The organism is Arthrobacter cavernae, from assembly GCF_017368795.1.
Classification (GTDB): Bacteria; Actinomycetota; Actinomycetes; order Actinomycetales; family Micrococcaceae; genus Arthrobacter; species Arthrobacter cavernae.
The window spans coordinates 1-56,520 of record NZ_JAFNLL010000031.1 but is presented as its reverse complement, the minus strand read 5'-3'; the positions used below and the strand labels follow the sequence as shown (position 1 = coordinate 56,520).

General features: G+C 67.8%; 52 protein-coding genes and 1 riboswitch (1 of these 53 only partly in view). Of the genes, 26 read left to right on the top strand and 26 right to left on the bottom strand.

Annotated elements, in window-relative coordinates:
- From J1902_RS13150 to J1902_RS13140, 3 genes are all read right to left on the bottom strand, one after another.
- Positions 1-261: the 5' end (the start) of a TIGR03086 family metal-binding protein gene (locus J1902_RS13150; RefSeq protein WP_207616744.1), read on the bottom strand. The gene continues 720 nt to the left of window position 1, outside the view; 261 of the gene's 981 nt are visible here — the first part of the coding sequence; its start codon is at positions 259-261; its stop codon lies off the left edge, out of view.
- On the bottom strand, positions 258-587 hold the full coding sequence (locus J1902_RS13145; protein WP_207616742.1) for an ArsR/SmtB family transcription factor: 330 nt from the start codon (positions 585-587) through the stop codon (positions 258-260). The genes J1902_RS13150 and J1902_RS13145 overlap by 4 nt, the downstream gene beginning before the upstream one ends.
- Before the next feature lie 222 nt (positions 588-809).
- The gene (locus J1902_RS13140; RefSeq protein ID WP_207616740.1) at positions 810-1,034 is read right to left on the bottom strand and encodes a DUF3073 domain-containing protein; all 225 of its coding nucleotides are present in this window, start codon (positions 1,032-1,034) and stop codon (positions 810-812) included.
- Between the two features lie 250 nt (positions 1,035-1,284).
- Here J1902_RS13140 and J1902_RS13135 point away from each other — a divergent pair, with 250 nt between their 5' ends.
- Complete coding sequence (locus J1902_RS13135) at positions 1,285-1,902, top strand: septum formation family protein (RefSeq protein ID WP_242701980.1); 618 nt, start codon at positions 1,285-1,287, stop codon at positions 1,900-1,902.
- 3 nt (positions 1,903-1,905) lie between these two features.
- Here the strand turns inward: J1902_RS13135 and clpB are convergent, their stop codons facing one another.
- The 5 genes from clpB to J1902_RS13110 all read right to left on the bottom strand — a co-directional run bounded on the left by clpB (position 1,906) and on the right by J1902_RS13110 (position 7,807).
- Positions 1,906-4,575 carry an ATP-dependent chaperone ClpB gene (gene clpB / locus J1902_RS13130; protein ID WP_207616738.1) on the bottom strand — a complete coding sequence of 890 codons (2,670 nt, stop codon included), beginning with the start codon at positions 4,573-4,575 and terminating at the stop codon, positions 1,906-1,908.
- A 150-nt stretch (positions 4,576-4,725) separates the two neighbouring features.
- Positions 4,726-5,799, bottom strand: coding sequence for a sulfate/molybdate ABC transporter ATP-binding protein (locus tag J1902_RS13125; RefSeq protein WP_207616736.1), 1,074 nt, complete (start codon positions 5,797-5,799; stop codon positions 4,726-4,728).
- Positions 5,796-6,614 (bottom strand): ABC transporter permease, encoded by an 819-nt coding sequence (locus tag J1902_RS13120; protein WP_207616734.1) that lies wholly within the window; start codon positions 6,612-6,614, stop codon positions 5,796-5,798. The genes J1902_RS13125 and J1902_RS13120 overlap by 4 nt, the downstream gene beginning before the upstream one ends.
- 6 nt (positions 6,615-6,620) lie before the next feature.
- On the bottom strand, positions 6,621-7,400 hold the full coding sequence (gene modA / locus J1902_RS13115) for a molybdate ABC transporter substrate-binding protein (RefSeq protein WP_207616732.1): 780 nt from the start codon (positions 7,398-7,400) through the stop codon (positions 6,621-6,623).
- Positions 7,397-7,807, bottom strand: coding sequence for a TOBE domain-containing protein (locus tag J1902_RS13110; protein WP_207616730.1), 411 nt, complete (start codon positions 7,805-7,807; stop codon positions 7,397-7,399). Before J1902_RS13110 ends, modA begins: the two co-directional genes overlap by 4 nt.
- A 337-nt stretch (positions 7,808-8,144) precedes the next feature.
- On the opposite strand from J1902_RS13110, the gene J1902_RS13105 reads away from it, so the two are divergent.
- The 6 genes from J1902_RS13105 to J1902_RS13080 all read left to right on the top strand — a co-directional run bounded on the left by J1902_RS13105 (position 8,145) and on the right by J1902_RS13080 (position 14,617).
- Positions 8,145-9,479 (top strand): FAD-binding oxidoreductase, encoded by a 1,335-nt coding sequence (locus J1902_RS13105; protein WP_207616728.1) that lies wholly within the window; start codon positions 8,145-8,147, stop codon positions 9,477-9,479.
- A gap of 42 nt (positions 9,480-9,521) precedes the next feature.
- A complete protein-coding gene (locus tag J1902_RS13100) occupies positions 9,522-10,391 on the top strand; it encodes a DUF4031 domain-containing protein (protein WP_207616726.1) in 870 nt (289 codons plus the stop codon).
- Positions 10,388-11,185, top strand: a complete 798-nt coding sequence (locus J1902_RS13095; protein WP_207616724.1) for a 2-phosphosulfolactate phosphatase — start codon at positions 10,388-10,390, stop codon at positions 11,183-11,185. Before J1902_RS13100 ends, J1902_RS13095 begins: the two co-directional genes overlap by 4 nt.
- A gap of 110 nt (positions 11,186-11,295) precedes the next feature.
- Entirely contained in the window at positions 11,296-11,781 is a 486-nt protein-coding gene (locus J1902_RS13090) for an RNA polymerase sigma factor (protein ID WP_307794449.1), read from the top strand.
- Position 11,782: 1 nt separating this feature from the next.
- Positions 11,783-12,754, top strand: a complete 972-nt coding sequence (locus tag J1902_RS13085; RefSeq protein WP_207616721.1) for a hypothetical protein — start codon at positions 11,783-11,785, stop codon at positions 12,752-12,754.
- A 141-nt stretch (positions 12,755-12,895) separates the two neighbouring features.
- Entirely contained in the window at positions 12,896-14,617 is a 1,722-nt protein-coding gene (locus tag J1902_RS13080; protein ID WP_207616719.1) for a sialidase family protein, read from the top strand.
- Here J1902_RS13080 and J1902_RS13075 read toward each other — a convergent pair.
- The 4 genes from J1902_RS13075 to J1902_RS13060 all read right to left on the bottom strand — a co-directional run bounded on the left by J1902_RS13075 (position 14,614) and on the right by J1902_RS13060 (position 16,821).
- Entirely contained in the window at positions 14,614-15,015 is a 402-nt protein-coding gene (locus tag J1902_RS13075) for a YccF domain-containing protein (protein WP_207616717.1), read from the bottom strand. The genes J1902_RS13080 and J1902_RS13075 overlap by 4 nt on opposite strands.
- 185 nt (positions 15,016-15,200) lie before the next feature.
- Positions 15,201-15,662 (bottom strand): SRPBCC family protein, encoded by a 462-nt coding sequence (locus J1902_RS13070; RefSeq protein ID WP_207616715.1) that lies wholly within the window; start codon positions 15,660-15,662, stop codon positions 15,201-15,203.
- Positions 15,659-16,009, bottom strand: a complete 351-nt coding sequence (locus tag J1902_RS13065; protein ID WP_207616713.1) for an ArsR/SmtB family transcription factor — start codon at positions 16,007-16,009, stop codon at positions 15,659-15,661. The genes J1902_RS13070 and J1902_RS13065 overlap by 4 nt, the downstream gene beginning before the upstream one ends.
- 206 nt (positions 16,010-16,215) lie before the next feature.
- A complete protein-coding gene (locus J1902_RS13060) occupies positions 16,216-16,821 on the bottom strand; it encodes a phosphoribosylanthranilate isomerase (RefSeq protein ID WP_207616711.1) in 606 nt (201 codons plus the stop codon).
- A 123-nt stretch (positions 16,822-16,944) separates the two neighbouring features.
- Here J1902_RS13060 and J1902_RS13055 point away from each other — a divergent pair, with 123 nt between their 5' ends.
- The 3 genes from J1902_RS13055 to J1902_RS13045 all read left to right on the top strand — a co-directional run bounded on the left by J1902_RS13055 (position 16,945) and on the right by J1902_RS13045 (position 18,432).
- Positions 16,945-17,574: a HutD/Ves family protein gene (locus tag J1902_RS13055; protein WP_207616709.1), complete on the top strand. Its 630-nt coding sequence runs from the start codon at positions 16,945-16,947 to the stop codon at positions 17,572-17,574.
- Positions 17,575-17,652: 78 nt separating this feature from the next.
- A riboswitch (guanidine-III (ykkC-III) riboswitch) is annotated at positions 17,653-17,718 on the top strand.
- A gap of 10 nt (positions 17,719-17,728) precedes the next feature.
- A complete protein-coding gene (locus J1902_RS13050) occupies positions 17,729-18,043 on the top strand; it encodes a DMT family transporter (RefSeq protein ID WP_207616708.1) in 315 nt (104 codons plus the stop codon).
- 2 nt (positions 18,044-18,045) lie between these two features.
- Positions 18,046-18,432 carry a DMT family transporter gene (locus tag J1902_RS13045; RefSeq protein WP_207616706.1) on the top strand — a complete coding sequence of 129 codons (387 nt, stop codon included), beginning with the start codon at positions 18,046-18,048 and terminating at the stop codon, positions 18,430-18,432.
- Positions 18,433-18,577: 145 nt separating this feature from the next.
- On the opposite strand, the gene J1902_RS13040 is transcribed toward J1902_RS13045, so the two are convergent.
- The 4 genes from J1902_RS13040 to J1902_RS13025 are packed head-to-tail and all read right to left on the bottom strand — an operon-like array spanning position 18,578 to position 23,009.
- Positions 18,578-19,297, bottom strand: coding sequence for a sulfite exporter TauE/SafE family protein (locus tag J1902_RS13040; protein ID WP_207616704.1), 720 nt, complete (start codon positions 19,295-19,297; stop codon positions 18,578-18,580).
- A gap of 11 nt (positions 19,298-19,308) precedes the next feature.
- Positions 19,309-20,469 carry a YeiH family protein gene (locus J1902_RS13035; protein WP_207616702.1) on the bottom strand — a complete coding sequence of 387 codons (1,161 nt, stop codon included), beginning with the start codon at positions 20,467-20,469 and terminating at the stop codon, positions 19,309-19,311.
- Positions 20,466-21,605 (bottom strand): phosphotransacetylase, encoded by a 1,140-nt coding sequence (locus J1902_RS13030; RefSeq protein WP_207616700.1) that lies wholly within the window; start codon positions 21,603-21,605, stop codon positions 20,466-20,468. The genes J1902_RS13035 and J1902_RS13030 overlap by 4 nt, the downstream gene beginning before the upstream one ends.
- Before the next feature lie 39 nt (positions 21,606-21,644).
- Complete coding sequence (locus J1902_RS13025) at positions 21,645-23,009, bottom strand: aspartate aminotransferase family protein (protein WP_207616698.1); 1,365 nt, start codon at positions 23,007-23,009, stop codon at positions 21,645-21,647.
- A 232-nt stretch (positions 23,010-23,241) separates the two neighbouring features.
- On the opposite strand from J1902_RS13025, the gene ald reads away from it, so the two are divergent.
- Both ald and pdxR read left to right on the top strand, forming a co-directional pair.
- Positions 23,242-24,363 (top strand): alanine dehydrogenase, encoded by a 1,122-nt coding sequence (gene ald / locus J1902_RS13020; protein ID WP_207616696.1) that lies wholly within the window; start codon positions 23,242-23,244, stop codon positions 24,361-24,363.
- A gap of 94 nt (positions 24,364-24,457) precedes the next feature.
- Positions 24,458-25,924 carry a MocR-like pyridoxine biosynthesis transcription factor PdxR gene (gene pdxR / locus J1902_RS13015; protein ID WP_207616694.1) on the top strand — a complete coding sequence of 489 codons (1,467 nt, stop codon included), beginning with the start codon at positions 24,458-24,460 and terminating at the stop codon, positions 25,922-25,924.
- An 84-nt stretch (positions 25,925-26,008) separates the two neighbouring features.
- Here pdxR and xsc read toward each other — a convergent pair whose 3' ends face one another.
- Positions 26,009-27,913: a sulfoacetaldehyde acetyltransferase gene (xsc, locus tag J1902_RS13010; RefSeq protein ID WP_242701979.1), complete on the bottom strand. Its 1,905-nt coding sequence runs from the start codon at positions 27,911-27,913 to the stop codon at positions 26,009-26,011.
- A 207-nt stretch (positions 27,914-28,120) separates the two neighbouring features.
- On the opposite strand from xsc, the gene J1902_RS13005 reads away from it, so the two are divergent.
- Genes J1902_RS13005 through J1902_RS12995 form a run of 3 tightly spaced genes read left to right on the top strand, consistent with a single transcriptional unit; the run spans position 28,121 to position 31,859 of the window.
- Positions 28,121-29,041, top strand: coding sequence for an IclR family transcriptional regulator (locus J1902_RS13005; protein WP_207616692.1), 921 nt, complete (start codon positions 28,121-28,123; stop codon positions 29,039-29,041).
- Positions 29,029-30,051, top strand: coding sequence for an AAA family ATPase (locus J1902_RS13000; RefSeq protein ID WP_307794447.1), 1,023 nt, complete (start codon positions 29,029-29,031; stop codon positions 30,049-30,051). The genes J1902_RS13005 and J1902_RS13000 overlap by 13 nt, the downstream gene beginning before the upstream one ends.
- Before the next feature lie 8 nt (positions 30,052-30,059).
- Entirely contained in the window at positions 30,060-31,859 is a 1,800-nt protein-coding gene (locus tag J1902_RS12995) for a cobaltochelatase CobT-related protein (protein WP_207616690.1), read from the top strand.
- Between the two features lie 132 nt (positions 31,860-31,991).
- Here the strand turns inward: J1902_RS12995 and J1902_RS12990 are convergent, their stop codons facing one another.
- A complete protein-coding gene (locus J1902_RS12990) occupies positions 31,992-33,470 on the bottom strand; it encodes an amino acid permease (RefSeq protein WP_207616688.1) in 1,479 nt (492 codons plus the stop codon).
- 371 nt (positions 33,471-33,841) lie between these two features.
- On the opposite strand from J1902_RS12990, the gene J1902_RS12985 reads away from it, so the two are divergent.
- Positions 33,842-34,492 (top strand): MBL fold metallo-hydrolase, encoded by a 651-nt coding sequence (locus tag J1902_RS12985; RefSeq protein ID WP_207616686.1) that lies wholly within the window; start codon positions 33,842-33,844, stop codon positions 34,490-34,492.
- Positions 34,493-34,617: 125 nt separating this feature from the next.
- Here J1902_RS12985 and J1902_RS12980 read toward each other — a convergent pair whose 3' ends face one another.
- The 4 genes from J1902_RS12980 to J1902_RS12965 all read right to left on the bottom strand — a co-directional run bounded on the left by J1902_RS12980 (position 34,618) and on the right by J1902_RS12965 (position 39,322).
- A complete protein-coding gene (locus tag J1902_RS12980; protein ID WP_207616684.1) occupies positions 34,618-36,351 on the bottom strand; it encodes a DEAD/DEAH box helicase in 1,734 nt (577 codons plus the stop codon).
- Between the two features lie 282 nt (positions 36,352-36,633).
- Complete coding sequence (locus J1902_RS12975) at positions 36,634-37,332, bottom strand: DUF2182 domain-containing protein (RefSeq protein WP_307794446.1); 699 nt, start codon at positions 37,330-37,332, stop codon at positions 36,634-36,636.
- A 127-nt stretch (positions 37,333-37,459) separates the two neighbouring features.
- Positions 37,460-38,077, bottom strand: coding sequence for a DUF1326 domain-containing protein (locus J1902_RS12970; RefSeq protein ID WP_207616681.1), 618 nt, complete (start codon positions 38,075-38,077; stop codon positions 37,460-37,462).
- Positions 38,078-38,287: 210 nt separating this feature from the next.
- Positions 38,288-39,322, bottom strand: a complete 1,035-nt coding sequence (locus tag J1902_RS12965) for an Lrp/AsnC family transcriptional regulator (RefSeq protein ID WP_207616679.1) — start codon at positions 39,320-39,322, stop codon at positions 38,288-38,290.
- Between the two features lie 143 nt (positions 39,323-39,465).
- Between J1902_RS12965 and J1902_RS12960 the strand changes: the two genes are divergently transcribed.
- The 6 genes from J1902_RS12960 to J1902_RS12935 all read left to right on the top strand — a co-directional run bounded on the left by J1902_RS12960 (position 39,466) and on the right by J1902_RS12935 (position 46,681).
- Positions 39,466-40,695: a M20 metallopeptidase family protein gene (locus tag J1902_RS12960; RefSeq protein WP_207616677.1), complete on the top strand. Its 1,230-nt coding sequence runs from the start codon at positions 39,466-39,468 to the stop codon at positions 40,693-40,695.
- Positions 40,696-40,724: 29 nt separating this feature from the next.
- Complete coding sequence (locus J1902_RS12955; RefSeq protein WP_207616675.1) at positions 40,725-42,020, top strand: MFS transporter; 1,296 nt, start codon at positions 40,725-40,727, stop codon at positions 42,018-42,020.
- Between the two features lie 241 nt (positions 42,021-42,261).
- The gene (locus J1902_RS12950; RefSeq protein ID WP_207616673.1) at positions 42,262-43,848 is read left to right on the top strand and encodes a phytoene desaturase family protein; all 1,587 of its coding nucleotides are present in this window, start codon (positions 42,262-42,264) and stop codon (positions 43,846-43,848) included.
- Positions 43,849-43,929: 81 nt separating this feature from the next.
- Positions 43,930-44,868 (top strand): ABC transporter substrate-binding protein, encoded by a 939-nt coding sequence (locus tag J1902_RS12945; RefSeq protein ID WP_207616672.1) that lies wholly within the window; start codon positions 43,930-43,932, stop codon positions 44,866-44,868.
- Positions 44,869-45,017: 149 nt separating this feature from the next.
- Positions 45,018-45,908, top strand: coding sequence for an amino acid ABC transporter permease (locus tag J1902_RS12940; protein ID WP_307794454.1), 891 nt, complete (start codon positions 45,018-45,020; stop codon positions 45,906-45,908).
- A complete protein-coding gene (locus J1902_RS12935; protein WP_278253642.1) occupies positions 45,905-46,681 on the top strand; it encodes an amino acid ABC transporter ATP-binding protein in 777 nt (258 codons plus the stop codon). The genes J1902_RS12940 and J1902_RS12935 overlap by 4 nt, the downstream gene beginning before the upstream one ends.
- 89 nt (positions 46,682-46,770) lie before the next feature.
- Here J1902_RS12935 and J1902_RS12930 read toward each other — a convergent pair whose 3' ends face one another.
- Together J1902_RS12930 and J1902_RS12925 are read right to left on the bottom strand one after the other, a co-directional pair.
- Complete coding sequence (locus tag J1902_RS12930) at positions 46,771-47,754, bottom strand: nucleoside hydrolase (protein ID WP_207616668.1); 984 nt, start codon at positions 47,752-47,754, stop codon at positions 46,771-46,773.
- Positions 47,755-47,789: 35 nt separating this feature from the next.
- Positions 47,790-49,256, bottom strand: a complete 1,467-nt coding sequence (locus J1902_RS12925) for an MFS transporter (RefSeq protein ID WP_307794445.1) — start codon at positions 49,254-49,256, stop codon at positions 47,790-47,792.
- 136 nt (positions 49,257-49,392) lie between these two features.
- On the opposite strand from J1902_RS12925, the gene J1902_RS12920 reads away from it, so the two are divergent.
- The gene (locus tag J1902_RS12920) at positions 49,393-50,169 is read left to right on the top strand and encodes a GntR family transcriptional regulator (RefSeq protein ID WP_207616666.1); all 777 of its coding nucleotides are present in this window, start codon (positions 49,393-49,395) and stop codon (positions 50,167-50,169) included.
- Between the two features lie 34 nt (positions 50,170-50,203).
- Entirely contained in the window at positions 50,204-51,052 is an 849-nt protein-coding gene (locus tag J1902_RS12915) for a PfkB family carbohydrate kinase (protein WP_207616664.1), read from the top strand.
- Between the two features lie 89 nt (positions 51,053-51,141).
- Here the strand turns inward: J1902_RS12915 and J1902_RS12910 are convergent, their stop codons facing one another.
- The gene (locus J1902_RS12910; protein ID WP_207616663.1) at positions 51,142-52,419 is read right to left on the bottom strand and encodes an MFS transporter; all 1,278 of its coding nucleotides are present in this window, start codon (positions 52,417-52,419) and stop codon (positions 51,142-51,144) included.
- Between the two features lie 176 nt (positions 52,420-52,595).
- On the opposite strand from J1902_RS12910, the gene trmB reads away from it, so the two are divergent.
- On the top strand, positions 52,596-53,510 hold the full coding sequence (gene trmB / locus J1902_RS12905) for a tRNA (guanosine(46)-N7)-methyltransferase TrmB (protein WP_207616661.1): 915 nt from the start codon (positions 52,596-52,598) through the stop codon (positions 53,508-53,510).
- A gap of 91 nt (positions 53,511-53,601) precedes the next feature.
- Here trmB and ilvD read toward each other — a convergent pair whose 3' ends face one another.
- Positions 53,602-55,473 carry a dihydroxy-acid dehydratase gene (ilvD, locus tag J1902_RS12900; protein ID WP_207616659.1) on the bottom strand — a complete coding sequence of 624 codons (1,872 nt, stop codon included), beginning with the start codon at positions 55,471-55,473 and terminating at the stop codon, positions 53,602-53,604.
- Between the two features lie 77 nt (positions 55,474-55,550).
- On the opposite strand from ilvD, the gene J1902_RS12895 reads away from it, so the two are divergent.
- Positions 55,551-56,378 carry a helix-turn-helix transcriptional regulator gene (locus J1902_RS12895; protein WP_207616657.1) on the top strand — a complete coding sequence of 276 codons (828 nt, stop codon included), beginning with the start codon at positions 55,551-55,553 and terminating at the stop codon, positions 56,376-56,378.
- Positions 56,379-56,520: the final 142 nt, after the last annotated feature.

Sequence of the window (56,520 nt, the reverse complement as noted above, 5' to 3'; positions counted from 1 at the left end):
GGACACCGTGGAAACGTTGTCCGCCGGGGCGCCCGGCTGCTCCCAGCCCCAGGTGAACACGACGCGCTTGCCGGGTTCGATTTCCGTGAAGGCGCCGGCCGCGTGGTGTCCCGGCGTGATGGTCCAGCGGTATTCGCCGCCCACCCGCAGGTCCACGCGTGCAGCAACGGCCTGCCAGCGGCGGATCCGTTCGGGCTGGGTGATGAGCGCGAACGCCTCGTCCACCGTGAGGGGCAGGAGAACGGTCTTGTCGTAAGTCATGGTGATTCCTTAGGGGTGGGAAGTCGGTGGGAGGAGAAGTTGTGCGCGTCGGCCACCAGCAGGTCCAGTTCATTGGTCCAGAACTGCTCAAAGAGGGCCCGAAGGCCGGCCATGCCCTTGCGGTCCAGGCTGTAGAACCTGTTCCGGCCCTCCTTGCGGGCGGAGACGAGTCCGGCCTGTTCCAGCAGCAGGAGGTGCTGCGAGACGGCGGACCTGCTCACCGTGAAATCGGACGCCAACTCCGTCACGGTGCGCTCACCCGCCGCCAGCATCTGCAGCAGCCGGCGCCGGTTGGGCTCCGCGGCAACTTCGAGTGGGTCGAGCATGCTTAATACGTTAGCGATTGCTAACGCATTCTGTCAATGCTTCGCCTGGGCGGGCTGGCGGGGAAAGTCCCCAGGGAGCGAAGAAAGCCCGCAGGGTACGCCAGATATCGGCGTGCCCTGCGGGCTTGTTCAGAGATGTGCGGCATCCGGGGATGCTAAACGAGCTGATGTACGACGGCGGTGCGCAACTCGATGCCTTGAGGCACCTGATCGTTGCGACAGCTATCCGATGCGGCGGGTGTCTACCTCGTCGTCATCGTCTTCTGCGTACTTGTCCTCGTAGTCGGAATAGTCCGGCTCGGGGAGATCTTCTGCGAAGTGGCTCGTGGCACGACTTCCCGGACCCGTGAGCTCTCGCTGAAGGGCCGAATAGTCAGTGTTCGGGGAGTAGTACTTAATATCCCGAGCCTGCTTGGTAGCTTTTGCCTTTTGACGGCCGCGCCCCATGGCGTGACCCCCTTTTGTACTCGGACCGGAGGTGGTCACCTTGGCTATCGGTGAGGCCCCGGAATGTTTGGTCAATTTGTCGTATGTCTAGATTACATGCTTTCGAGAGCAACTGCTTGCCACCGCCAGAGGCTGGACTGTGTCGCCCGCACGGATCAGCCGATTGCGCCGTCCCTTGCGGGGAAAAGTTGGGTAGAGTCACCCTAATTGCGGCCCGCGGAAGGCACGGAAGGAAGGCACAGACGCGAACATGAGCCAGAACAGCATGCTCCCCGGCGGCACACCCCCACAGGACAGGTCCCCCGACGACGGCGCGGACGCCGCCGGGGACCCGATCCCCCAGGACCCGATCCCCCAGGACCGCCGCGCCCTGCGCCAGCGCCTGATCATCGGCGGGATCATCGTCGTCTTCATGGTCCTGATCGGCATCACCATCTCGGTCCTGCTGGACAGGCTCGGCACGCGCCAGGAAGCGGCGGTCAGCGCCCCGGAGGTTCCGCAGCCGCGGGCTTCGCTCCCCGTGGTCCTGGAAACCAAGGACTTCCAGCTGGGCGACTGCTTCGTGAACTTCAACCCGGACGCCCCCAAGTCCGAGGCCGTTGCCTGCGACGCCGGCCACTCGGGCCAACTCGTGGCCGTTCACCGGTATCCCGATGACCAGGTGTACCCCGGCCGGGATGGGCTCAAGAAGCGCACCCTGGAGATCTGCCAGGCGGCGGTCCTCTCCGACAAGCAGGACAACTATGTGCTCACCTACCAGCTGGTATATCCGAGCCCCACGAGCTGGGACAAGGGCGACCGCCGGGCGGACTGCTTCGTGATGGTGAGCGACGGCAACACCATCAAGGACGATCTGCTGCAGAAGTAGCGGCTACTCCTTGCGGCGCACCGTCAGGCCCGCGCCGGCGGGCGCACCGCCGTCGGGACCGGTCAGGGCCTCCAGACCCTCAATGGTGAGTTCGTCGACGTCGGCGGCGGTGTCCACCTGGACGGTGTCCCCGTCCACGATGTGCCCGGCCAGGATCTCCTTGGCCAGGCGGTCGCCGACCTCGCGCTGGACCAGGCGGCGCAGCGGCCGGGCCCCGAACGCGGGATCGTAGCCGGTCATCGCCAGCCAGGCGCGGGCGCCGTCGCTGACCTCGAGGGCGAGCCGGCGGTCGCGCAGCCGCGTGGACAGTTCCGCCACCTGCAGCTCCACGATCCTGGCAAGCTCGTCCACGCTGAGGGCATCGAACAGGACGATCTCATCGAGCCGGTTGAGGAACTCGGGCTTGAAGTTGGCGTTGACCACCGCCAGGACGGCGTCGCGCTTGGTCTTGGCATCGAGCGTCGGGTCCACCAGGAACTGGCTGCCGTGGTTGGACGTCAGCACCAGGATGGTGTTGCGGAAGTCCACGGTGCGGCCATGGCCGTCGGTGAGGCGGCCGTCGTCGAGCACTTGCAGGAGGATGTCGAACACCTCTGGGTGGGCTTTCTCCACCTCGTCCAGCAGCACAACGGAGTAGGGGCGGCGGCGCACGGCCTCGGTGAGCTGGCCGCCCTCCGCGTAACCCACATAGCCGGGAGGCGCGCCCACCAGCCGGGCCACGGTGTGCTTCTCGCCGTATTCGGACATGTCCAAACGCACCATGGCGCGTTCGTCGTCGAACAGGAAGTCCGCAAGGGCCTTGGCGAGCTCGGTCTTGCCCACGCCGGTGGGGCCCAGGAACAGGAACGAGCCCGTGGGCCGGTTGGGGTCGCTGATGCCCGCGCGGGCGCGGCGGACGGCGTCGGACACCGCGGCGACGGCCTTGGACTGGCCGATCAGGCGCCTGCCCAGAACCTCTTCCATGTGCAGGAGTCTCTGCGATTCACCTTGCAGCATGCGCCCAGCCGGGATGCCGGTCCAGGCCGAGATGACTTCGGCGATGTCGTCCGCCGTGACCTCCTCGGCCACCATGAGTTCCGGCTTGGCGGCGCCGCTTTCGGCGCGGGCGGACTCTTCCTCGGCGGCCGCGTTGAGCTCGCGTTCGAGCGCGGGCAGCTCGCCGTAGAGAATGCGCGACGCCGATTCGAGGTCTCCTTCGCGCTGGTATTTCTCCGCCGCGGAGCGCAGTTCGTCGATCTTGGCCTTGAGTTCGCCCACCCGGTTCAACCCGGCTTTCTCGGCCTCCCAGCGGGCGTTGAGCCCGGCCAGGGCCTCCTTCTTGTCCGCCATGTCCGCCCGAAGCGCCGCGAGGCGCTCCACGGATTCGGGATCGGTCTCGCCCTGCAGGGCCAGTTCCTCCATGGTGAGGCGGTCCACGGCACGGCGCAGCTGGTCGATTTCCTCCGGGGCGGAGTCAATTTCCATGCGGAGCCGGGACGCGGCCTCGTCCACGAGGTCGATCGCCTTGTCCGGCAGCTGGCGGCCGGAAATGTAGCGGTTGGACAGCGTGGCCGCGGCCACGAGGGCGGAGTCGGCGATGGCCACCTTGTGGTGGGCCTCGTAGCGTTCCTTGAGGCCGCGGAGGATCCCGATGGTGTCGTCCACGCTCGGCTCCCCCACGTACACCTGCTGGAAGCGGCGTTCCAAGGCAGCGTCCTTCTCGATGTTCTCGCGGTACTCGTCCAGTGTGGTGGCGCCGATCAGGCGAAGCTCGCCACGGGCCAGCATGGGTTTGAGCATGTTGCCGGCGTCCATGGCGCTGTCGCCCGTGGCGCCGGCCCCCACCACGGTGTGGAGTTCGTCGATGAACGTGACAATCTGCCCGTTGGAGTTCTTGATCTCCTCCAGCACGGCCTTGAGGCGCTCCTCGAATTCACCGCGGTACTTGGCGCCGGCCACCATGGATGCCAGGTCCAGGGCAATCAGGGTCTTGCCGCGCAGGCTTTCCGGGACGTCCCCGGCAACCATGCGCTGGGCCAGGCCTTCGACCACGGCGGTCTTGCCCACGCCGGGCTCGCCGATCAGTACGGGGTTGTTCTTGGTGCGGCGGCTCAGGACCTGGATCACGCGCCGGATTTCGCTGTCGCGTCCGATCACGGGGTCAAGCTTGCCGGAGCGGGCAATGGCAGTGAGGTCGGTGCCGAACTTCTCGAGGGCCTGGAAGGTGTTTTCCGGGTCCGGGGAATTGACCTTGCGGTCTCCGCGGACACCCGGCAAGGCGGCGAGCAGTGCCTCGTGGGAGGCGCCGGCGTCGCGCAAGAGCTTCCCGACGGCGTCGCTTCCGGCGGCGAGCCCCAGCAGGAGGTGTTCGGTGGAGACGAAGGAATCGCCGAGCTTCTCGGATTCGTGCTGGGCGGCCTGGATGGCCTGCAGGGACGGGCGGGAGAGCTGGGCCTGCTGCACGGAGGATCCGGACGAGGCCGGCAGTGCCTTGATCGCGGTGCTGGCCTGGACGCTCACGGCATCCGGGTCGGCTCCGGTGGCGCGCAACAGTGCGACGGCGACGCCCTCCCGCTGGTCCATGAGTGCCTTGAGCAGGTGGGCCGGCTCGAGTTGGGGGTTGCCCGCCGTGGAGGCGTTCATGGCGGCCGCGGAAAGAGCCTCCTGGCTCTTGGTGGTGAATTTGACGTCCAAAGAGAGCTCCTTTCGGGAATCTGCCGTGTTCAAAGTTGAGCCTACTATGCTCAACTTTGCGGAATTGCCCTCTATGCCCAATGTTTGCCGACGGCGAAACGGGTGTCCAGAGCCGCGCGGTCCTGCGTGGAGCGGATCTGCCGGGAGTAGTCACGCCGGGTAGATGGACACCAGGCCGGCCTTGATCACGAAGTAGACCGTCATGCCGGGCACCAGGCCAAGGTCCGCCGAGGCCGCCGGCGTAATGTCGGCGGAGAGTTCGCCGGCGCGGACGCGGACCTGGTCGCCGTGGGGCTCCAGGTCCGTGATGGTCACGGGGAAGGAATTGCGCGGGCTGCCATGCGCTTCGGACAGGAAAACGGACACGGCCGACGGCGGGAAGACCGCCACGCCGTCGGATCCGGAAGTGCTGGGTCCAGTGGTGAGCGGGCCGGGCACGTCGTCGTGCTGGCCCGCGAAGAGCTGGCCCGCCGCGGTCCTGATCCCCTCCGCGGTGATGGTGCCGGTCACAAGGTTGAGTCCCGCCAGCCCGGCAGCGAACCTGCTCCGCGGCCGTCCCAGGACCTCGCGGGTGGGGCCTTCCTCCGTGATCCGGCCGTCCTCCAACACGATCACCCGGTCCGCCAGCATCAGCGCGTCCAGTACGTCGTGGGTGACGATGATGGCGCGGCGTCCGGCCAGGACGTGCCGCAGGAGCCTGCGCAGCATCGGTGCCGCGTGGATGTCCAGGGCCGCCATGGGCTCGTCCAGGAGCAGCAGCTCCGGGTCGGCGGCGAGGGCCCTGGCCACGGCCACGCGCTGGGCCTGGCCCCCGGACAGTTCGCCGGGGCGTCGGGAAGCCAGGGGCAGGGCGTCCACCTCGGCGAGCCAGTGCCGGGCCGTTTCCCGGGAGGCAGACCGGGAGGCGCCGGCGCTGCGGGGGCCGAAGGCCACGTTGTCCAGGGCACTCAGGTGCGGGAACAGCAGCGGTTCCTGGGCCAGGAGGGCGGTGCCGCGCTGGTGCGGGGCGGTCCAGGCATGCGGCCCGGGACCCAGCTCGAAGAGCGTCCTGCCGCCGATGCTGGCCCGGCCGGCGTCGGGCCGGAGCAGCCCCGCGACGACCGCCATCAGGGTCGATTTCCCGGCCCCGTTGGGGCCCAGGATGGCCACGGTTTCGCCCGGTCCAACCGCAAGGGAGACGTCGAAGCCGCGCGCCCCGAGTGTTGCGTCCAAGGTGAACGTCACTGGGCCGCCTCCGCCGGGATCCAGGCGCGTCCGCGCCGGTAGCTGAGCCCGACCACAAGGACGGCCACCGCCACAAGGACCAGTGAAAGCGCGACGGCGGCATCGGCGTCGGTCTCTCGCTGCAGGTAGATTTCCAGCGGCAGGGTCCGGGTCACCCCTTGCAGGCTGCCGGCGAAGGTGAGGGTGGCGCCGAATTCGCCCAGGCTGCGGGCGAAGGACAGGACGGCACCGGAGGCGAGCCCGGGCAGGACGAGCGGCACGGTGACCCGGCGCAGGACCGTGGTGGGCCGGGCGCCGAGCGTCGCGGCCACGGCCTCGTATTTGGTGCCGGCCGTGCGCAGGGCGCCTTCGAGGCTGACCACCAGGAACGGCAGGGCCACGAACGTCTGGGCCAGGACCACCGCCGTCGTGGAGAACGCTATCTGGATCCCCGCGATCTCGAGCGATTTCCCCAGCAGGCCCTGCCGCCCGAAGGTGTAGAGCAGTGCGATGCCGCCCACCACCGGAGGGAGGACCAACGGAAGCAGGACGAAGGCGCGCAGCACGCGCTGCCCCGGAAACTGCCCCCGGGCCAGGACCAGGGCCAGCGGCACGCCGAAGACGATGCACAGGAGCGTGCTGGCCGCGGAGGTGCGCAGGCTCAGGCCGAGGGCCGTGAGGGACGCGTCCGAGGTGATGAGCGGGATGAACTGGGGCCAGTTGACCCTGGCCACCATGGCGGCGAGGGGCAGCAGGACGAACAGGCCGCCCGCCGCGGCGAGGGCGTACACCCACCGCGGGATGGCCTGGTACGCACTGTTGTTGGCGTGATCCATGGCTCCCTAAGGCGTCCCGAAGCCGGCGTCACCGAGGGTCTTCCTGCCTTCGCTGCCGGTGACCAGGGCGATGAACGCTGCCGCCAGCTCCTTGTTCTTGCTCGAGCCAACGGTGGCGATCGGGTACGTGTTGACGGCTTGGTCCGACTGGGCGAAGGGGATGCCCTTGACCTTGTCTCCGGCGCCCTTGACGTCGGTGACGTAGACCAGGCCGGCGTCGGCTTCTCCCGAGGTGACCTTGCCCAGGACGTCGGTGACGGACGATTCCTCGCTGACCGGGGTGAGCGTGGTCCCTGTCGCCTTCTCGACGGCGTCCGTCGCGGCCCCGCACGGCACCTGGCTGGCGCAGACCACCACCTTGACGCCGGGCTTGGCCAGGTCCGCGAAGGAACTGATCGACGCCGGGTTGGCCGGCGGCACGGCGATGGTCAGGACATTCGTGGCGAAGTTGCTGGCGGTCCCGTCCAGCAGCTTCGCATCGGAGAGTTTGGCCATGTTCTTGGTGTCCGCCGAGGCGAAGACGTCGGCCGGGGCGCCCTGGGTGATCTGGGTGGCGAGGTCCGAGGAGCCGGCGAAGCTCAGGACCACCTTGGTGCCGGGGTTTTTGCCCTCGAATTCGGCGACCAGCGTGGTGAACGTGGCCTTCAGGGAGGCTGCGGCGAAGACGGTCAGGGTTCCGCTGCCGGCCGCGCCTGGGGTGCCCGGAGTGCCGGCACAGCCGGCCAAGCCCGCTGCCAGGGCGCCTGTCACAAACAATGCCGCGACGGCCTTGCGCGTGATGCTCATACGATGCTCTTTCCGTGCGGCGTTTCGATGATGACGGTGGTGGCCTTGACGACGGCGGTGGCCACGGAGCCGAGCTCGATCCCCAGCTCGCGGACGGCTTCGCTGCTCATGAGCGAGACCACGCGGAAGGGCCCGCACTGCAGTTCCACCTGGGCCATGACCTTGTCTGCCGTGATGCCCGTGACGAGCCCGATGAAGCGGTTGCGGGCCGAGCTGCCGGCCCGCGAGGGGTCCTCGGGCAGCTGGGCCTGGGCGCGGGCCACGTGGGCCAGTTCCAGCCCGTCCACCACCAGGCGCCCGGACTCGTCCTTGTGCCCGGTGAGGGTGCCGTTCTCGGTCCAGCGCCGGACGGTATCGTCACTGACGCCGAGGAATCTGGCGGCCTCGGAAATTCGTATCTGCGGCATGGAATCAGCATAGTTCCTCAAATGCGGTTATATCTGATCAATATTGACGCAAACGAAATGTGACCGTCGCAGCTCCCTCAAGCCATCTCGCAAGGTCCGACGCTCCTTCCCAGTTGCTTCGCAGGGCACTCCGGCCGAAGCCCGCCATTCAGGGCCGCCGTGGACGTCACGGGCCACGGCCGGGCAGGCAACTGGGAAGGAGCGCGGGCCCCTCGGTGCCCCGCACCGCCGTCGGGCACCGACGTCCCGAAAACGTAAGCTTTGGCTGTGGTTCCCGGCGGCCGTTCGCCGTAACCTTTGTGCAGGGGCAGGGTCGTGGATGCGGAGGAGCGCCATCATGGAATGGATCCGGCCGGACAGCCCGGACTACGACGAAACACGGAAACTCTTCAACGCGATGATCGACCGTCGACCGGCCGTCATCGCCCGGTGTGCCGATCCCGGCGACGTTGCCGACGCCCTGGCCTACGCCCGCAACAACAGGCTGGAGGTGGCGGTCCGGGCCGGCGGCCACTCGGTGGCGGGCATGTCCACCAATGACGACGGCCTGGTGGTGGACGTCAGGCCCATGAAGTCGATCAGCGTGGACCGCGAAAACCGTACCGTCACGGCGGGCGCGGGCGTGACATGGGGCGAGTTCGACCGCGCCACCGGGGAACATGGCCTGGCCACCACCGGCGGGCGCGCGTCCACTACCGGCGTGGCCGGCTTCACGCTGGGCGGCGGCTCCGGATGGTTGGAACGCTCGTACGGCTTCGCCTGCGACAACCTGCTCTCCGTGGACCTCGTGACGGCCGACGGCGGGCGCGTCACCGCGAGCGCCCAGGAGAACCCTGAGCTGTTCTGGGCACTGCACGGCGGCGGCGGGAACTTCGGCGTCGCCACGTCCTTCACCTTCACACTGCACCAACTCGGCCCCACCGTGCAGGCGGGACTCATGCTCTTCCCGGGCGACGCCGCAACGGACGTCAGCCGCGGCTTCCGGGACCTCGCACTGGCAGCTCCCGACGCCGTCGGGACGGCCTTGTTCTACCTCACCGCACCGCCGGATGAGTCTGTCCCGGAGGACATGGTGGGCAAGCTGGCGGTTGGCGTGGCATACCTCTATGCGGGCGACGCCGACGACGGTGCGGTCCATGCCCTGCCGTTCCGGGAGATGGGTCCCACCGTGGACCTGGTGGAGCCCATGGGATACGCCGACTTCCAGTGCAGCCTCGACGACCCTCCGGACCATTACAACTACTGGAGCGCGGACTACCACGACGAGCTGAGCGATGATGCTCTGGACCTCTTCGTGGACTCGGCACAGCGGCTGCCGGGACCCCATTCACAGCAGCTCATTGCGCGCTGGGGCGGGGCAGTGGGCGGTCCGGCCGCGGCGTCCACGCCGCTGCTCAACCGCAGCGCCGCCTGGGTGAGCCACCCGTTCGGACTGGCGGAAACCCGCGAAGGCGGGCAGGAGGCCAAGGCCTGGGTCAAGGGGTTCCGCCGGAACATCGCCCCGTACACCAACGGCGGCGTGTGGCTGAACTTCATCGGGCACGAAGGGCAGGAGCGCATCGTGGCCGCCTACGGGGAGGACAACTACAAGCGACTGGCCCGGGTGAAGCGCGAGTTCGATCCGGGGAACGTGTTCCGCGGCAACCAGAACATCCTCCCGGCCGAGGGGTGACAGCCCGGTCGACAGGCCAGGCTGCGGGACTACACTTTGGCCATGGTCGTGTATCTGGATCCGCCGATGTGGCCCGCGCACGGGACCGTGTTTTCGCACCTCATCTCGGACGACTCGCTCGAGGAGCTGCACGCCTTCGCCGCGGCGGCGGGGATCCCGGAGCGGGCGTTCGACGGCGACCACTATGACGTCCCCGAGCGCCGCTACAAGGACCTGGTGGCCGCAGGCGCCGTCCCCGTAGAGGCCAGGGTGCTGGTGCGCAAACTCATCGCCAGCGGGCTCCGCATCCCCGCGCGCGGGCGCAGCAAGTCCCTGACCGTTCCGCTCATGGCGCGGTGGAACCTGACGTTTCCGGGGCACAAGGCGCTCGGCCGGGAACTGCTGGAGCGCTGGGGCGAGGACGGCCGGAGCTACCACAGCCTCACCCACCTGCTCGCGGTGTTGGAGGCCCTGGACCTGCTGACGGAGCCGGCGCTTCCGGCCCGCCGCGTGGCCCTGGCGGCCTGGTTCCACGACGCCGTCTATGAGGGCGTCGCCGGGCGGGACGAGGAGGATTCGGCGCGCCTGGCCGAGGAGAAGCTCGGCGCCGCGGGCATGCCCGCCGAGGATGTCGCGGAGGTCGCCCGGCTGGTCCGGCTGACGGCCAAGCACAATCCGGAACCGCACGACGCCGCCGGTGCGCTCCTGTGCGATGCGGACCTGTCCATACTGGGCGGGGAGCCGGACGAATACGCCCGCTACCTGGCCGCCGTCCGGGAAGACTACGCGCACGTCAGCGACGCCGACTTCGCGAAGGGCCGCGCCGCCGTCGTGCGCCACCTGCTGGCCCTGGACCCGCTCTTCCACGGCGAGCGCGCCAAAGAACTGTGGCTGGACGCCGCCCGCCGCAACCTGGCGGCCGAGCTGGAATGACCCAGACACCCAGCTCCCAGACACCCCGTTCCCAGTCACCCGGTCCGCAGCCGCATGCCGCGCACCGGCAGCTCCCGTACACGGTCCGCTTCGAGTGGGGGCTCGACGGCGCCCGGGCCGTTGCGCCGCAGGCGAACCTGGTGGTGGTGGTGGACATCCTGTCCTTCACCACGTGCGTGAGCGTCGCCGTCGACCGCGGCGCCGAGGTCCTGCCGTATCCGTGGAAGGACGTCTCGGCGGAGGATTTCGCGGCCCACCATGGAGCGGAACTGGCCGGCCCGCGGGGATCCGGCGGCCTGAGCCTCTCGCCGGCCAGCCTCCGGGGGGCACCGGAGCTGCGGCGCGTGGTGCTGCCGTCGCCGAACGGTTCGGCCATCTGCCATGAGCTGTCAGCCGCCGCGCCGCTGCTTGCCGCCGTGTCCCTGCGCAATGCCGCGGCCACGGCCGAGTGGGTGGTGGCGAAGCTGCCGCCCGAGGCGGTGATCGCGGTGATTGCGGCCGGGGAAAAGTGGCCGGACGGCTCCCTGCGGCCGGCCATGGAGGACCAGATCGGTGCCGGCGCGTTCCTTGCCGGGCTGGCGGCGGCCGGCCGCGGTGGCTTCTCGCCGGAGGCCGAGTCCGCCGCGGCCGTGTTCGATGCTGCCGAGCCGCGCCTGGCCGACATCCTGCGGGAGTGCTCCAGCGGCCGCGAGCTGATCGGCGCCGGGTACGCCGACGACGTCGAGATCGCCGCCGAGCTGGACGGCAGCTCCGTGGTGGCGCTGCTCCGGGACGGCGTGTTCAAACAGCCCTGAGCGCCCTGTAACCATCCGCCGCCATCCGGAAACTATTACGGTAGCCTGCGTGGCAGGACGGAACGGACTATAGGTGGGGGCTCGTGCTAACCGAATGCGAAGCAGCGTTTGTGGCATTGCACAAGGATGCGTATCCGCGCGTCTACAACTTTGTACTTCGACGCGTCAACGATGAGGAGCTGGCCCAGGAGCTGGCGGCTGACGTGTTCAGGGTCGCTTGGGAGAAATGGGAGCCGGATTCACCGCCGTCGCTCGTGTGGCTCCTGTCTGTGGCCCGGAACGTCATCGGTAACGCCTACCGGGGACGTGAACGGCAACGTCAGCTCAACGCAAAGCTGGCCGAGGCCTCCCGGCTGAATGCGGCACCAGGCGGCGACGCTTCCCCGCACGTCCATGAAACGCTCGACACACTGCGCCCCAAAGACCGGGACATTCTCCAGCTCGCCTACTGGGACGAGCTGTCGCTGAGCGAAATCGCAGCGATTCTGGGCTGCACCGATGCGGCCGCCAAGGTGCGTCTCCACCGGGCCAGGGAAGCATTCCGCAGAGCGATGCCCGCAGCATCACCGCAGTACGCACAGGCCAAGGAGGCATGACATGGATTCCATCAAGTCCCTTGTAACGGGGGCCGACCCGCTCAATGACTTTCCGGCGGGCCCGCCCGACGGTGAGACTGAGCTGACCGGGATGCTCACCGGCATCCGGACGTTCAGCGACACCGGCAATGCCAAGGTGGTCAACCTTGACGGCGCCCGGAAGAGACGCCGTGCCATTGCAGCGGGCCTGCTCGCCATGACGGCGGCCGCCGTGACGGCCGGCATCGTCGTGGCGGGCAACCTGAGGTTGCCGGAGGCTACTCCCGCCGGACCTGCAGTGAGCGGCTCGCCCAGCTCTCCGGCATCCACACAAGAGGTGCCGACGCCGGCCTCCAGTACGGCAGCCGGCCCTTCCCCTGCGCAGACTCTGCCAGTGCCGACTCTGCCAGGGCCGCCCCCCGTTGTTCCCGCTGCCCCGCAAGCCACCGCCTTTACAAGCGGAGACGGGAAGGTCTCCTTCAAACTGCCGGCTGGGTGGACTGCAGTGGAGGAACCGGCCGGAACCCCCAGCTACCCATCCAGTGTGGTCAGGGTCTACAACGAAACCGGAGAGACGATGTCCACCCTGCAGCTATCGCAGGGTGGGGGTCTTGGCGGAGCCTGCTCCGGTCCTCCGGCTCCCTTCAGCGTCCTTGATAGGGCTGCCGTCCCGTCGGCCACCCAGCCGTGGGCACAGGGGAGGTCGGTTGAGTTCGGCTACGCCATCATCGATGAAACGGCCAGGGGCGGCAAAATCCACACCGTGGTTGGACTGCTGGATGCCGGCTCACTCCCCAAGGGCGATACTGCATGTATGTTCTATGCGGCGGTCTCAACGTCCATGGGCATGCTCAGCTTTGCTGACGCAGTCCAAGTGAGCGTCGGCGGCACTGGCCCCGGCTTCGATTCAGTGGCCGAGGCGCGGGCATACATGCAGACGGCCGAGTACCAGAACCTCAAGGCCATGATCACGTCGTTGGAACTCAACAACTGACAATCCACAGGAAAGCGCCGGCGTTCAGATCGCTCCGCCCGCCGGCGCTTTCCTGACGGCCTCGCATAACACGGGGTCGACGGCGAGAATGAACCGAACGGGAGCCGGCCGGGGCTTGCGCACGACTCGTATCATGGACATATGACCTCCTACCTCCCTCCGGCGAGCGGCAGCACACTCCCCCAGGCCCGTCCCGACGTCGAGCATGTCCTGGCGGTGCGCGGCACCGGAGGCTACCGGCAGTACCGCATCCCGGCGCTCGCGGTCAGCACGAAGGGCACGCTCCTGGCCGCCTACGACGGCCGCCCCAACCTGGACGACCTCCCCAACCCCATCGACCTCCTGCTCCGGCGCAGTACGGACAACGGCCGCACCTGGGGCGAGCAGCAGCTGGTGCGCACGGGCGCGGGGCTCAACGGCTACGGCGATCCGAGCCTGCTGGTGGACGCCGAGACCGGCCGGATCTTCATGTTCCACGCGGCCGGGACGCACGCTGGCTTCTTCGAGGCCGTCGCCGGCCTGGAGCCCGACGACGACGTGCAGCACGCCGACGTCAGTTTTTCCGACGACGACGGCGCCACTTGGCAGCACCGCCGGCTCACCGAACAGCTCAAGCTGGGTCAGCCCGACGCAAGACAGGGCGGCGCGGGTGCCGGCAAGCGCGGCATTACGGGCCTGTTCGCGTCGGCAGGCCAGGGCATCCAGGTCCACACCGGCCGGTTCAAGGGCAGGCTGGTGCAGCAGTTTGTGCTTCTGGTGGACGGCGCCATCATGGCGGCCTCGGCCTACAGCGACGACCACGGCGAGAACTGGACGCTGGGCGAACTCATCGGTGCCGGCCCGGACGGCATCGGGCCCAACGAGAACAAGGTGGCCTGCCTGGACGACGGCCGGCTGCTGCTGCACTCGCGCGCCACGCCCCGCCGGCTGGCGGCCGTGTCCGACGACGGCGGGCAGAGCTGGAGCCCGCTGCAGTCCGTGGAGGATCTTCCGGACCCCAGCGACAACGGCTCCCTGGTGCGCTTCGACGGCCTGCCGACGGTTGCTTCCTGGGATGTGCCGGAGACGGGTTCCTGGCTGCTCGCCAGCAACAACCAGGACACCCACCTGCGCCGCAACACCGTCCTGAGCCTGTCCACGGACAACGGCGCCAGCTGGCTGGCCAAGCTGCTCCTGTGCGAGGGCAGCTCGGCCTACTCGACGGCGGCCCGGCTTCCGGACGGGAACATCGGCGTCCTGTACGAGCGGCAGGGGTATCGCGAGATCGTGTTCGCCTCGGTGCCTGCGGGGCAGCTGACGGGGCAGCTGACGGCGCAGCTTGCCGCTGCTGGGCGTGTGCCCGCCCCGCAACCTGCGGGCCTCGTCTTCCACATGGAACTGCGCTCCATCACGCCCGGCCGCCCCGCCGTCTGGCAGAACGCCGGCGAGTTCCATGTGATCCCCTCGGACAGCGACGGCGAATGGGACGTCCAGACCTGGAAGGAAATCGGCCAGGGCTACACGGAGCAGGACCAGGTCCTCGGCACCCGCGCGGCCCAGGACCTCAACTACGGCCCCATCACCCCGGGCTACAAGGCCGGCGACATCCTCGCCTTCACCGGGCGGGTCCGCAACGAAGGCACGCGGCCGGCTGCCGGCGTCGTACTTCACGGTCCTCACGCGAACGCGGCGGACTTCCCGCCCGCGGACCTTTTGCCGGGCGAGCAGGCCCTCTACTTCACGCCGGTCTATACGGTCACGGAAGCGGACCTGGTCCGGGAGACGCTTGAGCTCAGCTTCACGGCAGCGGCCGACGGCGGTGTTGTGCGTTTGGAGCGCGGGTTCCGTTTCGATCTGCGCACCGGAGCGGTGCTTGCGTTTTAGCGGTAGCTGCTGACGAACGGCTGGTTGCTCGGGACGATCTGCTTGCCGAGCGGCATCAGCGAGACCGGGATGAGCTTGAGGTTGGCGATGGCCAGCGGGATCCCGATGATGGTGATGGCCATGGCGACGGCCGTGACCACGTGGCCGATCGCGATCCAGATGCCGGCCACCAGCAGCCAGATCACGTTGCCGAGCAGGGGGAAGACGCCGCTTCCGCCGGGCTTCTCCACCACCATCCGGCCGAACGGCCACAGACAGTAGGCGCCGATCCGGAACGAAGCGATGCCCCACGGAATGGTCACGATGAGCACGCAGCAAATGATGCCCGCCGCGAAGTACCCCAAGGCCAGGACGAAGCCGCCGAAGACGAGCCAGATGATGTTGAGCAGCGTTTTCATGTCTCAATTCTCCCGCGCTGGACGTCCCGAATGCCTAGGGGTATGCCCCGAGTCGCCCCTGATCTTCGACGCTCTCTCACCTTTGGAGGCTTTTCGGCCGACGCTCTCTCACCTTTGGGGCCCGAAACGGCAACCCCTCTCTCACCTTTGGTGCGGGGGGGTTGCCGTTGCTGCGAATCACGCGCCTATGCGAGGACGCCGTCCAGCTTGGTGAAGGAGGTCCCCCAGCCCTCGCGCGTCATTTCCATCCATTCGGTGGTGTCGAACGGGCCCTGGGTGAGATGAAGCCGCGTGCGTCCGCCGAGGTCCTCGAACTCGAGACGCATTTCGAGGACCTCGCTCCCGGATTCCGGGCCGCCCTTCGCGGTCGCCACCAGGAGTGCGGGCGGCTCCAATGCGGTAATGACGGCTTCGATGGGCCCTTCCTTGGCTTCGCCGTCCTCGGTCCACGTCATGACCACCTGCCAGATGCCGCCCACCCGCGGCTCGACGATGATCTTGTCCCGGGGCGCCTCCACTTCAACGGGCCCGAACCACTTGGTGAGCTGGTCCGGATCCATCCACGCCTCGAAAACGAGCTCGCGGGGAGCGTCGAATTCCCGGGTCATGGTGAGTATGTGCTGCTCGGTGCTTTGTTCAGTGCTCATTGCTTGACTCCTGGTTTCTGTGAATCGTGCTGGATTCTGCGAAGGTGCTCATCGAGACGGGTGAAGCTGGCATCCCAGAAGCGCCGGTAGCGGTCCATCCATTCGGTGGCTTCGCGCAGCGGTTCGGCCTCCAGTTTGGAGGATCGCCATTGGGCATTCCGGCTGCGGCTGATGAGCCCTGCGGCTTCCAGGACTTTCAGGTGCCGCGACACCGCGGGGAGGCTGATGCTGAACGGTTCCGCGAGCTCGTTTACGGTGGCATCGCCCTCCGCGAGCCGGGCCAGGATGGCCCTGCGGGTGGGGTCGGCGAGCGCCGAGAAAATGAGACTGAGCCGGTCGGTGGACATTGCGGGCACTTTCGTATTTAACAATTCAGCTAATTAGCCGATGCGTTAAATATCTGCCCGACGGCTGCGCTTGTCAAGAGTTCTTGGCGACCTTGGGCGCCCTCCGCCGTCGGGCAAAAGTGAGAGAGGATCGGCGAAAAAGGCACCAAAAGTGAGAGAGGGTCCGCGAAAAAGGCGCCAAAGGTGAGAGAGCGTCGGAGGAGCGCTCAGTCCTTGGCGGCTTTGGCGGAGTTCACGAAGGCGCGCACCAGGGCGAGGTCCTTGACACCGCGGGAGGATTCGACGCCGGAGGAGACATCCACGCCCCAGGCAGCTGCCGCTTCCGCGGCCTGGGCGACGTTCTCCGGGGCGAGCCCGCCGGCCAGCAGCCACTTGCGGCCGCCGAGGCCCTTGGCCCGGACCGAGGCGTAGTCCCAGGACTCCCCGGAACCGGGCACGGCGGCGTCGATCAGCAACACTTCCTCGCCCAGGTCCCCGAACTCCTCCGCAGCGGCACCCATGGTGACGGCCCGGATGAGCCGCATGCCGGCGTCGTGCACTGTTGTGACGTCCTCGGCAGTGCGGTGACCGTGCAGCTGGACCCATTCCAGGCCCGCGGCGCGGGCGGTGGCAACGGCGTCGGCGGCCGGCTCGTGGCGGAACACGCCCACCGCGGCCACGCCGTCCGGCACGCCCGCAAGCAGCCCGCGGGCCTGCTCCGGGGTGACTTCGCGCGGGCTGGCGGTGAGCACAAAGCCGACGGCGTCCGCCCCGGCATCGACCGCAGCCTGGACAGACTCGGCCGTGCTCAGGCCACACACTTTGACGAACATTCCCGCGCCTCCAGCTCCCTTCCGGATTCAAATCTCTCCTACGACGTTAGCAAGGGACGCGGGCATCATTGAACAGGGCCGTCATTGCGCGAGAGCGGGCAGTGCCCGGCTAGGCTTAGGCCCATGGAGATCATCCGTTTTGCCGAGATCAGACCCGAACCGTGGCGCAACGGCGGCGGGGTGACCCGTGAACTGGCCAGCAGCCCGCAGGCGGCATCGTCGCAGGACGACGCCTGGGATTGGCGGGTCAGCATCGCCGAGGTCTCCAAGGCCGGCGACTTCTCGGCCTTCCCGGGCATGGAGCGGGTCATCACGGTGATCGACGGCGAGCTGCTGCTGCTGACGGTCGACGGCGGCGAGCACCCCCTGGAGAAATACCGCCCCTTCCGTTTCTCCGGCGATGCGGCTTCCGGCGGGGCACTGCCCACCGGCGACATCCGCGACCTCAACGTCATCGCCAAGAAGGGCGCCTACAAGGGCCACACGGCCATCATCGAGCTCTCCAAGAAGCGGGCGCACCCCGTATTCGAAGGCCAGTTGGCGATCCTGCTCGAAGGCAAGGCCTCCGTGGTTCCGGGCGCTGCCGCGGAAGACGCTGAGGACGGCGCTGACCTAACCCCGGCACCACCCGCCGAACCCGTGGATCTCGCCCGGTACGACGCCGTGGTGGGCTCGGACCTCCGCAGCCCCGAGATCCTTGGCCGCGGTTTCCTGGCCGTGGTGTCGATCGACCAGGTCCCGCACACGCACTAGCCGCGCGCGGAACGGCGCGGCGGTGGTGAGCCTTGCCACCATAAGTGGCCACCGCGCACGGGAGTTGCTAACCTGAAACGAAGGTTCCGCTCTGGAACCTCCGGACGACGGTTCAGTACCCGGCACGCGACAAGACTGGCCAAAGGAAACCGCCATGTCCTGGGCAATTCTCATTTTCTCCGGCGCGCTCGAAGCCGTCTGGGCCGCCGCACTCCACCGTTCCAAGGGCTTCCGCAGGCCCGTTCCGGTGCTCGTCTTCCTGGTTTCGGTCATCGCCAGCACCGCCGGCCTCGCCATCGCCATGCAGTCCATCCCCACCGGCACCGCCTACGCGGTGTGGGTGGGCGTCGGCGTCGTGCTGACCTCCGCCTATGCGATCATCACCAAAGTTGAGCGCCCGACGGCGGCCCGCCTCCTGCTGCTCTGCGGCATCGCCGCGTGCGTGGTCGGCCTGAAGGTGGTGGCGTAGCCATGGCCGCGAAGACCGGTTTCGCCTGGACCATCCTGCTTGCCTCCGCCGTGCTCGAAGCCATCTGGGCGACGGCCCTGGGCCTGTCCGATGGCTTCACCCGCCTGGCGCCCACACTGGTGTTCGCCGTGACGGCTGCCCTGAGCATGGCGGGGCTCGGCCTGGCCGTGAAGCGCATCCCGCTGGGCACGGCCTACGCCGTCTGGGTGGGGATCGGCGCTGCGCTGACGGTCGGCTGGGCCATGGCCACCGGCGTCGAACCCGCCAGCCCGCTCAAGCTGCTGTTCATCGCCGGAATCGTGGGCTGCGCGGCCGGGCTGAAGGCGCTGCCGGCGGGCAAGGCCGAAGTCCCCGACGCTCCTGCCCAGTTGCTTCGCAAGGCACCGTAGCGGCACCCCGGATTTCAGGGCCGCTCCGCGGCGAATGAGCCGGCGGAGTCCAGGTAACTGGGCCGGAGCGTCGGCGCGGCGGGCACGGGCAGGACTCGCCTCCATCGGGCACCGGGGCTGTAAGCCGAGGGCACCACCGAACCCCTCACGCCAGAGCGCCTTTGACCAGCAGGCTCACACCGGCCAGCAGGCACAGGCTGAGGGCGGCTGGACGGATGGCCGCGGCCGAAATCCGCTTCACCACCGGCCGCGATGCCAGCGCCCCGAGGGCAACGCCCGGCAGCAGCCAACCGGAGAGCAGCAGATCCGAGGCACCGAAGGCGCCGGAGCCGGCCAGCACCAGCAAGGAAATCAGGGACGCGACCAGGAAGAACAGGGAAAGGTTGGCGCGGTAACGGTCCGGCTCCCCGGTGCGGTAGACGACCACCAGCGGCGGCCCTGAGGTCGAGGCGACCGTCCCCAGGACCCCGCCGATCAGCCCGGCAAGGAACAGGGACCAGCGGTTCTGCGGGATGTGGAAGCCCGTGAGTCCGGTGAGCACGCTGGCCATCACCAGCCCGCCAACGATCATCCCGGTCCATTTGCCGTTCAGCAGGGGCAGCACACACAGACCGGCAAGGGCACCGGGCAGGCACCCGGCAACGGCCAGCTTCAGATCCACGTGCCGCAGTCCCCGCCGGTTCTGCCAGGTAACGAACAGCATGACCACCACCGAGACGAGCAGCAGCGGGCCGGGCACCAGGTGCGGGCTGATGATGAGCAGCAGCGGTGCGGAGACGATGCCGAATCCGGACCCTGTGCAGGCCTGTGCCACCACGGCGACGGCGACGATGAGCGCCGCGATGATGAGTTCCGTGGTGGTCATGGCGTCCGTTCCTAAATAAGCTGTACCCCCACGTAGGCGAGTACTCCGATGAGAGCCCAGGAGAGCATGGCGACGGTGATCGCCCTTCCGCTGGTGTGAAGCAGGGACCGTATCTGCACCGACGCCCCCAGTCCGAAGAGCGCCGCGGCGAGCAGCAGATCCTGGGCGATTGCGGCGCCTTCCAGTACCGCATGCGGCAGGATGCCCAGCGTCCGCAGCACGATCATCGCCATGAACCCGGCCACGAAGAGCGGGATCAAGGGCGGGAACGTGGGCTTGCCTTCTTCGGTGCCGCCGGCTGCCTGGCTGAGTTGAGACTCACCCTGTTGAGACCGATTCCGGGACCGGCTGCGGTAGCGCTGCACCAGGGCGGCACCGGTGACCATCGGAGCAAGCATGAGGACGCGGGTGAGCTTGATGATCAGGGCCCCGGCCAGGGCCGCGGTTCCTGCCGTCTGCGCCGTGGCCACCACCTGCCCCACGTCATGGACGCTGGCACCCACCCAATGCCCGAACTGCACCTCGTCCAGGCCGAGCGGACCTTTGAGGGCAGGCAGCACAGCGATGGCCAGCGTTCCGCACAGCGTCACGAGCGCGATGGGCACCACGGTGCCGCGGTGGTCCGTCTTGGTCACTCCGCTCATGGCCCCGATGGCGGAGGCACCGCAGATGGAAAAGCCTGCGGCCAGGAGAATCGGCTGATCGCCCGGGAGCCTGAAGGCCTTGCCCAGAAGCAGGGTGCCCACGAAGGTCAGCAGGACGATGCCCACCACGATCCCCAGCGTGGCCCAGCCGAGGGCTGCCACGTCGATGAGGCTCAGCTTCAGTCCGAGCAGCACGATTCCGAGCCGCATGAACCTCTTGGCGGCCAGCACCAGCCCGGGCTGCATGACTCCTTCCACTGCCGTGCCGATCCCGGGCAGGTTGGCGGCGAGGATGCCCAGGATGACGGCCACCGTGAGGAAGGGCAGCACCGGGACGGCCGCGTGGACAAGCCAGGCGAGGGCCACGGCGGCCGCCGCCAGGGCGAGCCCGGGCAGACGCTTGTTCCGCAGGCCCCGGGAGAGGAATCCATGCTTCTTGTCCGCCCCGGCGGGCGTGCCGCTTCCTACCGGCCCGCCGCTTCCTGCCGGTTTACTGCTTCCTACGGGGGTGGCAACGTCTTGTGTCATGGTCGTCTGCGATCCTCCCGCAGCGGGCTTGCGCCTTGCTCGGGCCGGATCTCCTTTCTTTCGAGTACGGAGAGCGATTGCATGGCGCTCAACAGGCCAACGGATGCGATGTCCGCGGCGCTGCAACCGCGGGACAGATCGTTAAGGGGTGCCGCCAGACCCTGCAGGATGGGGCCGACGGCGACTGCTCCCCCAAGCCGTTCGGTGATCTTGTAGCCGATGTTGCCGGCGTCCAGGCTGGGGAACACCAGGACGTTTGCCTGGCCCGCGACCTCCGAGCCGGGCGCCTTCGCCGCCCCGATGGCGGGGACCAGCGCGGCATCAAACTGCAGTTCGCCGTCCACGTCCAGCAGCGGCTGGCGGGTCCGCAGGATCTCCATCGCGGCCCTGACCTTGTCCACCTGCGGGTGGGCGGCGCTGCCCCGGGTGCTGAAGGACAGCATCGCCACCTTCGGCGGCTGCCCGGTCAGCGCCTGGTGCATCGCGGCTGCCGAGACGGCGATGTCCGCCAGCTGCGCGGCGGAAGGATCGGGAACGACGGCGCAATCGCCGAACGTCAGTTCCCTTCCGTCGGGCAGCAGCATCAGGAAGGAGCTGCTCAGGGTGGTGCAGCCGGGAGCCAGGCCCACCACGCGCAGCGCGGCGCGGAGCACCAGCGCCGTGGGCGTCGCGGCCCCGGCCACACAGGCATCCAGGTACCCGGCCCGCAATGCGGCCGCGGCAACATGGACCGGTTCCTGCCTGGCCTGGGGCAGCTGTTCGGGTTTGCGGGCGTACGCCTCCCCGATCAGCGAGGCGATGCTGCCGTCGCCGGCCAGCCCGCCGACGTCGAGGATTGCCTCGCCGGGCAGCACGCAGTCCAGTTTGTCCGCCAGACGCCGGATCTCGGCGCTCCTGCCGATGAGCCGGGGGCTGATGATTCCTTCCGCGGCCAGCGCGCTGGCCGCCCGGACGGCACGCTCGTCCTCGCCGTCGGCGAATCCGACCACCCGGCCGCGGCCGGACAGTTCCTGGCGCCAGCGCTCAAACAGCGCACTTCCCGCGGACGGCACTGCCTGCGGACTGCGCTTCTCAACAATCGCCGTCGCCATGGTGGTACCTCTCGTCTCGAACAGTGAAGCTGCGGAGGCGTCCACGGGGGGACGCCTCCGCAGGCGACAAACCGGGTGCGGTGGTTAGGGCTGGACGGCCTTCTCGATGTCGGTGAGCATGCCGTCCACGCCGTGCAGCAGCGCGGACAGGACCTCGGAATCCGCCACCAGGGGCGGGGAGATCATGATCATGGTGGCGCCGCGGTCGTCGCCGCGCAGGATCACCTTGGTCCGTTTGAAGGACTCGGGCAGGACCTCGCGCAGGACCTTCAGCGACTCCGCTTCGCTCAGTTCGCGGCCGCTGAAGCTGTCCGCCATGAGTTCGATTGCGTAGAAGAAGCCCGTGCCGCGGACTGCCTTGACGCAGCGGTGCGAGTTCTTCAGGGACTCCAGTGCCGCCAGGATCCTGGGTCCCTGTTCCTGGACGTTGCCCAGGACGTTTTCGTCGCGCATGGCGGTGATGTTGGCGACCGCGACGGCGGTGGAGACCGGGTGCCCGCCCCAGGTGGCGCCGTGGGTGAAGACGCCGCCCTTGGAGGAGTTGAACAGCTCCTGGACCAGCTGCTCGCGGACGATCACACCGCCCAGCGGGGCGTAGCCGGAGGTGGAGCCCTTCGCGAAGGTGACCAGGTCCGGGACGACGCCGGTGACGCCGTAGCCGAAGAAGTGGCCCAGCCGCCCGAAGGAGCAGATGACCTCGTCGGAGACCAGCAGGATCCCGTACTTGTCGCACAGGGCGCGCAGTGCCGGCCAGTAGCCGTCCGGCGCCACGAGGGCACCGCGGCCGTTCTGGACCGGCTCGGCAAAGATCGCCGCGATGGTTTCCGGGCCCTCTTCCAGGACCACGCGCTCGATGGCGCGGAAGCAGTCCAGCTCGGTGACCGGGCCGCAGTCGCCGGTGAATCCGAGGGTGTTCGGGACGCTGCGGATGCCCGGCAGGAGCTCGCCGAACGGATCCTTGATCTTGGGCAGCTGCGTGATGGACAGGGCACCCATGGTGGTGCCGTGGTAGGCCATGTCGCGGCTGATCACCTTGGTGCGCTGCGGCTGGCCCTGGCTGCGGAAGTACTGGCGGGCAAACTTCAGGGCCGTCTCCACGGCCTCGGAGCCGGAGTTGACGAAGAACGTGGTGCCGAGGTCGCCGGGGGCCAGCTCCGCGATGAGTGCGGCGGCCTCGATGGCCGGCGGGTGGGCGGCACCCCAGTTGGAGGCGTAGGCCAGGGTGCTGATCTGCTCGCTGGCGGCCTTGGCGATGTCCTGGCGGCCGTGGCCCATGTTCACGCAGAAGAGGCCGGCGAGGCCGTCCAGATAGCGGTCCCCCTCGGTGTCGATGAGGTAGCTTCCTTCGCCGCGGACGAAGATCGGGAACTCGCTGTCCCAGGTGTCCTTGCGGGTGAAGTGGGGTCCGAGGTGGCGCCGGGCCCGGGCCCGGAGTGTGGAGGCGTCCAAGACCATCTCCTTCTTGTCGAGGTGAGTAGCGATGTTCGAAGCCTAGGCCGGGGGCCCTGGCCCGCATCAGTGCCACATGGGGCCCAGCTGAGGGGTCCAGTTTGGTCCCCTCACCTGACGCGCATCTGGTCCTTCTGGTCCCATCCTGGACCAGACCATACTTCGATAATGCTGCGCAGCCCGCACGGCGGACTCACTTGCAGCGCACCCCATCGACAACACGGAGGTCACAATGAAGATCGGCATCCCGAAGGAAATCAAGTCCCACGAATACCGAGTAGCCGTCACGCCGGCCGGCGTCCACGAGCTGGTTGCCCACGGGCACGAGGTATTCATTGAGGCCGGCGCCGGTGAGGGCTCGTCCATCTCCGATGATGCGTACACGGTGGAGGGAGCCACCATCCTTCCGACGGCCGATGAGGTCTGGGCCATCGCGGACCTGCTGCTCAAGGTCAAGGAGCCGATCGCCGAGGAATACCACCGCATGCGGCCGGACCTGACGATCTTCACGTACCTGCACCTGGCCGCCGACGAGGCCTGCACCCGGGCCCTGCTCGACGCCGGCAGTACCTCCATCGCCTACGAGACGGTCCAGCTCGACGACGGTTCATTGCCGCTGCTGTTCCCCATGAGCGAGGTGGCCGGCCGGCTGGCTCCCCTGGTGGGCGCACAGTGCCTGACCCGTCCCGAAGGCGGCCGCGGCGTCCTGATCGGCGGCGTCTCCGGCGTGGCACCTGCCCGTGTGGTCATCATCGGCGCAGGCGTCTCCGGCATGAACGCCGTGGCCGTGGCTGCCGGCATGTGGGCGGACGTGGTCCTGTTCGACAAGAACGTGGACAAGCTGCGCGCCGCAGACCGCATGTACCAGGGCAGGGTCCGCACCCTCGCCGCCAACCAGCTCGCCATCGAACAGGAGGTCATCCAGGCCGACCTGGTCATCGGCGCCGTGCTGGTGCCCGGAGCCAAGGCGCCCAAGATCGTCTCCAACGAGCTGGTCTCCCGCATGAAGCCCGGCAGCGTCCTGGTGGACATCGCCATCGACCAGGGCGGCTGCTTCGAGGATTCGCACCCCACCACGCACCAGGAACCAACCTTCCGCGTCCACGGCTCGGTGTTCTACTGCGTGGCCAACATGCCCGGCGCCGTCCCGCACACGTCCACCTATGCGCTGACCAACGTCACGCTGCCGTACGTGCTGCAGATCGCCGACAAGGGCGTGGAGCGGGCCGTGGCCGAGAACGCTGCACTGCGCGCTGGCCTGAGCACCCTGGGCGGGCGCCTCACCAACGCCGCGGTGGGCGCGGCGCATGGCATCGACGTCGTTGATTCACTGGAATCTTTGGCCCGTAGCTAAAGTACAAAGAGAAATTCTTGGCGGGGGAGTTCATACTGAACTCCCCCGCTTCTTTCGGTCCTGATACTTCATCGCGCAGCTTGGGAGGCGAATCGTGCCACGGACACTCATAGAGATTGACCGCAGTTCCAGCGAACCCCTGTACCGGCAGGTCCGCCGCGTCATCGAGCACGGCATCGCCGTGGGCATCTTCGATTCACGCCGCAGGCTCCCCAGCTCCCGGGAGCTGGCCGCCGAGCTCAAGGTTGCCCGCAACACCATCAACCTGGCCTACCAGGAACTGCTCACCGAGGGCCTGGTGCTCAGCCATGAGCGCAGCGGCATCTTCGTCAACCCGGAGATGATAGCCGCGGCCGAGGCCGAGGTGCCTGCCACGGATTCGGTGATCGACTGGTCCTCCCGGATGCGGCGCTACGCCGACGAAGGCATCCCGGAGGTGGAAAAGACGCCCGACTGGTACACGTACCCGTACCCGTTCGTCGCCGGCCAGGTGGATGTCCACAGCTTCCCCGCCACCGCCTGGGTCCGCAGCCTCCGCGAGGCCCTGTACCAGCCCCACCGCTTCGCCAGCCTCCAGGACAGCGTGGGCGCGGACGACCCCATGCTCATCGACATGATCCGCCGCCAGATCCTCCCGGCACGCGGCATCGAGGCCGGGCCGGATGAAATCCTCATCACGGTGGGCTCCCAGCAGGGACTGGACCTGCTGGCAAGAACGCTGCTGGGCCCGCACCAGCGCGTGGGCATCGAGAACCCCGGCTATCTTGACGCCCGCCACATCTTCCTGCGCACCGGCGCCCAGGTCTACGGGATCGACGTCGACCAAGACGGGCTCTGCCTCCCCGAAACACTCAGCGGCACCGCCCTCCTGTACGTCACCCCCAGCCACCACCACCCCACCAACGTCACGCTCAGCATGGAGCGCCGCCGTCGTCTACTCAAGCTCGCCGCCGCCTCCGGAACGGTCCTCATCGAGGACGACTACGACAGCGAATTCCGTTACGAAGGAAGCCCCAGCCCCGCGCTGAAAGCCCTCGACTCCACCGGCGACGTGCTGTACCTGGGCACGTTCTCCAAGTTCCTCTCGCCGGGCCTGCGGCTGGGCTTCCTGGTTGGCCCCGCGGAACTGATCACCGAACTGCGCCGCGTGCGGCGGTACCAAGTGCGTCACCCTCCCGGGCACATGCAGCGCGCCCTCGCCCTGATGATCGACAGCGGCGACTACCACCGCGCCCTGCGCCGCCACCGGCGGCAGCTGAAGACGCGCTGGGAAACGGTCACCCAGGTCTCCGCGCAGTGCCTGCCGTGGGAACAGGGCCCATACCCGCCCGGCGGCGTCAGCCTCTGGGTGGAAGGCCCCGCCCGGCTGGATGCCGTGGAACTGGTGCGCCGTGCTGAACAGCGCGGCGTCCTGATCGAACGCGGGGACATCTTCTTCAGCCAGGAGAATCCGCCACGGAACTGCTTCCGGATCGGCTTCGGCGCCATACCCGCGCGCTCCATCCCGGAGGGCCTCGCCCGCGTGGGCGAGGAGGCAAAGAAACTGCTCGCCGAAGGCTAGGGCCGGCGGCGTCACTCGTGCACACAAAGATTCCCCGGACCGTTCGGTCCGGGGAATCTTTGTGTCTGCGTCGTGCCGTTCCGATTAGACGTAGTCCTTGTACTTCTCGAGGGTGCGGACCGGCTTGGCGAGGGCATCGCGACGGAAGGGATCTCCCAGTTCGCGGGTGCACATGACCTCGATGACCGTGGTCTTGCCTTCTTCCATCTGGGCGGCGAGGGCGCGCTTGAGGGCGGGGCCCACCTCGTCGAGCTGGTCCACCACGATGCCTTCGGCACCCATGGTCTGGGCCATGGCGGCGAAGCTCTCGCCGTTGTCCAGTTCGCCGGCTACGAAGCGGCGGTTGTAGAACTCCACCTGGTTCTTCTTCTCCGCACCCCACTGGCGGTTGCGGAAGACGATGGCCGTGACGGGGATGTCGTGCCGGACCGCGGTGAGGACTTCACCCATGCTCATGGCCCAGGCGCCGTCACCGGCGTAGGCCACGGCCGGGCGGTCCATGGCCGCGGCCTTGGCGCCGATCATGGTCGGCAGGGCGTAGCCGCAGTTGCCGAAGCTCATCGGGGCGAAGAAGCTCCGCGGCTTCTCGAAGCGCAGGTAGCTGTGGGCCACGGAGTTGATGTTGCCGATGTCGGTGGAGATCATGACGTTCTCCGGCATGGCCTTCTCAAGCTCGCGGAGGACCTGGCGCGGGGACAGCCAGTTGCCTTCCTCATTCTTGTGCTCCTCGAGCATGTCCAGGCTGTACTCATCCTTTTCGTGGGTCCACGCGGTGAGTTCCTCCTCCCAGGCTTCCTTCTCGGCCTTGATGGTGGCGGCACGCTCGGCCTTGGTGGCGTCGCAGGCCAGGGTGAGCTGGTCCAGGCGCTTGCCCAGTTCGATTGCCACGGCCTTGGCATCGCCGCAGATGCCCACGCTGATCTTCTTGACCAGGCCGAGCATGGTGTGGTCGGCGTCGATCTGGATGATCTTCGCTTCGGTGGGCCAGTAGGCCTGGCCGTACTGCGGCAGGGTGCCGAAGGGGCCCAGCCGGGTGCCGAGGGCGATCACGACGTCGGCCTGGGAGATGAGCTTCATGCCCGCCTTGGATCCCTGGTAGCCGAGCGGTCCGGCCCAGAGCGGGTGGCTGGCCGGGAAGGAGTCGTTGTGCTGGTAGCTGTTGACCACCGGGGCGCCCAGGCGTTCCGCGAGCGCCTTGCATTCCTCGACGCCGTCGGCCATGACCACGCCGCCGCCGGAGACGATCACGGGGAACTTGGCCGTGGCGAGCAGGGCCGCGGCCTCGTCCAGGCTCTTGGTGCCGCCGGCGCCGCGGTCCACGCGGCGCGGCTGCGGGATCTCGGCAGTGATCTCGCCGTAGAAGTAGTCACGCGGGATGTTCAGCTGGGTGGGGCCGTTTTCGGACATGGCGCGGTCGAAGCAGCGGCCGGTGAACTCGGCCATGCGGGCCGGGTGGGTCACGTGGCCCTGGTACTTGGTGAATTCCTGGAACATGGGCAGCTGCTTGGCTTCCTGGAAGCCGCCGAGCCCGATGCCCGTGGTGCCGGCTTCCGGCGTCACGATGACCACGGGGCTGTGCGCCCAGAATGCTGCGGCGATGCCGGTGACGCAGTTGCTGATGCCCGGGCCGTTCTGGCCGATGACCACGCCGTGGCGGCCGCTGGCACGGGCATAGCCGTCGGCCATGTGGGCCGCGCCCTGCTCGTGGACCACCGGAACCAGGCGGATGCCTGCGGGGGCGAAGATGTCCATGGCGTCCATGAAGGCTGAACCCATGATGCCGAAAATGTCGGTGACGTCGTTGGCGACCAGCGTCTCCACGAAGGCCTCCGACGGCGTCATCTTCTGCACGCCCTTGACGACTTCGCGGGCGGGCCTGGCCGCTGCCGCCTGGGCGCCATTGCCCTGTGCCGCGGTTGACTCGGTGACGAGAGCTTCTGCCGTGCCGTTGCCGGCAACGTATGAGAGTTCGGCGGTGTCTTGGCTCATGTTGACTGCTCCTCCTCCAGGACTTCGCCCAGATACGCTAGAAATATAAAAAAATGGAACGCAACGTTCCTGTTTTGGTGCTGATGCCGAGATTATGGCAAAATGGCAACAACGTCAACGGGTATTTCAAATATTCGGAACGGCACGTACGATATTCTTGATATAGACGCCGAATACAGTGCGGTTTGACCACGTGGAGGACAACAAATGGCTGAGATTCACAGGCTCGGTGAGCCCGCCCTACAGGCGCCGACGGAGCTGGCCGGGGACACCCCCACCATGCGGCTGTTCTCCCTGCTGGAACTGATCGCCACCAAGGACCAGCTGTTCACCCTCCAGGGCCTGGTGGAGGAAACGGGCACGCCCAAGCCCACCCTGCACCGCATGCTGCAGCAGCTGGAAGGCTCCGGCCTGCTGATCCGGGAGAACAACGGCCGGCACTACGGCACAGGGGTCCGGCTGCGGCGCATGGCGGAGAACCTGCTGATCAACGACATGCACCACGGCGCCCGCCACGCGGTGCTGCGCAACCTGGTCGCGGAACTGGGCGAGAGCTGCAACGTGACGGCGGTGTCCGGCAGCGAGGTGGTCTACCTGGACCGCATCGAAACCTCCGAGCCCCTGCGGATCACGCTCCAGCCCGGCTCCCGGGTTCCCGTGCACTGCTCGGCCAGCGGAAAGATGATCCTCTCCCAGCTCAGCCCGGCCCAGCGCAGGCGCCTCATTGCAGCCGCCCCGCTGGAGCGCTTCACCAACAAGACCGTGACGGACCCCGAGCTGATCGAGGAGGAACTCCAGCGCGTCCGCCGTGACGGCTACGCGATCGATGACGAGGAATTCCTGCCGGGCATGGTCTGCGTGGCCGTGCTGGTCCCCACCTCCAATGCAGTGTCCAACCTCTGCGTCGCCGTGCAGGCGCCGGTCATGCGCCTCACCCCCGAGAAGGGGCTGAAACTGCTCCCTGCCCTGCAGCGTGCCGCGGCGGCGATCAGCCTGATCGAGGCCGAGTCCGGTTCCGGCACCGCGGACGGTACCTCCGACGGAACCTCCGACGGCGGCATCACCGGCGGCCGCAGCGTCACCGGCGGCCGCACTGCCGGGGCGGAGGACGAGCTGTGGACCAGCTGAGCCGCCTGATGCCGGACGAAATGGTGTCCGTCCGCGAGGTGTTCCATCTCGATTCGGACCTCAAGGTGGCGGCCTTCCGGGAAGCCGACGAGCATGTCCCCGAGGTGGACCCCGCCTACCGTTTCAACCACGACGTCACGCTGGCCATCCTGGCCGCATTCACCCGGAACCGGCGGATGCTGCTCCAGGGCCTGCACGGCACAGGCAAGTCCACGCACATCGAGCAGGTGGCCGCCCGGCTGAACTGGCCCTGCGTGCGGGTGAACCTGGACGGCCACATCAGCAGGCTTGACCTGGTGGGCCGCGACACCGTGGTCCTGAAGGACGGCAAACAGATCACCGAGTTCCAGGAGGGGATCGTCCCCTGGGCCATCCAGCGGCCCGTGGCCCTGATCCTGGACGAGTACGACGCCGGCCGGCCGGACGTGATGTTCGTGATCCAGCGGCTGCTGGAGCGCGACGGCAAGCTGACTCTGCTCGACCAAAACCGCGTCCTCGACGTGCACCCCGGGTTCCGGCTTTTTGCCACGGCCAACACCGTGGGACTGGGCAACCTCAACGGCATGTACCACGGTGTCCAGCGGCTCAACCATGCGCAGATCGACCGCTGGAACATCGTCGCGGCCCTGAACCATCCCCCGGCGGAGGACGAGATCGGGATCGTCCTGGCCCGGGTCCCCGAGCTGGACCACGCGGCCGGCCGGGAACTGGTGGCGTCCATGGTGGCCGTGGCCAAGCTGACGCGGGACGGTTTCCGGGTAGGCGATCTGTCCACCCTGATGTCCCCGCGCACCGTCATCACCTGGGCCGAGAACATCGGGATCTTCGGCGATGCCGGCAAGGCGTTCCGGCTGTCCTTCGTCAACAAGTGCGATGAGGCCGAGCAGCCGCTCATCGCCGAATACTTCCAGCGCTGCTTCGACCGCGAACTGGAAGCGCCAAGGACGGCGGGCTACCTGCCCGCCGAACCGCAGCCAGCCGCTGTTTTCGCTGCCGCCGCGGCCGGATAGGCCACGCCATGGCCTCCCTGGCGGAGCAGACGGAGCAGGCGGAGAAGGAACGGGCGGAGACCGCCTCCCGGCAGCTCGCGGCCGCCTCGCTCCGCCGCCGGAAGCAGACCGTTGAGCTGTGTGCCGCCGCCCTGCGCGCGCTCAGCGGGCAGCCCGGCCTGCACTTCCGCGGCCCGGCGTTGTACCGCGAGAGCGCCCCCGTGGCCATGCCGGCGCCCCACCTCCATCCGGGTATGGACAGCACGGACCTGGATGCCTTCCGCGGCGCGGCCGACGGCATGGCGCTGCGCCTGCTGCACAGCGACGCCGCCCTGCATGCGGAGCTCTGCCCCGCAACGCCCGCACGGATGCTGGTGTTCGAGATGCTCGAACAGTTCCGCGCCGAATCGCTGGGCGACGCCGCCATGCCGGGGGTGCGGGCCAACCTGAACCGCCGCTTCCTGCAATGGTCCCGCGAGTTCGAGGCGTCCACGCTCGCCGAGACGGCCCTGGGAATCATCCTCTTCACCGTCGCCCAGGTCTGCCGGGCGCGGATCACCGCCGAGCCGATGGCCCCGGACTTCGAGGACCGGATCGAGTCCACCCGGGCAGATCTTGCCCCGTACCTCGGCACTCACCTGGCTGCCCTGCGGCGGGAACGGTTCTCCCAATCCCGCTTTGCCCGCCACGCCCTCGCCATCGCGGAAACCGTCGCCGCCATCAGCGAGCACCTGGAGGCCCGGGAGGCGCGGCCCTCCCGCTCCGGCGGCCGGGCGCAGTTCCCGCTGCTCTTCGACCAGGACAGCAACGACGACGCCGTCCCCACCGCCGCGTATGGGCGCAGCAAGGCGCTCGAAACCGGAGAGGGTGGCTACCGCCGCTTCACCACCGCCTACGACCGCGAGTTCCAGGCCACGGAGCTGGTCCGCACCGAACTGCTGCGCGGCTACCGGCAACAGCTGGACGACGACATTGCACGGCAGGGCATCAACGTGCCCCGGCTCGGCCGTGCCCTGGGCGCGGTGCTGTCCACCGCCGTCCACGACGGCTGGGACGGCGATGCCCTGGAAGGGCGCCTCGACGGCAGCAGGCTCGCCCGGCTGGTCACGTCCTCCGGGGACCGCAGGGTGTTCCGGACCGAACGGACCGAGCCCCGGAGCGATGCCACGGTGACGTTCCTGGTGGACTGTTCCGGGTCCATGAAGGAACACAGCGCCGCCGTGGCCGCGCTGGTGGACGTCTACGCGCGCGCCCTGGAACTTGCCGGGGCGCGCTGCGAAGTCCTGGGCTTCACCACGGCGGCCTGGAACGGCGGCCGGGCCGGGAAGGACTGGATCCGCGCCGGCAGGCCCCCGCATCCGGGGCGGCTCAACGAGGTACGGCACCTGGTGTTCAAGGACGCCGACACCCCGTGGCGTCTGGCCCGCCCGGCCATTGCGGGGCTGATGAAAAAGGACCTGTTCCGCGAAGGAGCGGACGGCGAGGCCGTGGACTGGGCCTGCGCGCGGCTCAGCGACGCCGGGAGCGGCGGCGTCCGGGGAAGCGTCGCCGGGGGCAGCGGTTCCGAGCGCCGGATCCTGCTGGTGGTGTCCGACGGCAGCCCGACGGACGGTGCCACCGCCCTGGCCAACGACGGCCACTACCTGGAACAGCACCTGCGGGACGTCGTGGCGGCCCACGAAGCCGCCGGCACCGCGGAAATCTTCGGACTGGGCGTGGGGCTGGACCTCTCGCCGTACTACCGCAGGAACATCGCACTGGACCTCTCGCGCGGAAGCAGCGCCGCCGTCGTCGGGCAGGTCCTGGCCCTGCTGGCCGGACGCCGCTGACGCAACCCGCCGCGCAGCCACCCGGAACACTGTCGCAAAGCCGTTAAACACCAAAGCCCGCCGCGGGGAGGTGCCTCCATTGGCACTTCCCCGCGGCGGGCTTTGCGGACCGGACGGACATCCGGCGGAAGATCAGGGGCGGGCCGCTACCGGCTGCTTGTCGGGGTCCGGCTCGGCCGCGGCGTCCAGGGACGGATCCACCGGAAGCTCTGCGGCATCGTTGCCGGCCTCCTCCGACGGCTTCCGGCCGTAACGTCTGCGGACCTCGTAGCTGAGGAGGATGACGACCAGCGTGATACCGCTCATCACGAACTGGCTCTGGGTGCTGGGCAGCAGGGCCATCGCGGCGATCACGGAGAGCATCAGCGCGATGGTTGCGTAGCTCAGCCACGGGAACAGCCACATCTTCAGCTTGAGCGCCGCCGGATCCTCGCGGCCCAGCCGCTTGCGCAGCACCACCTGCGACAGGGCGATGGCCAGGTAGACGAAGAGCGCCACGGCACCGTAGGAGTTCACCAGGAAGGCGAACACCACATCGCCCCAGACGTAGACACAGACCACGGAAACGTACCCCACGGTGGTGCCCAGCAGGATCGCACGGCGCGGAACGCCGCTCCTGGAGAGCTTGGTGAAGAACTTGGGCGCATCCCCGTTGCGGGTGAGGGCGAACAGCATGCGAGAGGTGGTGTACAGCGCGGAGTTCAAGCACGAGAGCACCGCGGTGAGGACGATGAAGTTCATGATGGTGGACACCGCCGGGATGCCCAGGACGTCCAGCACGGCCGCGTACGGGCTCACGCCGACGCTCTCGGCATCCCACCGCTGGATCGCCACCACCACGAAGATCGAGCCGACGTAGAAGGTCACCACCCGGGCCACGATGGAACGCATGGCCTTCTTGACGGAGCGCTCGGGGTTTTCCGACTCGGCGGCCGCAATGGTGATGATTTCCGCACCGGTGTAGAAAGCCACACAGGGGACGACGGCGGCCAGCACGGCTCCCCAGCCCAGCGGCGTGAAGCCGCCGTGGTCAAACAAGTTGGCGATGCCCGGCGTCGATTCGGGCCACAGCCCGGTGATCCACAGGACGCCCAGCCCCAGGAACAGGACGATGGCCACCACTTTGATGGAGCTGAACCAGTACTCGAATTCGCCGAAGGAGCGGGCGGAAACCATGTTCGTCGCGCTGAGTACAACCATCAGGCCCAGGCTGAGCATCCACAGCGGAACCATGGGGAACCACAGCTGGATGATCCGGCCACCGGCAATCGCCTCGACGGCCACCACGATCACAAAGAAATACCAGTACATCCAGCCGGTGGCGAACCCGGCCCGCTGGCCGAGTGCCTGCCGTGCGTAGACGTAAAAAGAGCCCACCACCGGACGCGCCACGGCCATTTCGGCCAGCATCCGCATGAGGAGCAAGGTGATGACGCCTGCGATCGCAAACGAGATGATGGCCGCAGGGCCGGTACTGCTGATCACAACGCCACTGCCGACGAACAGCCCGGCACCGATGACGCCCCCAATGGCGATCAGGTTCATGTGTCTGTTCTTGAGGCCCTTGCTGAGACCGACGTTGTCGGCCTGCCGGGGTTCGGCTTGATACACGTTTCCTCCAAGATGCTCTGACGAAACCCGTTGAAGTGCACTTCGGTGCCCGCGCCACGAAGCGCGAAGCCAGGTCCACCGGAGGTATCGGTCCCCACTGCTTCCTGCCGAGTGATCCCGATCACTCCTCCTGGTGTAGCCCCAAAGCTACGGAAGGGAGGTGGAGGTGCACAGTGCCAGATCACGCGGAAAAGAGGGAGCCAGCGGTGAAAGAGTGGGTCCAGAAAGTCTCCCATGGATGCAGTCCGGCCCGAAGATGACCCCACCGGCACCGCCGTGGCCTCCGCGTTCCGATAGTGGAAACCGTGGAGGCCACGGCGGGGCCGGCGCAGCAAGGGCCGCGTGAGTGGGCCGCTCCGTAGACTGGGCGGATGGATTCGCTTATTCACTCACTGCGTGACATCACTATCCGGAGCATCTCGGTGAGCGAGATGAACAACAACGTGTACCTGCTGACCTCGAAGGCCAGCGGCGCACAACTGCTGATTGATGCCGCGGACGACCTTCCGGCCATCCAGGCGATGCTGGCGGACTCGGCCGCGGACACCACGGCCGAACCCACGCTGGTGCAGATTGCAACGACGCACCAGCATTGGGACCATGTCCGGGCGCTGCCGGGCCTGGTGGAAGCCACGGGCGCCAGGACATCGGCGGGCGCGGATGACGCCCCCGAACTGCCCGTGCCCGTGGACGTGGTGCTGGAGCACGGGGATGTCAGCACGTTTGATGGGTTCGAGGTCACCGCCGTCCACCTGCGCGGGCACACCCCGGGGTCCATCGCGTTTGTCTACGACGATCCGGAAGGGCCGGCCCACATTTTCAGCGGCGACTCGTTGTTCCCGGGCGGCGTAGGCAACACGGGCAACGACCCCGTGCGGTTCGCTTCGCTGCTGGACGACGTGACGGAGCGGCTGTTCGAGGCCTACCCGGACGACACCGTGGTGCACCCGGGCCATGGCGATCCGACCACCCTGGGGGCCGAGCGGCCGCACCTGGCCGAGTGGCGCGCCCGCGGCTGGTAGGGACCAGCACGTTTCAGAGATCGACCGGTGCCCGAAAAGCGCCGTTTTGAATGTTCAAAACGGCGCTGGGCCCACGCCGGCAGGGTTCCCTGGCCGAGCTTGCGAGGTTAGGGGGCCGGTGGGGATTAGCGGCCGCGGCGTTCGTTGGACGCCGGAGCCGAGGCGCGGCGCGGGCCGCTGCGGGCCGGACGGCCGGAGCCACCGCGACCGGAGTTGCCGGAACCTGCGCCGTAGGATCCGCCGGACGTGCCGCCCGTGTTCGAGGACCATACGGCCTTGTTGCCGGTGCTGCGCGTAGACGTGGCGGATTCCGTGCGCGGAGCCGCTGCCGAGCGCTGGCCACCCGAGGCACGCTGGCCCGTTGCGGGACGGCCCGAACGGCTGTTCTGGCCCTGCGCACCGGCAACGTCGTTGCGGTGGCCCGAGCCGGCGGCGCCGCGGCCACGCGAGCTGCGCGCGACGTCGTCGTTGGCTGCCGCGCGGCGGTCCGCACGGTTGATGTCGGTGCGCACGGGCTCGGCGCCAACCTTGCCACGGCCACCGCGCCCACCACGGCCACCCGCTGTGGGTGCGGCCTGGGTGGTGCGGCGGCTGCGCTTGCGCTGGGCGTTGGCACCGGTGGACGTGCCGCCGCCCTGCTGCGGAGCCTTCGCTGCGAGCAGTGCAGCACGGGTGCGGGGGTCAACCTTGTCCGCAACGTCGCCCACCAGCTCGGCGACCAGCGGGGAGTTGGCAGTGACGCGCTCGAAGGAGACGTCCACGCCGGCAGCCTTCATGAGCTTCTTGACGTCGGCCTGCTGCTCCGGGAGGGTCAGCGTGACCACGGTGCCGTCGGAACCTGCGCGGGCCGTACGGCCGGAGCGGTGCAGGTAAGCCTTGTGCTCTGTGGGCGGGTCAACATGGATGACGAGTTCGACGTCGTCCACGTGCACGCCGCGGGCCGCGACGTCGGTGGCCACCAGGACGCGGACCTCGCCGCTGGAGAACTCGGCCAGGTTGCGGTCACGGGCGTTCTGCGACAGGTTGCCGTGCAGGTCCACGGCGGGGATGCCGCAGTCGGTGAGGGTCTTGGCAAGTTTGCGGGCGTGGTGCTTGGTGCGCATGAAGAGGACGCGGCGGCCGGCGCCGGAGGCCAGTTCCACGATCAGCTGCTTCTTGACGGTCTGGTCGTTGACCACCAGGACGTGGTGTTCCATGGTGGTGACGGCGGCCTGGGGATCGTCCACGGAGTGCGTCAGCGGGTTGGACAGGTAACGGTTGACCAGCTTGTCAACACCGTTGTCCAGGGTTGCGGAGAAGAGCAGGCGCTGGCCCTGGGTGGGGGTCATGTCCATGAGCTTCTTGACCACCGGGAGGAAGCCGAGGTCGGCCATGTGGTCGGCCTCATCCAGCACAGTGACCTCGACTGCTTCGAGGGTCAGGATGCGCTGGCGGATGAGGTCCTCGAGGCGGCCCGGGCAGGCGATGACGATGTCGACGCCGGCGCGCAGCGCCTTTTCCTGGCGGGCCTGGGAGATGCCACCGTAGATCACCGTGGTGTTCAGGCCCATGGCCTTGGCCAGCGGCTCGATGGTCGCGTTGATCTGGGTGGCCAGCTCGCGGGTCGGCGCGAGCACCAGGCCCATGGGGCGGCCCGGCTTGCGGAAGTGCTTGGCTTCGCGCTCGGCGAGGCGTGCCACGAGCGGAATGGCGAAGGCGATGGTCTTGCCGGAGCCGGTGCGGCCACGGCCCAGGACGTCGCGGCCGGCGAGGGTGTCCGGGAGGGTCTTGACCTGGATGGGGAAGGCCTCTTCGATGCCATCAGCGGCGAGGGACTCGGCGATGGCCTTGGGCGTGCCAAGGGCAGCAAAAGTAGTCATGTGTTTCTTGGGTCTTTCTGGCGGTGTCCAGCGGACATCGTCCCCCGACGCCGGTTGGGCCAAGGGTTCGCCGAGGAAAAAGTCAGTGATCTACCGGTCGGCATGAAGCCGTGGCCGGGACCAGAGAGAACGCGTTCATCGACGCAGGATGTGCCTCTCACATGAAAAAAGCCCACAACCCGAATCCGGGACAAAGCGGGCATCACTGCACATCAAGTAGGTCCAGTCTAGCAGTCGCGCGGATATGGCCTTGCCACGGCCGCCCCCACCTTCGAGTTTGTGTCAGAGAGCCGGACCAGGCATCGCGGCGGGTGCCAGCGCGACCACTAGCGCGATCACAGTCAGTGCGATCGCGACCGAGCGATTGGTCAGCCGCTTCCATGGGAGCATCTTCTCGGCCGCGATGAAGGCCCCCACCACCGCCATCCAGCCGACATTCATCACCCCGAGCGCAAAGAGTGCCACCATGAGGGCCCAGCAGCATCCGATGCACCAGGTGCCGTGCTCGACCCCCATTCGCAGCGCGCCCCCGTACCCTGAACGCATGCGCCGGAGAATGAAGTCCATGGGCGTCCGGCATTTCATCAGGGCGACGTTCTTGGCCGCCGTGAGCTGGTAGGCGGCCGCGGCGAGGATCACTCCGGCTGCCAAATAGCGACCCCCGGGATCCGAGGAAAGGAAGTTGGGAAAGAGCGCGGCGACTGACGCGTAGAGTGCATAGGCTGCGACGCCAAAGATCGTCCACGCGATGAGGTAGCCGGCCACGAACACCGCGGTGCCACCCCGCGGTGCGGGGCGTCCGGACTCGCGGCGGTGGCGATGGATACGCGCGTACGAGACGACCATTGGGGCAACGGAGGGAAACATCATCGCTGCCAGCATCACGACCCATGTGGTGAGGAAGAATCCGAGTGACCCGGGGTCGGTCCAGCGACCCATGTCCATACCGCTCATCCGGGGGGCCGTGACGACCCAGCTCACGGAGGCGAGGGTGAGGAGAACCGCGACTAGTCCGGCCTCGCGCGGATCGATCCTGGATCCGGCGCGCGCGGGTGGGCGCGCCCCGGGTCCGGGTATCAGTTTCCTGTTCGGCATATGCGGCCAGCGATCATGCGCGCCCCTTAGGGGCGCCCTCCGTCATCTCGCTCGCGAAGCTGAAGTCTGCGGTCTCGCCATAGACCCCGTCGAAGTCGAGACCGAAGAGGTCCGAGTGTCCCGGCCCTTTTCCGATCAAGAACTCGGGTGCAAAGCCGAACATCGCATTCTTGACGGTTGTGACGCCGCCGTCAGGTCCCGGCAGTGGCTCGAATGTGAAGCTCGCGCGCCCTGCGACGGAGGCGGAGGGCGTCTCGCCGTCGTTGAACGTGACGCTGGCACGCTCGACGCCGAGCCATTCCCCGTACAACGCCGCGAAGTCGGCGAACGGACCGCCGGCGTCGCCGTGGAGGATGCCTTCGAGAGCGCCAGCCTGTTCCTCCGACGCTCCTTCGTCGACGATGACGCCGACCTTCCAGTTGCCTGCGGTTAGGTTGGAGGGGAACAAATTGCAGAAAGCGAAGTCGACTCCCGACAGGTCGATGTCATCGTGCTTTCCGCTTGCGATATGGAACACGCCCACGCCCCGGCACTCGCCGTTGGGTCCGGTGGGGGGACTGTCGACAGGGCAGGGACAGATCAGCGAGCAAGAGCAATTTGCGACGTATTTGCCGGACATTTCCCAAGACATCAGGACTCTCCTCCTTGGCGCCGTCGCCTAGGAGACACGCGCCTAGGCGTATCGGAAAACTTGGTTTGAACGCGGGAAAAACCCCGTTAACGCAGAGATTATTCCTGCACTGCATGGGCGTCAATAGCTCGCGGGGACTCATAGAAAACCTCCGCGTAGCCGCCCCGGCCGGGCAGGGTGATTCCCGCGAAAGCCGGCGCCGTCGGCCGCCTACCCCGTCGGCGGGAGCTCCGCGGCCGTCGGTACCACGGCGCCAGTCGCCGTCGAGTCCGGGTTCAGCATCCAGCCCACCCGCTTTGCCGTACTCAGCATCACGACGCTTTCGACGAGTTCAATGCCCGGAATGCGCTGCTGGATGGCGAGTTCCATCTCCATGACCTCGGCCAGGGAACGCAGCCACATGATGATCACAAAGTTGGTGCTCCCCGTGGTGGAAGCCGTGAACCTGACGTTTCTGACGGCGCGCAGTTCGGCAGCCGCGGCTTCATGCTGGCCTGCTGGAACATTCGCGAACCACTGGCATGTAATGGGATAGCCCGAGAATTGCTGGGCAATTTCGCACCGGAAGGACAGCATCCGGCTCGCCAGCACGCGGCCGAGCTGACGCTGCACCGTGGCGGGGTGTCGTCCCAGGGCGCGTGCGATTTCCGCGGCGGAGGCCCTTCCGTCCCGGGCGAGGAAGGGAAGGAGCGCCATGTGGCTCGCCGGCAACGGGGTGACAACTGCGTAGGGGGCGGATGGATTGGCCGCTTCCGGCCCGGCAAGGGCCCGCAGCGCCTGCTGCTCGGCTCGGCTCAGCACATTGAGCCGCCACGCATAGCCGCTGGTGTGGATCCGGGTGCACAGCGAGGTCCGGTACTTGGTGAGCCCCCGGATTTCCTTGAGCTTGGGCAGCAGCCGGTTGCTGAACTCGCCCAGGTCCTGGGTGATCACGGTCAGCATGAGGTCACGGTTGCTGGCGGCTTCCTCAACAGTGATGACCTCTGGAACTGCTGCGAGCGCGGCGGTGACCTCGGGCCTGAGGTGCATTTCACAGTCCACGTCCATCAGTGCAAGGCAGGCATTCTTGGGATCACCCATGAGGTGCGCCGTTGTCCAGGCCGCTCCAGACTCGCGCAGCCGGTCCCACCGCGACGCCAGCGTGGTGGCATGGACGCCGAGGACATCGGCTGCGTCCGACCAGCTGATGCGTGGCGAGATCTGCAGGGCATTGATCAGCCGCAGGTCCTCTTCGCTGAGTTCCATCAGTGACTCCCTTCTGGATGATGCGTGAATCCTGTTAATTCTGGCATTCATGTGAATTTTTTCAGGGCTTTGGAAGATTGTGAAGCCAGTCACTCCACAATGGCTAGTAGGACTTACCAACCGTTCGGGAAACAGGAGAACAGATGTCGATCACCACCGATGCCAAGGAACTGCAGGGCGAAATCGCGCGGTTCCGCCACGAGCTCCATCAGGAGCCGGAGATCGGCCTGGACCTCCCCCGGACCCAGGAAAAAGTCCTCAAGGCGCTCGACGGGCTGCCGTACGAAATCACCCTCGGTGAGAGCACGACGTCGGTCACCGCGGTCCTGCGCGGCGGCGCGCCGCACGCTTCGGCCGAGAAGCCGGCTGTCCTGCTCCGCGCCGACATGGACGGCCTCCCCGTCCAGGAACGCACCGGCGTCGACTACACCTCACGCATCGACGGCGCCATGCACGCCTGCGGCCACGACCTCCACACCTCCATGCTTGCCGGTGCCGCCACCCTGCTGGCCGAACGCCGTGAGCAGCTCGCCGGCGACGTCGTCCTGATGTTCCAGCCGGGAGAGGAAGGCTTCGACGGCGCGGGCCACATGATCCGCGAGGGTGTACTGGAAGCCGCCGGCCGCCGCGTGGATGCCGCCTACGGCATGCACGTCTTCTCCGCGTTGGAGCCGCACGGCCAGTTCTGCACCAAGCCGGGCGTCATGCTTAGCGCCTCCGACGGGCTCTTCGTCACCGTCCTGGGGGCAGGCGGCCACGGCTCCGCGCCGTATTCGGCGAAGGACCCGGTCACTGCAGCCGCCGAAATGGTGACGGCCTTGCAGGTCATGATTACCCGTCAGTTCAACATGTTCGATCCCGTGGTCCTGACCGTCGGCCTCCTGCAGGCAGGCACCAAGCGCAACGTCATCCCCGAATCCGCGCGCTTCGAAGCCACCATCCGCACCTTCTCGGAAAAATCCCGGGAACGGATGATGAAGGCCATCCCCGTGCTACTCAAGGGCATCGCTGCCGCCCACGGCCTCGAGGTGGACGTCGACTACCGCGGCGAATACCCCCTCACCATCACGGACGAGGATGAGACCAACACTGCCGAGAACGTCATCTCCGGCATGTTCGGCGATTCCCGGCTCTCCCGCTGGGCCACTCCGATGAGCGGCTCGGAGGATTTCTCGCGTGTCCTGGCCGAAGTGCCCGGCACGTTCGTGGGTCTCAGCGCCGTGCCCCGGGGCGCGGACCACACCACCTCACCGTTCAACCACTCCCCCTATGCCACTTTTGACGACGGCGTACTGTCCGACGGCGCTGCGCTCTACGCAGAGCTCGCCGTCTCCCGCATCGCAACCCTTGCCAGCGCCGGCGCCGGCAACTGATCCATCCACCCAGCACTTTGGAGCACGAAATGACCGCCACCGTAGGCGCCTCAGCCTCAGCAGTCCAGGAACACAAGTCCCACCTGCGGACCCTCGTCGGCACCGGCATCGGCAACGCCGTCGAATGGTACGACTGGGCCATCTACGCCACCTTCGCCCCGTTCATCGCGAGCGCCCTCTTCAGCAAGTCCGATCCCACCTCGGCCATCCTGTCCACGCTGGCGATCTTCGCCGTCGGCTTCGTGGCCCGGCCCTTCGGTGGCTTCGTGTTCGGCTGGATCGGCGACCGGATCGGCCGCAAGACCTCCATGACCTTCGCCGTCGCCCTCGGCGCCTTCGGCAGCCTGCTGATCGGCATCGCTCCCACGTTCGAGTCGGTGGGCGTGTTCGCCTCGATCATGCTGCTGCTCGCCCGCCTCATCCAGGGCCTGGCGCACGGCGGCGAGCTGCCGTCGTCCCAGACGTACCTGTCAGAGATGGCCCCCAAGGAAAAGCGCGGCTTCTGGGCCACGCTCATCTACACCTCGGGCACCGTGGGCATCCTGTTCGGAACCCTTCTGGGCGCCGTCCTTTCCGGAGTGCTGAGCAAGGCCGACATGGCCGCGTGGGGCTGGCGCATTCCATTCCTCATTGGCGGCGCCTTGGGCGTGTACGCCTTGGTGATGCGGGCACGGATGAAGGAGACCGAGGCCTTCGAAGCGGAGACCGTTAAGGAGAAGCACGAGCCGATGTGGCCGCAGATCTTCCGGCACCGCAAGCAGGCGCTGCAGGTCATCGGCCTCACCGTGGGGCTCACGGTCATCTACTACGTCTGGGGCGTGGTGGCACCGAGCTACGCCTCCACCACCCTCAAGATGGACCGCGGCGCCGCGCTGTGGGCCAGCGTGGTGGGCAACATCGTGTTCATCGCCGCGCTCCCCTTCTGGGGCCGGCTCTCGGACCGGATCGGCCGCAAGCCCGTGCTGATTGCCAGCGCCGCCGGTTCCGCCCTCATGCACTTCCCGATGACCTGGCTGCTGAAGGATTCCCCGTGGCAGCTGGCCGTCGGCATGTCCGTGATGCTGTTCTTCATTGCCGGTGCCGCCGCGATCGTCCCGGCCGTGTACGCCGAGCTGTTCCCCACCAAGATCCGCACCGTGGGCGTCGGCGTCCCCTACTCCATCTGCGTTGCGGCGTTCGGCGGCACCGCCCCGTACCTGCAGACCTGGCTGGCAAGCATCGGCCAGGGCGGCCTGTTCAACGTCTACGCGATCGTGCTGCTGGCCGTGGGCATCGCGTTCGTGTTCACCATTCCGGAAACGAAGGGCAAGGACCTGACGCACTAGGGGCTCTGCAAGGGCTTACAGGGCCCGCGGCACTCCGTCTTCCACGGAGCGCCGCGGGCCTTCCTGTTAAGGCTCCTGTCTTCAGCCGGTTGCCATGAAGGGCCCGGTTGGAAGTAATAATGCGCTTCCAGACACCAATCGGTGATGCTCGTCACAGATTCTTGCAGCCTAAGGACGAAAATTGCTTATGAGTCACAGTTAGTTGTATTAGGAAGTCGAAGCCTGCCCCTACGTTGGGCGCATGAACAACACCCCTTACGACGTTGTAATTGTTGGTGGAGGCCACAACGGCCTCACGGCGGCCGCCTACCTGGCGCGGGCGGGCAAGGACGTGCTCCTACTGGAGCGCGATGACCATCTGGGAGGCGCTGCGGTCTCCGCCACCGCCTTCGAAGGTGTGGAAGCCCGCCTGTCACGGTATTCCTATTTGGTCAGCCTGATGCCGAAGCAGATCATCGAGGATCTGGGCCTGGACATCGAACTGGCCCGCCGCCGCTACTCCTCCTACACCCCGGTGCCCGGCAACACCGCCGCCGGGCTGCTGATCGACGGGGCCGACGCCGACGCCACCCGCGGATCCTTCAAGCGTGTAGCCGGCAACGACGCCGACTTCGACGCCATGCGGGAATTCAATACCGACACCGAGCGCCTGGCCCGGGCCCTGTTCCCCACCTTCTGCGGACCGCTGCCGAGCCGCTCCGAAGCCCGCAAGCTGCTCGACGACGACGCCCTGTGGGACGAGCTCATCGAACAACCGCTCGGCCAGGCCATCGCCCGGCGTTTCGGGAACGACGTCGTCCGCGGCGTGGTGGCGACCGACGCGCTCATCGGCACCTTCACGTCGCTGGACGACCCGTCACTGGATGCCAACCGCTGCTTCCTCTACCACGTCGTCGGGAATGAAACCGGCGACTGGGACATCCCGATCGGCGGCATGGGCGTCGTCTCCCGCGAGCTCGAACGCGCGGCCCGGGAGGCCGGGGCGAGGCTGGTCACCAGTGCCGAGGTCACCTCGATCTCCGCCGACGGCGGTGTCCGCTACCGCCTTGACGGCGAAGAGCACGCAGTGGAGGGACGGCACGTCCTGACAAACATTGCTCCGTGGGTGCTCAACGGCCTGCTGGGCCACGCCGGTGAGGGCACCGTGGAGTCCGCGCGGCCCGAAGGCGCCCAGGTCAAGGTCAACCTGCTGCTCGCACGGCTACCCCGGCTCAACGACAAATCCGTGGCACCCGAAGCCGCCTTCGGTGGAACGTTCCACATCAACGAAGGCTACGGACGCCTCGAGGAAGCCTTCCAGGAAGCACTCCGGGGCGCCATCCCGAACCCGCTGCCCTGCGAGGTCTACTGCCACTCCCTGACGGACCCGAGCATCCTCTCGCCGGAGCTCGTGGAAGCCGGGGCACAGACGCTTACCGTCTTCGGCCTGCACGTTCCCGACCGATGGATCACCGAGGAGAACAACGACGCACGCCGCGAAGAACTCCAGGCAGCGGTGCTCGCGTCACTGAATTCGGTGCTCGCCGAGCCGATCGAGGACCTGATCCTCAAGGACGCCAACGGCAATCCGTGCATTGAAACCAAGACCACCCTGGACCTTGAGCACGCCATCAACATGCCCGGCGGCAACATCTTCCACGGTTCCCTGCAGTGGCCGTTCCTCGAAGACGAAGCACCGCGGAACACGGCGGCCGAACGCTGGGGCGTCAGCACCGGGAACCCGCGCATCCTCGTCTGCGGTTCCGGCGCCCGGCGCGGCGGCGGCGTGAGCGGCATCGGCGGCCACAATGCGGCAATGGCCGTCCTGGAAAACCTCGCCGATCAGTAAGCGCCGGCAGGCCGGGCGCACTCCGGCCTGCCGCCCCTTTTTCACCAGCAGTCAGTCCCTCGAAGCAAAGGAGCATCAACGATGCCGCTCCGTTCCCGTTCAGCCTCCACCATCGCCGCCCTGGGCCTCGCGGCCGCGCTGGCCCTCACCTCCTGCACCAACGCCTCGGAGACGGCGCCCGCCGGGCCCGCCGCCTCCGGCGGCGCAGCTGCGGCCTTTGATCCCACGACGGTTGCCAAGGATGATGCCCTCGCGGAGATGGTCCCCGCGGCCATCAGGTCCAAGGGCACTCTGACCTTCGGCTCGGACACCACCTACGCCCCGGCCGAGTTCCTCGGACCGGACGGTCAGACCGCGGTGGGCTACGACGTCGACCTCGCCAAAGCAATCGCCGCGAAGCTGGGCCTGAAAGCCCAAGTGCAGACTGCAGAGTTCGCGGGGATCCTGCCCTCGCTGGGCCCCAAGTTCGATCTGGGCATCTCCTCCTTTACGGTCAACCCGGAACGCCTCAAGGCCGTGAACATGGTGAGCTACTTCAACGCCGGGGTCCTGTGGGCGGTCCAGAAGGGAAACCCAAAGAACATCAGCCTGGATGACCTCTGCGGCAAGACCGTCGGCGTCCAGACCGGCACCATCCAGGAGAACCCGGATGTCTCCGGACGTTCGAAGGCATGCGTCGACGCCGGCAAGCCCGCCATCAACGTTGTCTCCCTGAAGAACCAGGCCGACGTCACCACCCGCCTGGTCAACGGCGGCATCGACGTCATGGCAGCCGATTCGCCGATCATCGGTTACGCCCTATCCCAGACCGGAGACCAGCTGCAGACCCTTGGCGAGGTCTACGACGCCGCACCCCAGGGCATCACGGTCGCCAAAAGCGACACAGCACTCGCCGAGCTGGTGACCAAGACGATGAACAGCCTCATCGCCGACGGCAGCTACACCAAGATCCTCAAGAGCTGGAACAACACCGAGGGCGCCGTTACCAAGTCCGAACTCAACCCGGCAGTGTCCCAGTGACGCAGGCCGGCACAAGCACCTGGGCGCCGGAGCGCCAGCCGCACAGTCCGGCGTCGGATACCGAAGAACCAGCGCCGCACGCCGGGGCTCCGGTCCTAAACAACCCCGTCCTCAACAACGCCGTCCCGGTAAGGCACCCCGGCCGCTGGATCAGCGCCGTCGTCATCCTTGGCCTCGTGGCCCTCATGCTGCAGAGCATGGTGACCAACCCGAATTTCCGTTGGGAAATCGTGGGCACCTACATCCTGGACGTCAAGGTGGTCCAGGGCATGGGGTGGACCCTGCTGCTGACCGTGGCGTCGATGGCCATTGCGGTCGTGCTGGCCATCCTGCTTGCCGTCATGCGGCAATCGGACAACCCGATTTTCCGCTGGTCCAGCTGGCTGTGGGTGTGGTTCTTCCGCGGCACTCCGGTCTACACCCAGCTGGTCTTCTGGGGCCTGCTCGCGGTGCTCTACCCGAAGATCAGCGCTGGCGTCCCGTTCGGCCCGGAACTGTTCGACCTCAGCACCTCGTCCATTATCACCCCGATTGCGGCGGCTATCCTGGGCCTCGCCCTGAACGAATCGGCCTACCTGGCCGAGATCTTCCGTGCCGGATTGAAGTCCGTGGACAAGGGCCAGACGGAAGCCGCCGAAGCCCTTGGTATGAGCGACGCCAAGATCATGTGGCGGATCATCCTGCCGCAGGCCATGCGCATCATCGTTCCGCCCACCGGCAACGAAACCATCGGCATGCTCAAGACCACTTCCCTGGTCCTGGCCGTGCCCTTCACCCTGGACTTGACGTTCGCGACCAACGCCCTGGCCAACCGGACCTACCAGCCCATTCCCCTGCTGATCGTCGCGGCGATCTGGTACCTGGTGATCACCAGCCTGTTGATGGTGGGCCAGCACTACCTGGAGGCCTACTACGGCAAGGGGGTCGACTCCGGCCAGGCGGCTGTGGCGGTCAACCCGGCGGCCGCCCGGGCCGCCGCTGCCGTGGCGGCACCACAGCAGAGCCCGGGCACGGACCTTCCCAAGGAGGAGGCAAAATGACGATGATCGCCGAAAAGCCGCTGGTGCGGATCGAAGGCCTGCACAAGTACTACGGCCAGCACCACGTCCTGCGCGGCATTGACCTGACCGTGAAGCAGGGCGAGGTGTCGGTGGTGATCGGGCCCTCCGGCTCCGGCAAGTCCACGATGCTGCGCTGCATCAATCTGCTGGAGACCATCAGCGCCGGGCGCATTTCCGTGGACGGCCAGTTGATCGGCTACCGCGAAGTCAACGGCCGCCTACACGACCTCAAGAAGAAGGAGATTGCCGCCCAGCGCCGGGAGATCGGCATGGTCTTCCAGCGGTTCAACCTGTTCCCGCACAAGACGGCCCTGCAAAACGTCATGGAGGCGCCCACGCAGGTCAAAAGAAAGGGCGAGGATTTCGCCCGGACCCAGGCCCTTGAGCTCCTGGACCGGGTGGGCCTGGCCCAACGTGCCAACCACTATCCGGCCCAGCTCTCCGGCGGACAGCAGCAACGCGTGGCAATCGCCCGCGCCCTGGCCATGGAACCCGGTCTGATGCTCTTCGACGAACCGACCTCGGCCCTGGACCCCGAGCTTGTGGGCGACGTGCTCAACGTGATGAAGGACCTGGCGAAGTCCGGCATGACCATGATCGTGGTGACCCACGAGATCGGCTTCGCCCGTGAAGTGGGCGACACCCTGACCTTCATGGACGGCGGCGTGGTGGTGGAATCGGGCGATCCCCGTGAAATCATCGCCAACCCGCAGCATGACCGCACCAAGGAGTTCCTCAGCCGCGTCCTTTGAGGCGCGCTCCCTGACCTTCTTTGGCGCAGCGAAGCCCGCGACACACCGTGATGCACGGCGTGTCGCGGGCTTTCGTGTTTCAAAAGGGGTCAGGAATTGCGGGCCCCGATAGCCGCGGGCACCCGGCCCAGCAGAACGTCCATCAGGTGCGGGGCGAAGTCCTGCTCAAGCTCCAGGACCACGCGGCAGTGGGCGCCTGGCTGCTCCGGGTAGCCCACGTGCATGCCGCGCAGGTCGCAGACCGTCTGGCCGCGGCCGGGGCCGTTGCCGGCGTCGACCTCGGCGTGGACCACCGGCGCCGTCCTCAGCGCGACGGCGTCGAGCGCGACGGCGGCTGCGAGGGGATCGTGCATGGCGGAGCATGCCCGGCCGAAGATGCCCTCGTAGAAGCGGTAGTAGTAGCCCAGCATCTCACCCAGGGCCCGGGCCACCGGATTTTCCGAGGCGAGGAGCTCCAGGCGGTGTTCCTCTTCCAGGACGTTGGCCATGGTGACGTCCAGCGGGACCATGGTGACGTTCCACGGGGCGGCGAGGACTTCGCGGGCGGCCTCGGGGTCGTTGGCGATGTTGGCCTCGGCCACCGGTGTGATGTTGCCCGGGACCATCGCGGCGCCGCCCATGAGGGTGATACCGGCAACGAGTTCCGGCAGGCGCGGCTCCAGGCGCAGGGCGTGGGCAATGTTGGTCAGCGGGCCGATCGCCACGACCTTCAGCTCGCCCGGATACTCGTTGGCCAGGCGGACCAGCATCTCGGCCGCGGTTTCGTCCATCTGAGCGGTCCCGGACGTGGGCAGCACGACGCCGCCGATTCCGTTGGCCCCGTGCACGTGCGGCGCACCGCCGTCGAACGCTCGTACGAGCGGGTCGTGCGCGCCCACGGCCACCGGGATGTCCGGGCGGCCGGCCAGTGCCAGCAGGTCCAGGGTGTTCACGGCGCCGACGGCGGCGGAGACGTTTCCGCTCACGCTGCCGATGCCCACCAGCTCGGCCGACGGCGAGGCCAGAAGATAGGCCAGGGCCAGGGCGTCATCGATGCCGGTGTCGCAGTCCAGGTAAAGGGGCGTGGGAGTCATGTGGGGTGTCCTTCTGTGAAACGGAACGTGCGTGATTATGCTGCGTGCTCGCCGTCGGGCGCGGGGACCAGCAGGCTGACGAGGAACGCGGCTGCGGTGATGCCCACCGAAATCCAGAGCGCGGCGGCGTAGCCGCCCGGGGTGCCAAGACCCACGAAGGGGGCCACGAGCACGACGCCGAGGCTCGCCCCCGTGCCGAAGGAGGCGCCGTTGATTCCAGGCAGCGAGCCCGGGGCTTCCTTGGGCGAAAGCAGCACGGAGAGCCCGTTGATGGAGGTGAGGAAGAAGCCATTGTAGAAGATTCCGAGGGCGGCGACGGCGGCCAGCACGGCCCACTGGTTGTCGGCGAAGAGGGCGGCGGCGATGGCGCACACGAGGCTGAGGGCCGTGCCGATGCGCAGGGTCTTGATCCAGCCGGTGCGGCTCGTAAGCCAGCCGGCGAGGGGTGCGGCGAACACACCGATGAGCGCGGCCGGGGTCAGGAACAGCAGGGCCGAGAGGGACGCGCTGAGGCCGAAGCCGCTGGGGCCGTCCTGGCTCAGGAGCACCACGGTGAAGTTCATGATGGCGAAGATGCCGGCAAGCGTCAGCACGGTGGTGGCGATGACGGTCCAGACGTTGCGGGAACGCAGGTGGTGGACGGCGATGAGCGGGGAACTGCGGCGCTTTTCGGCGGCGACGAACGCGATGAAGGACGCGATGGTTGCGGCGAGCAGCAGGAGGGCCTCCACGGAAACCCAGCCGGCGGAGGAACCTGTGCTGACAAAGTAGCTCAGGCAGACCAGGAAGACCGAAAGGAAGGCGGCACCCCACCAGTCCATGCGGCCGCCGGTTGCTGCGGCCGTCGCAACGGCGCCGCCGGCCGGGACCACGCGGATGATGCACACGGCGGCGATGGCAGCGAGTGCCAAGACCACCAGGAAGATCGACTGGAAGCCGAAGGCCTCGGTCATGAGGCCACCGACGTAGCCGTCAAAGCCGGCGACACCGCCATTGACCGCGGCGATGATGCCCACCGAGGTGCCGAACACCTTGGCGTCGAGGTTCTCGCGCAGCACGATGTAGGCGAGCGCGAAGATGGCGCTGGAGACACCCTGCAGGAAGCGGCCCACGATCAGGACCGGCATGCTCGGGGCGACGAGGCAGAGGACCGTTCCGACAGCCATCACGGTGAGCACGAGCAGGAGTGCCCGGCGGCGGCCGATGAAGTCGCTCCAGCGGCCCATGATGGGGCCGGAGATGGCGCCGGCCAGGAAGAACATGGACTGGACCTGTGCCACGGCCCCGGCGTCTGCGCCGAAGTGTGCGCCGATCTGCGGCAGTGCGGGGGTGACCATGCTCGCGTTGAGCTGGAAGGACAGCACACCGAGCAGGAGCGTGATGATGAGCGTGGTGGCCTTGGCGCCGTGCTGGCCGGTGTTGTGCTGGGCGGCGCCGTGAAGAACGGCGTCCGTCTCGGTGGCGCTGGCCGCGTCCGGCGCGGGCGTAGTTGGGGTGATCACAGCAAACTCCCTTGTTTGGCAGGGGCGGGCGTCCCTGGCTGGCTATGAGTTGTTATACAAGCACGTATTACGAGCAAGTACAACATCAAGTTGTGATTATGACTACACTGTCCCTACCGAGACGAAACGAGGCCTCATGACTGACAATGACGTCCGCCCCTGGGCTGGCCCCCTCCGCAACCAGCCGGGGCTGCCCCTGCGCGTGGCCGCCTATTCGCGCATCGCGGAGGCCATCCGGCGGGGCACCCTGCGCCCCGGATCCCTGCTGCCCACCGAAACCGAACTCGGCACGGCCATGGAAGTCAGCCGCACAGTGGTCCGGGAGGCACTCATGCTCCTGGAGGAAGACGGGCTGGTCCGTGCCAAGCGCGGCGTGGGCCGCTTCGTCTCGGAGTCCCTCCCCCGACTCGGCGTCGAACGCATCCAGCCCTTCGAGGACCTCCTCGCAATCCCGGACCACCCCGTCTCGCTCGAACGGATCCAGGCAGTCCGCCAGCCGGCGTCGGAATTCATCGCCCCCGGCATCGGCGCCGAAATGGACCAGGAATGCCTCCTCTGGGAAACCGTCATCTCCCGGGACGGCGAGAAGATCGCCCACCTGCAGGAACACATCTCCACCCATCCCGGCACCCCCGGCGGACGCGAAGACGTGGCCGCGGCCCTCGCCGTCGGGCCCGGAAGCGGGACCATGCTCACGGCGCTCACGGCGGCGCTGGGCCCGACGCTCGGTCCCGGCCGCTGCGACATCGGCCTGACCACAGCGGGACCCAGCCGCGCGAAGCTCCTGGACCTCCGCGGCACCGACTCCGTCATGGTCCTCACCCAATACGTCCAGCGCGACGGCGCCCCGTTCTATCTGGCCAAGTGCCTCGTCACCGCCAGGGCCGGGCACCTCTCCGTCCGTCAGTCCTGACCACTCCCCCCCGCTCCGCCCAGCAAGGAACCCCATGAATCCCTCCACCACCAAGCCCCTCACCGTCCTCGGCAGCATCAACCTGGACATCATCGCCACCGCCGGACGCCTCCCCACCGCCGGCGAAACCATCGGCGACGGCACCCTGAGCCGGCAACCCGGCGGCAAGGGAGCCAACCAGGCCGCCGCGGCCGCCCGCCTTGACGGCGCCGCGCGCATGATCGGCGCCGTAGGGAACGACGACGCCGGCCGGGAGATGCTGGATGCCCTCACCTCCGCGGGGGTGGACGTGGCCGACGTCGCGCGCCGCTCGACGCCCACAGGCACGGCGCTGATCGTCGTGGACAGTGAGGGCGAGAACCAGATTGTGGTGTGCCCCGGAGCGAACGCCGAGGTGGCCCTGGACGGCGTCGCCTTTGCAGAGGACGAGATCGTACTGTCCCAGCTTGAGGTGGGCCTGGACATCGTGGTCGAGGCCGCCCGCCGGCACCCGGGCTACTTCGCGCTCAACGCGGCACCGGCGCAGCCGCTCCCGGCGGAGCTCGTGCAGCGCTGCGACCTGCTCATCGTCAACGAGACCGAGTACGAGCTCATCCCGGAACTGTCCGAGGCCCGGCTGGTTGCCGTGACCTACGGCAAGGACGGATCGGCCCTCTTCCGCGACGGCAAGGAGGTGGCGCGCGCGGCCGGACTGTCGGCCAAGGTGGTCAACACGATCGGCGCCGGCGATGCCTTCTGCGCCGCGTTCGTCCTGGGCCTGCGCAACGGCCTCTCCGATGAACAGGCGCTCGCGGCCGCCAACGCCGTGGGTGCCGACGCTGTCGGCCAGGCCTCCTCGCAGCCGGAACTGGGACGGCTTGAAGGCTACGTGACGGCTGTCTAAGCCAACCCCAACTAGGTAGCATTTGTTGTCGTTATGAGGGCCCAAAACGACAACAACTGCGACCTAGTTGGGGACGAATCGGCGAAGGCCTAGCCGCCCACATACCGGTTCCGGCCCGCCCGGTAGCCGAACACGGCGGCCAGGGACCCCACCACGAGGAACAGCACGCCGGCCGCGGCGAAGCCTCCCGTGGCCTGGTGCAGCTGGCCCACCATGAGGGTCCCCGTGGACCCCAGTCCGTAGCCGACACCCTGCATCATGCCGGACAGGTGTGCGGCGGTGTGCGCGTCCCGGGTGCGCAGCATGATCATGGTCAGTGCCACGGCGGTCAGGCTCCCCTGGCCCAGCCCCAGCAGCCCCGTCCACACCCAGATCAGCTCCGTGGGTCCGAAGATGCTCAGGGCGAAGCCGCCGCCGGTCATGAGCGCCACCACGGCGTTGATGGTGCGCTGGTCCTTGAAACGTGCCGCCAGGCCCGGCGCCAGGAAGGAGCCCAGCATCTGCAGGACGATCGAGACGGACACGATCAGCCCGGCCGTGCCGCCGTCGATTCCGCGGTCGCGCAGGATCGGCGCCAGCCAGGCGAACACGCTGAAGGACATCATGGCCTGCAGGGCCATGAAAATGGTCACCTGCCAGGCCACGGCCGAGCGCCACACATTGGTCCCGCCGGCCGCCACGCCGTGGCGGACCGGACGCTGGCGGAGCGCCAGCGGCAGGAAAAGCAAGAGCACGACGCCGGCGGGCAGCGCCCAGAACCAGAGCGCCGATGTCCAGTGCCCGGCAGCTGTGAAGACGGGGTAGGTGAAGCCGGCACCGAGGGCCGCCGAGGCGCAGATGGCCGTCGTGTAGAGCCCGCCCATGAGGCCGAGCCGGTGCGGGAAGTCGCGCTTGACTAAGCCCGGAAGCAGCACGTTGCAGAGGGCGATCGCTGCACCGCAGGCGGCCGTCCCGAGGAGAAGCGCCGTCAAGTGGCCGCCGGCGAGATCCACGGGGCGCAGTAGCAGCCCGGCCGTCAGCACCGCCATGGCCCCCAGCAGCACCCGTTCGGCGCCGAAGCGGCGGGCCAGGACCGGGGCCAGCGGCGCGAACACGCCCAGCAGGGTGACCGGCACGGTGGTGAGCACCACCACCGCCCAGCCCGGCAGGCCGGCGTCGGCGGTGACCTCCGGCAAGACCGCCGAAAAGCTCGAGAACACGGTCCTCAGGTTGAGGCCGATCAGGACCAGGCAGATCCCCAGGAAAACGAGCCCGCGGCGCGTGGTGACGCGGGTGGGCGCGGCGGCGGGGACGTCGTCGATCTCGGCGTCGACGAGCAGTTCAGAGGCGGCTGCGTGGGGTTTCTCGGGAAGCGTCACACTCCCCATTCTCGCAGTCGCACCACCCCCGCAACGTCCGGCACCGCATCCTCCGTCCCTCAACATCTGACCACTTTCCGGCCCATTGGTAGCGCTGCACACGTGTTCACTTTGCCCTCAGGCTTCAAAGATGGTTGCTTGTTGCGGGACCTCTGGCCGCACCGCCCGCAGGTATTCTGGAAGGGATGAGTGAAACCCCAGATTCCCCCGACACACCGCGCCCCGTGACCCCCGGAAGCCAGGCTTCCTTCGGCACCTACGGCGGCCGGCCGGTCAGTTTTGTGCGCCGCGGCACCCGCCTGCAGGGCCGCCGCCAGGCCGCCTGGGAAGAGCACGCGGACCGCTGGGCCATCCAGGTACCGCGGCATGTCGCCAACACGTCCGTACACCCGGACTACACGTTCGACGCCGAGGAAGTGTTTGGCCGCAAGGCTCCCCTGATCGTCGAAATCGGCTCCGGCCTGGGCGACGCCGTCTGCCACGCCGCCGAACAGAACCCGGACAAGGACTTCCTGGCCGTCGAGGTCTACACGCCCGGGCTCGCCAACACCATCATCAAGATCAACAGCCGCGGCCTGACCAACGTGCGCGTGGTCGAGGCCAACGCCCCCGAGGTCCTCGAATCCATGCTCCCGGCCGGATCCGTGAGCGAGCTCTGGGTCTTCTTCCCGGACCCCTGGCACAAGGCCCGGCACCACAAGCGCCGCCTCATCCAGCCCGCCTTTGCCGGCATCGCGGCCAAGGCCCTGGAAAAGGGCGGCTTCTGGCGGATCGCCACCGACTGGTCCAACTACGCCGTGCACGTGCGCGAGGTCCTGGCCGGTTCCACCGAGTTCGAGAACATGCACGAAGGCGAGCGGAGCGGCACCGAGAGCCCCCTCACCCAGGTGTGGGAATCCGGCGTCGAGTCCATGGTGGGCGGCGCTCCTGTCAAGGCAGGCCGCGCCCCCGTCAGCACGGAACACACCGGACCCAACGAGGGCGTGGACCATGTGGGCGGCTGGGCTCCGCGCTTCGACGGCCGCATCCGCACCAGCTTCGAGGGCAAGGCGCACGAAGCCGGCCGCATGATCTTCGACCTCACGTACCGCAAGATCTAGCCAGCACGATGGTGGCCGGCCCGTTGGCGGCCGGCCCGCCCCTTGCGGGCCCGCTGCTGATGCGGACCCGCAAGGCACGTTTCGGTGTTGCTTAGACCAGCGTGGCTGTTGCCGGCAGGGGTTCCAGCGGCACGTGCCGCACGGCGCCCTTGTCTGCCGAAAGCGCGAAGGCCGCGTAGGCGCGCAGCGCGGGTGAGACGGCGCGCTCACGGTTGCGGGGCTGGTAGCCGGTGCTCGCTTCCAGCAGCGCACGGCGGCGGTCAAGTTCGTCGTCGGGCACTTCCACGGTGATGGAGCGGGAGGGAATGTCGATGGAAATCGTGTCCCCGTTCTCGACGAGCGCGATGGCCCCTCCTGCGGCAGCCTCGGGGGAGATGTGGCCGATCGACAGTCCCGAGGTACCGCCGGAGAAGCGGCCATCGGTGATCAGGGCGCACTTCGCGCCCAGCCCCAGACCCTTCAGGAACGACGTCGGGTAGAGCATTTCCTGCATGCCGGGGCCGCCGCGGGGTCCTTCGTAGCGGATGACGACCACGTCGCCGGCCACGATCTGCTTGCTCAGGATGGCTTCCACCGCGGCATCCTGCGATTCGAAGACCACGGCCGGGCCGGAGAACTTGAAGATCGATTCGTCCACGCCGGCGGTCTTCACCACGCAGCCATCCACCGAGATGTTGCCCCGGAGCACGGCCAGGCCGCCCTCCACGGTGTGGGCGTTTTCGATCGAGCGGATACAGCCGTTCTCGTCATCGGTGTCCAGCGTGTCCCAGCGCTCGGACTGGGAGAAGGCCGTGGCAGAGCGGACGCAGCCGGGGGCCGCGTGGAACAGTTCGACGGCGGTATCGGTGGCCTTGCCGCCGCGGATGTCCCAGTCGTTAAGCCAGGAGCGGAGATCGGTCCCGTGCACGGAGCGCACATCGTGGTTGAGCATTCCGCCGCGGTCAAGTTCACCCAGGATGGCCGGGATGCCGCCGGCGCGGTGGACGTCCTCCACCAGGTAGTCGCCGTTGGGGGCCACCTTGGTCAGGCACGGGGTGCGGCGCGAGATCGCGTCGATGTCTTCAAGGGTGAAGTCGAGCTCGGCCTCCTGCGCCGCGGCGAGCAGGTGCAGGATGGTGTTGGACGAACCGCCCATGGCGATGTCCATGGTCATGGCGTTCTCGAACGCGGCGCGGCCTGCGATGGCGCGCGGCAGCACGGATTCGTCGTCGTCGGAGTAGTAGGCGTTGGTGATGTCCACGATCGCTTTGCCGGCGTCCTGGTACAGCTCCTTGCGGGCCGTGTGCGTGGCCAGGGTGGTGCCGTTGCCCGGCAGCGAGAGGCCGAGCGCCTCGGTGAGGCAGTTCATGGAGTTGGCCGTGAACATGCCCGAGCAGGAACCGCAGGTGGGGCAGGACGTTTCCTCGATGCGCAGCAGATCCTCGTCGGAGACGGAGTCGTTGACGGCATCGGCGATCGCGGAGATCAGGTTCAGGCGCTTGCGCACGGTGCCGTCCACCAGGACGGCGGTGCCGCCTTCCATGGGGCCTCCGCTGACAAAGACGGTGGGGATGTTCAGGCGCATGGCCGCCATCATCATGCCGGGGGTGATCTTGTCGCAATTGGAGATGCAGATCAGGGCATCGGCGCAGTGCGCGTTGACCATGTACTCCACCGAGTCGGCGATCAGATCCCGGGAGGGCAGCGAGTAGAGCATGCCCCCGTGGCCCATCGCGATGCCGTCGTCGACGGCGATGGTATTGAACTCGCGCGGGATGCCGCCGGCCTCGATGATGGCGTCGGAGACGATGCGTCCCACCGGCTGGAGGTGGGTGTGTCCGGGGACGAATTCGGTGAAGCTGTTGGCGACGGCGATGATCGGCTTTCCGAAATCGGCGCCATTGACGCCGGCAGCGCGGAGCAGAGCGCGTGCGCCGACCATGTTGCGGCCATGGGTGACTGTTCGTGAACGTAGAGGAGGCATCAAACCAGTCAATCAGTGAAAGGGCCAGCGGTGGAAGTCGGTGCTGGTACTAGTAGTGGCAGTGCTAGATTTTTGGAATGAGTGATGAACGACGGCGGGAGCTGGGGCAGTTCCTGCGTGACCGGCGCGGGAACCTGGTCCGGGCGGAACTGGGGCTGCCGCCCATCGGGCGCCGCCGCACCCAGGGACTGCGCCGCGAGGAGGTCGCCTCTTTCGCCGCGGTCAGCGTCACCTGGTACACCTGGCTGGAGCAGGGCCGGGAGATCAACGCCTCCCGTCAGGTGCTCGAGGCCGTTGCCCGCGTGCTTCGCCTGACAGGCGCCGAGAGGTCGTATCTGCTCGCACTAGGCGGATACGCTCCCGTGCCCGCCGCGGAAATGGCCACGATCGAGGCGGCCCCGGCGCACCTGCAACGGCTCCTGGATTCCCTCGACTTCCCGGCCTTCGCCGTGGCCCCGGACTGGGGAATCACCGGCTGGAACCGGGCCTACGCCGGCCTCTACTCCCCCATCGCGTCCGTGGACCCGGCCGAGAGGAACCTGCTCTGGCTGATCTTCACGGATCCGCACCTGCGCGAGATGCTGCCCGACTGGGAAGAAACCTCACGCCATTTCGTGGCCGAGTTCCGGGCCGAGGCCGGTGCCCGGCTCGGATCGGCCGCCCACACCGCCCTGATCAGCCGGCTGGGCACGGCCAGCCCGGAATTCGCCCAGCTCTGGGCCGACCGCGGCGTGGAGCGGTTCGCCTCCAGGCAACGGGTCTTCCTGCACCCGGTCTTGGGCGAACTGGTCTTTGAACAGCACCGCCTGGTGCCCTCGGACGCGCCGGAACTGCACCTGGTCATGTACGCCCCGGCGCCGGGCACGCCCACCGCACAACTGATGCCGGCCCTGGTGGCCGGCTAGCGCGGAGGTCCCTTCCCAACACTCGCAAGCTCGTGTCGGGGCCCTCGGGACGCCGCTTGGTCCTGCACGCAGGCCAGGCCGTGCTTTGCGCGCACTCCGGGCAGCGGCTATCCTGTGTGATGTGTCACTCCACGGTGGCACG

Bases quoted from the DNA above. Each gene is read 5' to 3' on its own strand.
- J1902_RS13145 (WP_207616742.1), bottom strand. From the start codon at position 587: ATGCTCGACCCACTCGAAGTTGCCGCGGAGCCCAACCGGCGCCGGCTG.
- J1902_RS13140 (WP_207616740.1), bottom strand. From the start codon at position 1,034: ATGGGGCGCGGCCGTCAAAAGGCAAAAGCTACCAAGCAGGCTCGGGAT.
- J1902_RS13135 (WP_242701980.1), top strand. From the start codon at position 1,285: ATGAGCCAGAACAGCATGCTCCCCGGCGGCACACCCCCACAGGACAGG.
- J1902_RS13120 (WP_207616734.1), bottom strand. From the start codon at position 6,614: ATGGATCACGCCAACAACAGTGCGTACCAGGCCATCCCGCGGTGGGTG.
- modA (WP_207616732.1), bottom strand. From the start codon at position 7,400: ATGAGCATCACGCGCAAGGCCGTCGCGGCATTGTTTGTGACAGGCGCC.
- J1902_RS13110 (WP_207616730.1), bottom strand. From the start codon at position 7,807: ATGCCGCAGATACGAATTTCCGAGGCCGCCAGATTCCTCGGCGTCAGT.
- J1902_RS13105 (WP_207616728.1), top strand. From the start codon at position 8,145: ATGGAATGGATCCGGCCGGACAGCCCGGACTACGACGAAACACGGAAA.
- J1902_RS13100 (WP_207616726.1), top strand. From the start codon at position 9,522: ATGGTCGTGTATCTGGATCCGCCGATGTGGCCCGCGCACGGGACCGTG.
- J1902_RS13095 (WP_207616724.1), top strand. From the start codon at position 10,388: ATGACCCAGACACCCAGCTCCCAGACACCCCGTTCCCAGTCACCCGGT.
- J1902_RS13085 (WP_207616721.1), top strand. From the start codon at position 11,783: ATGGATTCCATCAAGTCCCTTGTAACGGGGGCCGACCCGCTCAATGAC.
- J1902_RS13080 (WP_207616719.1), top strand. From the start codon at position 12,896: ATGACCTCCTACCTCCCTCCGGCGAGCGGCAGCACACTCCCCCAGGCC.
- J1902_RS13075 (WP_207616717.1), bottom strand. From the start codon at position 15,015: ATGAAAACGCTGCTCAACATCATCTGGCTCGTCTTCGGCGGCTTCGTC.
- J1902_RS13070 (WP_207616715.1), bottom strand. From the start codon at position 15,662: ATGAGCACTGAACAAAGCACCGAGCAGCACATACTCACCATGACCCGG.
- J1902_RS13065 (WP_207616713.1), bottom strand. From the start codon at position 16,009: ATGTCCACCGACCGGCTCAGTCTCATTTTCTCGGCGCTCGCCGACCCC.
- J1902_RS13060 (WP_207616711.1), bottom strand. From the start codon at position 16,821: ATGTTCGTCAAAGTGTGTGGCCTGAGCACGGCCGAGTCTGTCCAGGCT.
- J1902_RS13055 (WP_207616709.1), top strand. From the start codon at position 16,945: ATGGAGATCATCCGTTTTGCCGAGATCAGACCCGAACCGTGGCGCAAC.
- J1902_RS13050 (WP_207616708.1), top strand. From the start codon at position 17,729: ATGTCCTGGGCAATTCTCATTTTCTCCGGCGCGCTCGAAGCCGTCTGG.
- J1902_RS13045 (WP_207616706.1), top strand. From the start codon at position 18,046: ATGGCCGCGAAGACCGGTTTCGCCTGGACCATCCTGCTTGCCTCCGCC.
- J1902_RS13040 (WP_207616704.1), bottom strand. From the start codon at position 19,297: ATGACCACCACGGAACTCATCATCGCGGCGCTCATCGTCGCCGTCGCC.
- J1902_RS13035 (WP_207616702.1), bottom strand. From the start codon at position 20,469: ATGACACAAGACGTTGCCACCCCCGTAGGAAGCAGTAAACCGGCAGGA.
- ald (WP_207616696.1), top strand. From the start codon at position 23,242: ATGAAGATCGGCATCCCGAAGGAAATCAAGTCCCACGAATACCGAGTA.
- xsc (WP_242701979.1), bottom strand. From the start codon at position 27,913: ATGAGCCAAGACACCGCCGAACTCTCATACGTTGCCGGCAACGGCACG.
- J1902_RS13005 (WP_207616692.1), top strand. From the start codon at position 28,121: ATGGCTGAGATTCACAGGCTCGGTGAGCCCGCCCTACAGGCGCCGACG.
- J1902_RS12995 (WP_207616690.1), top strand. From the start codon at position 30,060: ATGGCCTCCCTGGCGGAGCAGACGGAGCAGGCGGAGAAGGAACGGGCG.
- J1902_RS12985 (WP_207616686.1), top strand. From the start codon at position 33,842: ATGGATTCGCTTATTCACTCACTGCGTGACATCACTATCCGGAGCATC.
- J1902_RS12980 (WP_207616684.1), bottom strand. From the start codon at position 36,351: ATGACTACTTTTGCTGCCCTTGGCACGCCCAAGGCCATCGCCGAGTCC.
- J1902_RS12970 (WP_207616681.1), bottom strand. From the start codon at position 38,077: ATGTCTTGGGAAATGTCCGGCAAATACGTCGCAAATTGCTCTTGCTCG.
- J1902_RS12965 (WP_207616679.1), bottom strand. From the start codon at position 39,322: ATGGAACTCAGCGAAGAGGACCTGCGGCTGATCAATGCCCTGCAGATC.
- J1902_RS12960 (WP_207616677.1), top strand. From the start codon at position 39,466: ATGTCGATCACCACCGATGCCAAGGAACTGCAGGGCGAAATCGCGCGG.
- J1902_RS12955 (WP_207616675.1), top strand. From the start codon at position 40,725: ATGACCGCCACCGTAGGCGCCTCAGCCTCAGCAGTCCAGGAACACAAG.
- J1902_RS12950 (WP_207616673.1), top strand. From the start codon at position 42,262: ATGAACAACACCCCTTACGACGTTGTAATTGTTGGTGGAGGCCACAAC.
- J1902_RS12945 (WP_207616672.1), top strand. From the start codon at position 43,930: ATGCCGCTCCGTTCCCGTTCAGCCTCCACCATCGCCGCCCTGGGCCTC.
- J1902_RS12935 (WP_278253642.1), top strand. From the start codon at position 45,905: ATGACGATGATCGCCGAAAAGCCGCTGGTGCGGATCGAAGGCCTGCAC.
- J1902_RS12930 (WP_207616668.1), bottom strand. From the start codon at position 47,754: ATGACTCCCACGCCCCTTTACCTGGACTGCGACACCGGCATCGATGAC.
- J1902_RS12920 (WP_207616666.1), top strand. From the start codon at position 49,393: ATGACTGACAATGACGTCCGCCCCTGGGCTGGCCCCCTCCGCAACCAG.
- J1902_RS12915 (WP_207616664.1), top strand. From the start codon at position 50,204: ATGAATCCCTCCACCACCAAGCCCCTCACCGTCCTCGGCAGCATCAAC.
- J1902_RS12910 (WP_207616663.1), bottom strand. From the start codon at position 52,419: ATGGGGAGTGTGACGCTTCCCGAGAAACCCCACGCAGCCGCCTCTGAA.
- trmB (WP_207616661.1), top strand. From the start codon at position 52,596: ATGAGTGAAACCCCAGATTCCCCCGACACACCGCGCCCCGTGACCCCC.
- ilvD (WP_207616659.1), bottom strand. From the start codon at position 55,473: ATGCCTCCTCTACGTTCACGAACAGTCACCCATGGCCGCAACATGGTC.
- J1902_RS12895 (WP_207616657.1), top strand. From the start codon at position 55,551: ATGAGTGATGAACGACGGCGGGAGCTGGGGCAGTTCCTGCGTGACCGG.